Here is a 57671-nt window from a genome sequence, read left to right on the forward strand (position 1 = left end):
GATTTCGGGTGGTGAGGATTCAACCGCGAGAAGGTCGGCGCGGCCGCGCGGGTCGCGAGGACCGCCGGTGCCGCCTGTGCCTCTGCTGTCGTCATGCGGACACCCTCTCAGCACTCGTTGCGGGTTCCTGCCAGGCATTTTGAAGACTCTCCCGGATCAGGTCTTCGTACCGGTGGAAAGCCGGCGTTTTGATGAGAGCAGAACTCCTCGGACGAGGGAGATCGATGTCGATGACGTCGACGATGCGACCCGGTCGCGGTGCCATCACGATGACCATGTCCGAAAGCCGCACAGCCTCGGTGACGGAGTGCGTCACGAACACGACGGTCGACTGCATTTCGTCCCAGAGATCGAGCAGCTGCTCCTGAAGCGCCTCCCGCGTGAACTCATCCAACGCTGAAAATGGCTCATCCATTAACATCACGTCTGGCCTCAGCCCAAACGCACGCACAATGGCCGTCCGCTGTTGCATACCACCGGAAAGCTCTGCCGGGAGTTTGTGCATCGCCTCCCCGAGTCCTGCGGCGCGGAGCAACTCACGCATATACGGCTCCGCCGCGATCCCGCTTCCCATTTCGAGACCACGTGCGGCCGCTGGCCGCTTCTTCTCGCCCGACCGATTGATCTTGTGCGGCAGCATGACGTTGTGAAGAACATTGAGCCACGGGAGGAGAGCGGGTGCCTGGGGAACCAGACCAACCATCTTGGCCGAGCAGGCAAGCTCGGGCGTGACACCGTAAACGCTGACCTCGCCACCATCGGGTACCTCGAGTCCGGCGATGAGTCGAAGGAGGGTGGACTTGCCGCATCCGCTTGGGCCAATGATGCTCACAAATCGGCCGGGCATGATGTCGAGATCAACGTGGTCGAGGGCGATCATTGAGGATTCGCCGCTGCCGTAGATGCGGCGCGCTTTCTCAAGACGAATGGCAGGCACGGACGAATGGTCGATCATCACATCAACTTTCTGAAGGTGCGGTTTTGGTAAACGAGCGGCGTGCGTGCGTGGTGAACAACGTCGTCAACCGCAATAAGCAGCATCAGGTGGTCTCCGGCGGTGAGCCGACTCTCAACGCGGCCGACTATCGACGCCATGGAGCCTGAGATGACGGGCACGTGCGGATGTGACGGTTCCAGCTCGACACCGGTGAATTTGTCTTCGTGTTTGCGGGCGAAGTGCAGAGCGAGGTCTGCCTGGTCGTGCGCCAGCACGTTGACGACAACCAGATCGGTCGCCTCAAACGCGGGATAACAATCCGCGGTGTCCGCCAGAAATACAGCGACGAGTGGCGGTTCTGACGACACCGACGTGAAGCTGTTGGCGGTAAACCCATAATCGCGTCCGCCGTGACGGGTCGTAATCAGTGTGACGGAGGTGGCCATGTTGCCGAGCGCTGGGCGAAGCGCGGCGAGCGCGTCGGGGCTCATGCGAGGGTCCTGTGGACGTTCAGACCCGCGAGACGCCCGGACCGATCAGCGATGCACGAATGCCCGCTCACCTCCGGTCCGCTGGACACGGCTAAGGGGTTTTGGGCCCGGACGAATATCGACGACATGGTGCCTCCACGAACTCAGGGAATAGGTTCAACGTGGAGAGCGTGCGAGGCGAATCGATACCGATGTGCCGCGCGGAGGTCCATCAGAATTTAAGCTAGGTGGCCGCTGTTACCGAGAGCGTCACTTTTCGTTTCGGGTTCGTAAACTCGTCGGCGAACAACGTCCGGAGTTTTTCATCGTCTCCGTAGACGAGCACCTCGATACCCAGATCCGCCGCGGCAAGCGTCGCCCATCCCGCCTTCGCGAACGCCTGGGCCACCGTCTCGGTCACGCACAGTACCGCGTGCGAGCCGGGAACAACCGCGCGCTTCAGCCACGCCAGCTTGAACATGTCCGCGTTGACCTTGTTGCGGTGTGCAGACTTGAACACGCCACTGTTCGTCACAAGTTGCACGAGCGTCGTGCACTGCTCGTCGGCGCCGTCCACCTCGAGGCGTGTCGCCTGATCGACAGCGATCGAGCATGGCTCGAGGGGAACGCCAAGTCGCTCACCGAGGGCGTTGAGCATTCGCCACTCGGTTGCCCCCTCGGCGAATCGGTGCAGAACACGTGCCCCTTGCCACTGTCGACCTTCCATAGCCGCGATGGTAAAAGGACCGCGTTTCGGCGATGTTTCTGGGATATGTATGCGTCGTGTCCGTCGGTGTGCAACAACTCCGCGGAGCGGCTACAGCTCGTCGAGCGACCCGATGATGCGCACCCCGGCGGCAGCTGCCGCTTCCTGGGCCGCAGCGATCGCACTGGTTCCCACCGGCGTCCCGTGCCCGAGCGCCCCGGCGACAACGTTCTCGCCGAACCGGTTGAGCCACACGCCGGTGAGTCCGGCATGAGCGGCGCCGATGGCATCCGTTTCCAGGCGGTCGCCAACGTAGGCGGCGTCCGATGGCGCGACACTGAACAGGCGGCATGCCTCGTGGAAGATCCGCGGGTCAGGTTTCGCGAATCCCACAGCGCCCGACGCGATGACGTGTTCGAACCGGTCGGCGAGGCCGGTGCGGTCGAGCTTGACCTGCTGATAGTCCGGTTCACCATTGGTGATGACGCCGACGCGGGTTCCGGCATCCGCCAACCGATCGAGGCAGGGGAGCGCGTCGTCGAACAGTCGCCAGCTCATCCGGTAGCTGTCGAAGTAGGTGTCGAACCAGGTATCGGCCTCGGCGTCGCCGAGTGAGACGCCGTGCGCGGCTGCAAAGTCCCGGGCACGCGCGCGGCGCTGGCCGGCGAAGGTCAGCTCCCCGGAGAGGTAGCGGTGATAGTGCTGCTCCTCGAGCGAGTGCCAGAGAGTCACGGCGGCGTCGCGGTCGTTGACTTCGAGATGCCCGGGGATGAGATCGACGTGGCGCAGGATGCCACGGGAGACAGCACCGCGATGGTCGAGCAGCGTGTCATCGAGGTCGAACAGAACGACGGAAGGAGCGCTCACCGTGAGAGGACCTCTGCTGGCCAGCCCGCCGCGGGGCCCGGCCTGTCGGAGACGGTGAGCTCAGCGCGGTGGCTCGGCGCAAACTCACCGAACCGAGCGACCTCGGCACGACTGACGCCGGTGTACCGGAACCCGACCTTGCGGGCGACGAGCGCCGACGCAGGGTTGCCGATGAGCGCTTCCCAGACGATGGTGGTCTTCGGCCGGGCGCTGTCAGCGAACCACTCACTCTCGAACGCCCAGTCGCAGACCGCGGCGACGGCCTCGGGCATGTAGCCCTGGCCGCGCCACGGTGCGCCGAGCCAGAACCCGATCATGGCCTGGGAGTCGTTCCAGTCGCGCAGGGAGACCACGCCAAGGATCGTCGGCTCGTTCCGGCGGCGGAGGGCCCAGGTCAGCTCCTTGGCGCTCGTCCAGCCCGGCTGGACCACCCTGGTCAGGAAGTTCTCGGCGTCGCGCAACCGGTACGGCTGCGGCACCGTCGTGAAGTCCTGAATGAGCTCATCCTGACAGTACGCAAAGATGAACGGGACGTCTGCCTTCGCCGGCTCGTCGAGGATCAGCCGGTCGGTTTCGATGCGCACAACGTCCATGGAGTCAGCCTACCGGCGAGCTTTGTGCCGACGACGGCCTGCGTTGATCGGAGGCTACGAGCGCGGCAGCAACCCGACGCGCTCGTATGCGGCCGCGAGTGTCTTCTCGGCGACCTCGTTGGCCTTCGCGGCGTTCTGGGCGAGCAGCCGGTCGAGCTCGGCCGGGTCGTCGAGCAGTTCCAGTGTGCGGGCGCGCACCGGCTCGAAGACGGCGTTCACGGCGTCGACGACGCCCTTCTTGAGGTCGCCGTACCCCCGTCCCGCGTACTCGTCCACTATCGCGTCGATGGTCCAGCCCGACATGGCCGCGAAGATTGTGAGCAGGTTGGACACACCAGGCTTGGCCTCGCGGTCGAACCGGATCGACGCGTCGTCGTCGGTCACGGCACGCATGATCTTCTTCTGGTTCACCTTGGGGTCGTCGAGAAGCTTGATCAACCCGGCCTCGCTCTCGGCCGACTTCGACATCTTCGACTCCGGGTGCTGCAGGTCGTAGATCTTCGCCGTTTCCTTGAGGATGATCGGCTCAGGCATCGTGAAGGTATCGCCAAACCGGCTGTTGAATCGCCCGGCCAGGTCGCGGGTCAGCTCGAGGTGCTGCCGCTGGTCTTCTCCGACGGGCACCACGTTGGTCTGGTACAGCAGGATGTCGGCCGCCATGAGCACCGGGTAGGTGAACAGGCCCACCGTGGTCGAGTCGGCACCGAAGCGCGCCGACTTGTCCTTGAACTGCGTCATCCGCCCGGCCTCACCGAAACCGGTGATGTTGTTGAGAACCCACGACAGCTGCGCGTGCGCAGGCACGTGCGACTGCACATACAGCGTGCTCTTCGACGGGTCGATTCCCGCCGCGATGTACTGCGCGGCCGTCGACCTGGTGCGGGCCCGCAGCTCGTCGGGGTTCGGCGAGCTGGTCAGCGCGTGCAGGTCGACGACGCAGTAGTAGGCGTCATACTCGGCCTGCAGCGCCACCCACTGCTGCAGCGCCCCCACGAAATTGCCGAGGTGAAGTGAGTCGTTCGACGGCTGCATTCCGGAGAACAGTACGGGCTTGGTCATGAGGGTCCTTTGGTAGCTGTGCCCGGTGTGGGCGAAAGTTTTCTTCGGTAGAACGGATGCCGCGGGGCGCTCGAATCGATCGGCTCACGATATCGCGCCGCCTGCGCTGCGAGAGGCTGTCAGATCGCGTAGTCAACAACGACGGGGGCGTGATCGCTCCATCGCTCCGCGTGGCTGGCCGCCCGGTCGACCCGGTAGTCCTTCACCGTTGCGGCGAGCTCGGGAGTGGCGACGTGGTAGTCGAGTCGCCAACCGGTGTCGGTGTCGAACGCGCGCCCGCGCTGCGACCACCAGGTGTATGGTCCTTCCACCTCGCCGGCCCAGGTGCGGCCGACGTCGACCCAGCCGAGTCCCGGACCGGTTGTTCCGTCGACGCACTCGACCTCTTCGCCGCGCTTGCCGAAGAACCTGTCGAAGTACGCACGCTCCTTCGGGAGGAAGCCGGCGTTCTTACGGTTGCCCTTCCAGTTCTTGATATCGAGTTCACGGTGCCCGACGTTGAGGTCGCCGAGCACGACCGCATATTTCGAGTGTGCGGCGATCTCGGGAAGGCGCGCGGTCATGGCATCCAGGAACTTGTACTTCTCCACCTGCTTCGGTGTGTTGTCCTCGCCGGAGTGAACGTAGGTGGACACCACTGTGACGATCTGGTCGCCCACCTCGTAGTCGGCCTCGAGCCAGCGGCCCGCGCTGTCGAAATCTTCGGCACCGAACTCCACCCGGTGAATGTGTGCCTTGGCGCGGCTCACAATGGCGACGCCGGCACGTCCTTTTGCCGTCGCCGGGTCGTGCAGGATGTCCCACTCCGAGCCGAGCAGGTTTTCGAGGTCACTCGTCGCTGCACGGACCTCCTGAAGAGCGAGGATGTCGATGTTCGAGGCGTCGAGCCAGTCGCCCATTCCCTTGCGGAACGCCGCTCGTACTCCGTTTGTGTTGACCGAGGCAATGCGAAGCGGGGAGGAAGTTGACATTCCTCCAGTTTAGATCAGGGCGGTGGCACGCCCCTGAGCGGCCGCGGAGACTTGCAGAGGTGGGCGTCCCGCGTCAAGGGAATACCATATTGGGCGGGTGAAGGGGCAGAATGGTGCGACAGGCGCGCTCCGTGGGCTGAGGGGTACCCGGCCTGTACTGTTTTGAGACGGTTTGAGGGACGAAGTGACGACACTGCAGCGCACACGCATACGACCGGACTACCGCTATGCCATGACGAACCAGGGCCAGCCGTGGATCTACATCGCCGGAGACTCGATACTCGTGGCGATTCGCACTCCGTCGGAGCCGACTGTGGTCGAGGCCCTCTGGGCCCTGGTCCACGGCGGTTCTGCGACGTTCGATCAAGTGACAGCCACAGTGCCGAACACGCGCGACGGAGCGCCTGCGTCCTTCGTCGTCGTCGAGCGCGCCGACGAGGGCGACAGCGGATCATCGCTCACCCTGCTCGTCCACGGCGATGGGGTGCTCGACCTGCGGGTGAATGAAGAGTGGCAGCGCATCGCCCCTCCGGCCGGTCAGGCCTGGTTGCGTGACTCGGTCACCGGTGTCTCGGCGTTCGCCACTGGCGCGCTCTCCCCGGGTTCCGGTTCCCCCGCCGGGGGAGTGTCGTTCCCGCTCGGGGCCGGAGTCATCGTCGCCAACCGGATCGACTGGTCAGCTGCCGCAGCGCCGACGGATGACGCCGTTCCCGCCCCGAGTCCAGCTCAGACCGAGACGACCGCGACACCGACGGGCGCCCAGGCCCCTGACGCTTCAGCAGTCCCTGCGCCGGTTGCTCCGGTGCCGGCAGCCGCGCCAGGCGCATCATCGGTTACGCCAGCGGATGTTTCTCTCGCTGCGGCGGCGGGACTCCCGCCCGTTCCACCATCCCCGTCAGCGCCCCCGGCCGACACGCCGTCCCTGACGCACCGTCCCGCTGCAGCCAGGCAATATTCGCCGGCCGAGACCGACACCATCATTCGCCCGCCGGTCCAGCGAGTGAAGGCGCAGGACGATCCCCAGATGCGCCACGACGGCCAGACGGTGCTTCGCCGCGACATCGCACCGCCGATCGAGGACGAGACGGTGCTGCGCGAAGCCCCGCTCGTGCCGGATGACCCCAAAACCCTCCTGTACGGTTTCCGCATCAACGGTGGCCAGGCGTACCCGCTGGACGCGGTGCACTACTTCGGCAGAAACCCACGGCAGCCCCGCATCCCGCTCCCGGACCCGTCACGCCTCGTTCCCGTTGTCTCTGCGTCGAAGTCGGTGTCTGCGACGCACCTCGAGATCAAGCAGATCGGCGACTCCATCGTCGCCACCGACCTCAAATCGACCAATGGTACGTCGGTGATCGCACCGCAGAGCCACTGGCAGCGCTTGCGCGCCGGTGAGAGCGTCGTCGTTATCCCAGGCACGTTTATCGACATCGGCGACGGCAACGTCATCGAAATACTGCCCCCCTGGCCGGGGGTATAGAAGTTTTGGTTTCTCCCTAGAATGGGAGAGAGGCCGAGGGGATTGCGGTAGTTGTTTTCCTTGTGCCCGTGAGCCGTCCTCTCGACGCGCAATTTCCAGATTGGGAGGACCATTTGCGCCGCTTGCCATCACTGCCTCCCGCTCTCCCGGGTTTCTCCTTTGTGCGGATTCTCGGTTCAGGTGGCTTCGCCGATGTCTTCCTGTACGAACAGGACAGCCCGCGCCGACAGGTCGCCGTCAAGGTGATGCTCTCCGAGTACGTCAACGTGGAAGTGCGCCGGATGTTTCAGGCGGAGGCAGACCTGATGGCGCAGCTGAGCCCTCATCCGGCGATCCTCACCGTCTATCAGTCGGGGGTCGCCTCAGACGGTCGGCCATACCTGGTGATGGAACTGTGCTCGGCGACGATCGGCGAGACCTACCGTGATGACCCCCTGTCGGTCTCGGAAGCCCTTCGCATCGGCATCAAGATCGCCAGCGCCGTCGAGACCGCGCACCAGGCGGGTGTGCTGCACCGCGACATCAAGCCGGCCAACATTCTCATGACCGCGTACGGCAACCCCGTGCTCAGCGACTTCGGGATCGCTGGAACCCTCGGCGAGTCGGTGATCGACGACACAGTCGGAATGAGTATCCCCTGGTCGGCGCCGGAAGTGCTGCACAGTGAGACGAACGGAACGATCGCGAGCGAGGTGTTTTCACTCGCAGCGACGACGTACTCGTTGCTCGCCGGTCGGGCGCCGTTCGAGACCCCGCGACAGGACAACTCCTCGGCGTCGTTGATCTCCCGTGCGAGCAAGGGCAAGCCAGAGCCTCTCGGCCGCACAGACGTTCCGGACAAGCTCGAGCGCGTCCTGGCCCGCAGCATGTCGCGGCGTCCTGAGCAGCGTCCGCAGTCCGCCATGGAGTTCATTCGCGAGCTGCAGGGCGTTGAAGCCGAACTCGGCTTCGCCCAAACCCAGCCAGATGTCGCCGTTCACGCCTGGGCGCAGGCCGCAGTGGTGGACAACGCCGACAGCACCCGCGTCCACTCGATCCGCACGGTGGATCCCGGCAGACGGCGCCGTCGCACGGCCGAAGACGCTTTCCAGAGCCCCGGCGCCACCCGCGGCGCGGCCAGGGACTCCCGGTCAACGCCCGTCGCTGACCGAAGCTCGGGGGGCCAGGCGCCGCTCACGCACGGCCCCGCTTTTGTGACCGCCATCGTTATCTGCAGTGTCCTCGTTGTGCTCCTCGCCGTGACCACGGTCTTCGTCCTGATCAGGACCGCGGCATCCGACGCCATCCCGACGGTCGCTAATGTTGCCGCAGACCTTCGCGGGTCAAGCGTGGTGTTCAGCTGGCCAGACCCGGGAATCGGAGACAGGGACTCCTTCCAGATCCGCATGCCGGACGGCGCGGCATCTATCCAGAAATCCACCGAATTCACCGTGGACGCCGAGCCGGGCGAACGTGCGTGCATCACGGTGCGGGTGATGCGGGACGGTGCTCTCGGTCCGTCGAGCAGCGAGAAGTGCGTCGACGTGCCGACTGGATCCGGCTGATGATCAGGGCCTGGATTCGCAAGCGCCGGTCGCTCATCGCGACGTTGACGAGTGGCACCGTAATCTGTGCCCTCATTGCGACGGCTGCGGTGATCTCTGACGGATACCGGGCACAACAACTCGATCTGGGCGACGGTGCGGTCTGGGTGGTCAACCAGGAGCGACAGGCCATCGGCCGCGCCAACACCCAGGTTTTTGAGCTGAACACAGCGGTCCGCGCAACCTCGTCGCAGATCGAGGTGCTGCAGTCCGGAGAGACAGTGCTCCTCGTCGACAGGGTGCGCAGCTCGTTCGACATCATCGATCCGACGACCTCCGAGGTCACCGAGAGCGTCCCTCTGCCGCCGGGCGATACCGAGGTTGCCCTCGGCACCGAGCGGTTGGTGGTCGAGTCCGGCGGCGACATCTGGTTCGTCCCGCTCGTCGACCTCGCGACCTTCGATGCTGAGTCAGCACCGGCACTTTCTCTCGGGGCGGATGCCGTCACGTCGGTCAATGCGCACGGGGACCTGTTCGTCTTCGCGCCGGAAACCAGCAGCGTCTATCGGGTGCCGGCGGACTCCGACGCGGCCACTGACGTCACCGAGGTTCCCGAGCCGACCGGTGGCGTGCAGCTGAGCTCCGTCGGCCCGGATTTTGTTCTGCTCGACGAGGCAGAGTCGAGCATCAGCTTCGATGGTCGAACCGTGCAGCTTCCGGATGCGACAGGTGCCAGGCTGCAGCATCCGTCCACGTCGGGTGACCGCGTCCTGGTCGGACTCGACGGTGGCATCGTCGCGGTTCCGCGTGGTTCCGGCGATGTAGCCGTGCTGAGAGCCGGGGCGGCGGGAGCAGCGACCCGGCCGATCATCGCCGGGGACTGCGCGTACGGCGCGTGGTCGGACGGGTCGGTATTCACCGAGTGTGACGGCAGCGCAGACACAGCGCAGATCGACGGGCTCTCCGCGGCCGCGAACCTCGTCTTCCAGCCCAATGGTGCGCACGTGCTCCTCAACGACGTCGTCGGCGGAAATTCCTGGGCGGTTCAGGCGGGCAACCGGGTGATCGACAACTGGGATGATCTCGTCGCCCTCGACGATGACGAGCTCACGGTCGAGGACAACAACGAAGACACGCCCCCCGAATACGACGAGACGCAACAGCCGCCAACGGCCGTCGCCGACGACTTCGGCGCGCGGCCAGGAAGGACATCGCCGCTGCTCGTTCTCCTGAACGACTTCGACCCCAACGGTGACGTGCTGATGATCGACTCCGTCACATCGCTCCCGGAGAGCGCCGGGCGGGTCGATATCGTCAACAACTCCCAGCAGTTGCAGGTCACGCTCACGGTGGGCGCGACAGGCACCCACCAGTTCGACTACACCATCTCAGACGGCAGGGGCGGAACCGCAACGGCCACTGTCACAGTTGCGGTTCGCCAACCGACGGAGAATGCAGTGCCGGCCCAGATGAGGACGACCAAGGCGTCGGTTGCGAGCGGGGCCCGGCTGTCGCTCGCCGTCCTCGGCGACTGGGTCGACCCTGACGGTGACCCGTTCTACCTGACCCAGGCGAGTGTTGCTGCTCCCGACCTCGTCCAGCACACGCCAGACGGCACAGTGATCTTCACCGACGCGGGCCTCGGCGGCACGCTCAAGGAGATTGGCCTTGTCGTGTCAGACGGCTCACTCGACGGCACCGGCACCCTCGCGGTCACCGTGGCACCGGCGGGAAGCGTCCCCATCATCGCTGAATCGTTCCCCGTCATCGCGCTTGCGGGTCGCGAGGTCGAGGTCGCGCCGCTCGTGCACGCCCGCGGCGGCTCCGGTCCGCTTCGGCTCGCCAACGTGCCGGCGAAGGACGGCGCGACGATCACCCCCGACTACGACAGCGGGACTTTTCGGTTCACCAGCACCGAGACGCGCACCCACCACATCGACTTCTCGGTCACGGACGGGACCGTGACAGCAACAGGGGTCGTCCGGATCCAGGTGATCGCCCCGCCCGACGCCGGGGCGAAGCCGGTCACTGTTCCACACACGGTGTTCGTCCGCGAGCAGAGCAGCGAGACCGTCGATGTGCTCGCCGGTGACTTCGACCCCGCCGGTGGCGTCCTGGTCCTGACCGGGGTGTCGAATATCGCGCCGCTCTCCGGCGTTCGGGTGGAGATCCTCGAACAGCGGATGCTGCGCATCACCCTGACCGCGCCGCTCGAGGCTCCGCTCTCGTTCAACTACAGCGTGTCGAACGGTGTTGCCGTTGCCGATGGCACGGTCACCGTGGTGGAGATCCCCAACCCGGTCAAGCGGCAACCGCCGGTGGCCTTTCCCGATACCGTTTCCGTGCGCGTCGGCGATGCCATTGATGTTCCTGTTCTCGCGAATGACACTCACCCTGAGGGCGACCCGCTGACGCTCGCGGCCGAGCTCGCGAGTCCGTTGCCCGACCGCGGTGGGCTGCTCTTCACCTCGGGAAACATGTTGAGGTACCTCGCGCCGCAGACGCCGGGAAACTATACGGCGGTCTATCGGACGACGGCACCTGACGGGCAATGGTCCGACGCGCAGGTCACGTTCACCGTGCGCGAAGCCGACATGGTCTCGAACGCGGCGCCAGTGCCCAAGACCGTCGTCGCCCGGGTGTTCTCGGGCGAACGCGTCCGCATCTCCGTTCCGCTCACGGGGATAGATCCGGACGGGGACTCGGTTCAGCTCATCGGGCAGAGCTCGAACCCGGGCAAGGGAGCCGTCGTCGGCGCCGGAAACGACTGGTTCGACTATGAGGCGGGGGCATACTCGGCGGGGACCGACAGCTTCGAGTACACGGTCGTCGACGCTCTCGGAAAACAGGCGACGGGACTCGTGCGAATCGGGATCAGCGCCAAGCTCGATGGCTCCCGTGTGCCCGTCGCCACGCCTGATGAGGTGCTCACCCGACCGGCGTCCACTGTTGCCGTCCGCGTGCTGGCGAACGACTCAGATCCCGACGGCGGCGCGCTGACCGTGATCGGTGTCGAACCGACGGGAGAGGGCGCGACCGCGGCCATCGACGGCGACGTGGTTCGCGTGACCGTTCCGAAGGGGGAGGGACGGTACGGCTTCATCTATGAGATCGAGAATGAGGGCGGCAACACCTCGAGTAACTTCCTCACCGTGGTCGCCCGTGACGATGCCCCACTCGCGCGCCCCATCGCATCCGACGTCGTCCTTACCATCGACGACATCCGCAATCGGGTGGTTATCGATGTCAACGTCCTGAAGAACGTCTTCTGGGCGGACGGACCGGCCTCGGAACTCGACGTTTCAGTTCCGACGGGGTTCAGCGAGCTCGCCTCGGTGACGCCGTCCAAGCGGGTGCGGGTGACGCTCAGCACCGAGTCGCAAATAGTGCCGTTCCGGGTGAGCAACCCCGATGATCCCTCGGTTGGTGCCCTCGCGTTCATCTGGGTGCCAGGGCTCGATGCCGCCCTGCCGCAGCTGCGGCCTGGAATCAAACCGATCAGTGTGGTCAGCGGAGAGCCCGTCGTTATTGCGCTCAACGACTATGTCATCGCGGCCGCAGGGAAGACGGTGCGGCTGACGGATGCCGCCAGGGTGCGGGCGACGAACTCCGATGGTTCTGACCTCGTCGTCGACGCGTCAACACTTCGATACACGAGCACCGAGCTGTATTTCGGGCCGGCGTCGATCTCGTTCGAGGTCACGGACGGCGAGAGCGCGAGCGATCCGAACGGCAAGGTCGCAACGCTCGTTCTTCCGATCGAGGTGGCGTCCCGCGATAACCAGCCGCCCGTCTTCACCGGGGGTTCGATCGATTTCGAGCCGAACCAGGTGAAGACCATCGACCTGGTCAAGCTCACGACCTATCCGTACACAGACGATGTGGACGAACTGGAATACCGGGTGTTTGACCCACGTCCGTCCGGGTTCACTGTGTCGATCCGGGGGCAGGAACTCACGGTGACCGCTGCAGCCGACATCGAGCGCGGCGCATCGCCGAGCATTCTCATCGGTGTCCGCGACGCGGTGAATGACGGGGTGGCCGGTCGCATCCAGCTTGCCGTCGTGCCGTCGACGCGGCCGCTCGCTGTGCCGGCCGCCGACACGGTGATCGCCCAGCGGGGAACGTCGACACCGGTCGACGTTCTCGCCAACGACAGCGCAACCAACCCGTTCCCCGGCTCACCGCTCCGCGTGGTCGCGGTTCGCGGCCTGGATGGAGGCAACCTCCCCGCCGGGGTCAGCGTCGCGCCGAGCGCAGACAATTCCCGGTTGACGGTCACCGTCGCACAGGATGCCGCCGCCATCGACACCTCACTCCAGTACCAGGTTGCTGATGCCACTGGCGACCCGGCGCGGTACACCTGGGGCGCGGTACGAATCTCGGTCCAGGACCGCCCTGACCCTGTGTCCAACCTGCGTGTGACCGGATTCGGCGATCGGAAAATCTCGCTGAGCTGGACGCCGGGCGCGGCCAACAACTCACCCCTATCCGGCTTCGACGTCGAGTTGTTCAGGGCAGGAACCCAGACATCGCTCGGTGTCACGACCTGCGCATCCACGTCGTGCGAGGTCCCTACGGCGGGGAACGGCAAGGCGAACGCGGTTCGCGTTGAGGTCAGCGCACGTAACGCGAGGGGCGAGTCAGACCCGGTCCGATTTGTCGAACCGGTCTGGTCCGACGTCATCCCCGCCGCCCCGACCGGCCTGTCGGCCAGGCCGCTCGATGGGGCCCTGCTGCTGAGCTGGAACGCGGTTCCGCGGCCGGGGCAGGGCAGCGATGTGCGGAGCTACCAGGTGACCGTCGGGGGAGTACCCCGTGGTGAAGTCAGCGCGTCCTCGTGCTCATCGACGTGCTCCACGCGTATCGGCGGTCTCAGCAATGGATCGAGCGTCGAGTTCTCGGTGTCCGCCCGCAACGACGCGATTCCGGCGCTCACCACCTGGAATGCCGCTTCGGACTCGGCAAAGCCCTTCGGTGCTCCTCGCGGCGGCGCAATCGCCGTATCGAGTGACGCCGCGAGTGCCAGCGCGACAGTCAGCTGGAGCGAGTTCGACGGAAACGGGGACCCGATCGGTGGATACTTCGTCGGGCGGTTGAGTTCCGGTTCAGCGCCGCCCAACGCCTGCACGGTGTCATCGCCGCCGCCCGGGAAAGTGTCCGCACCCACAACAGGTGGCGCCATCGAGGACGTCGTTGCCGTCTCGCCAGGGACGTTCAGCCACACTTTCGACAACCTGACCAACGAAGGTTCGGGTTACTCGTTCGTGGTCTGGGGATACAACAGGGCCGGGTGTGTGGCAACCGAGGTGAAAACCGACATTGTCCGGCCTCTGCCCGGCGCCGTTTCTGTGACCGGGACCATGCGGTTCACCGACTCCACTGAGACCGAACGCGATTATGCCGTCACGTCTGTCACGCCAGTCGGTTTCACCTACGAGATCAGCATTCCCGGCAGCGGCAACTGGATGGCGTTCAGCGGAACCGGCTACCCGCGGCAGCTCCTCGGACTCGGCTTCGGCCAGCCCGTGTCGTTCGAGATCCGTGCGTGCAACACCTGGGGCAACCAGGCCTGCGGGCCGGTATCGCTGGACACGGCGCCGGAGCCATCGATCAGCCTGACTCCGTCAGCGCTGTCATACGATGCGACCCTTGCCACGTGGAGCTGGGCTGCCGATCCTGATAACGGTCCACTTCCTGTTTCGTATTCGTGCGGGGCAGTGAACGACGCGACAATCACGGGGACCCGGACCGGGAACACTTGTGTTCTGAGCGCACATCCCGCCGATAGCCAGGTGTGGATAGAGGTCGTTGTAAAGGTTGACGAGGTCGACTACAAGAAATCCTTCTTCAGGCCATGATGGAGTCGACGGAACACCGCGTGAACCGCGGCATCACGAAAGGCACAACCCAGATGACAATGACATCCGAGCAGGCCACCTGGTTTGCGGGCGTGTGCGACCAGCTCGTCGAGAACGTCGAGCAGGTGCTCCTCGGCAAGAATCACGTGATCCGGCTGTCCTTCGTCGTGCTTCTCAGCCGCGGGCACCTCCTGCTCGAGGACGTGCCAGGCACGGGAAAGACCTCCATGGCCCGCGCCATGGCCGAGAGCATCGCCGGTGTCGCCAGCCGCGTGCAGTTCACGCCGGACCTCCTGCCGGGTGACATCACCGGTGTGAGCATCTACGACCAGCGCAGCGGGAGCTTTGACTTTCACCGCGGCCCCATCTTTGCGAACATCGTGCTGGCCGACGAGATCAACCGCGCAAGCCCCAAGACCCAGTCAGCGCTGCTCGAGGTCATGGAGGAGGGGCACGTCACCGTTGACGGGATCACCCACCCCGTCGGCACCCCGTTCATGGTCATCGCGACGCAGAACCCGGTCGAGCAGGCCGGCACCTACCGCCTGCCGGAAGCGCAACTCGACAGATTCATGATGAAGACGTCGATCGGCTACCCGGACCACCAGTCCACGATCCGGATTCTCGAGGGCTCAGACCAATCGGAAGCGGTGGAGTTGACTCCGGTTGTTCCGGCGTCGACCATCGCCGAGATGACCCGACTCGCCACAACAGTGCACGTCGACGCGTCACTCCACGACTACGTCGCGAGGATCGTTGAGGGCACGCGGCAGGCCGCAGAGGTGCGGCTCGGGGCGAGCGTGCGCGGGGCGCTGTCCCTGGTGCGTGCATCGAAAACGCTCGCTGCGGCATCCGGCCGGTCATTTGTCATCCCCGACGACGTCAAGTCGCTGGCGGACTCTGTGCTCGCGCACAGGCTCATCCTCGACGCCGAAGCGGAGTTCGACGGGGTGAATCCGTCGAACGTGATAGCCCAGGTCCTCATCGATACCCCACCACCGCGCGACGCGGCTGCGGCCTAGGACCGCGGCGTGGCCGGTCCGGGCGGCGTCAGGGAGGTGACGGCCGCACAGAAGAAGATCCAACCATCGCGAGCGGTGTCGGCCGTCGCACCGGCACAACCGGACGTTCACAACGCGAGGATGCGACTCGTCGGCTCGAGAGAAGGAGTGCTGGCCGAAGGCGTGGTCGGTGCGGTTCGGTTCGGTCGGGCTGCCCGCACTGTGTTCGCCCGCTGGATCAGCGTGACGGACGTTGTCACCCCGCTGGGCTGGGCGGTCATCACGAGCGTCGTGCTCGCGTTTCTCACCGGCTACGGCCTGGGCTGGCAGGAACTCGTCGCCGGCGCGTGGGCAGGTGCTGTTGTGCTCGCGGTCGCGGCTCTCTTCCTCATCGGGCGGATGAGCCATGAGGCCGCGCTGACGCTGCCCGTCAGCCGGATCACCGCGGGCGAGCGGGCGGCCGTGCAGGTCGAAGTCCACAACCCGTCGCGACGGCTGCTGCCGGGTGTCCGACTCGAGGTGCCTGTCGGCGAGGAAATCGCCGCATTTCAGATCCCGGTGCTCGGCCAGGGAAGCACGTTCGAGGACGTGTTCACGGTGCCAGGCATTCACCGCGGCGTGATCCCCGTCGGCCCGGTCCGGGTCGTCCGGACCGATCCGCTCGGACTGGTCAGGCGCGAAAAACAGTGGGAGGAGAAGACCGACCTGTTCGTACACCCCAGGACCATCCCGGTACCGAGTCTCAGCACCGGGTTCGTGCGCGACCTTGAGGGCAACCCCACGCGTGACCTCACCGCGACAGACGTCTCTTTTCACGCCATCCGTGAGTACATGCCGGGCGACGAGCGCAGGTCGATTCACTGGAAGAGCACCGCGAAAACCGGACAGTTCATGGTGCGGCAGTTCGAAGAGACGCGGCGAAGCCATCTCATGGTGGCGCTGAGCCTCGCCGAGAGCGACTACTCCGGCGAGGATGATTTCGAGATGGCCGTGAGTGTCGCCGGTTCCCTCGGGGTGCGCGCCATTCGTGACGCCAGAACGGTCTCGGTCGTGGCGAGCGAGTCGACACCCGAGTTCGCGCGGCGCAAGCTGTTCGCGATGAAGACTCTCGCCGCAATCAGCCCGTCGCGGCTGCTCGACGATCTCAGCAGGGTAGAACCGGGAGCTACAGCCCTGGACGTCTCCGACCTCGCCAGGGTCGCCGCGGACTCGATCGCGGGCATTTCGCTCGCGTTCCTCGTCTGCGGTTCCGCGGTGACTCCGGCGACTCTTCGACAGGCGTCTCGGCACTTCCCCGCGGGCGTCGAGGTCATCGCCGTTGTCTGCGACCCCGAGATCGTGCCAAGTTTCCGGACCGCCGGTGAGTTGTCTGTCCTGACCATCGGGTTCCTCGAGGACCTCCAGCAGGCGATGGCGAGAACCACGGCGTGACAAGTCTCAGCAAGGCCACCAGGAACGTGCTGTGGAACACCGCGTTCACCGTCCTCGCCGTCGCCGCGGCCTCAGCACTGTGGTGGCCGATTTACCAGGTGACGCGGTTCGTGCTCGTCGCGGTCGTCGCGACAGCCCTCGGCGTCGCGATCGTCCTCATCGCCCGGAGGTTGCGGCTGCCTGGCTTCGCCGTCGTTCTCATCAGCGTGCTGATGTACCTGCTCGTCGGGGTCCCGCTCGCGCTCCCCGATGAGACACTCTTCGGCGTTTTGCCGACCTGGCACGGGCTGGTCGACCTCGTTGTCGGCACGGGGCGGAGCTGGAAACAACTGGTCACGATCCTGCTTCCGGTCGGGGCGTACCAGGGACTGCTCATTCCGCCGCTCGTCAGCATCCTGGCCGTGACGGTGATCACGCTGTCGATCGCGGTGAGGACCAGCCGGCCCGCATTCGCCGTTGCCTTGCCCCTGCTCCTCGGCGTGCTCGGCATCGTCTTCGGCGGGGAGATCGGCTGGGAGTCCGTGCCGCTCGGACTCACGGTGGCGGTCATCACGCTGGTCTGGCTGGTCTGGATCGGCCGGCAGTCGCCGGGCAAGGCCGATCAGACGGATGCTGTCGCTGCTGTTCGCACGTCGTCACGGGAGCGTCGCCGCGCCGCCATCGTGAGCGGGGTGAGCGCTGCGGTGATCATCGCCCTCGCAGCGTGCGGCGGCGCCGTCATGGCATCCGTTCTTCCACCGGCAGCGGAACGCCAGGTGGTTCGCTCGCACATCGAGCAACCATTCGATCCACGCGCATACCCGAGCCCGCTCTCCGCTTTCCGGAGCTTCCACCAGCCCGACACCGCCGGGATGGAAATGCTCACGGTTGCCGGCCTTCCCGAGGGCGGCCGCTTGCGGATGGCGACGCTCGACACATACGACGGCGTCGTCTTCTCGGCGGGGACGGAGGACGTGACGGCAGGCTCTGGGACGTTTGTCCGGGTGCCGTATCGCCTCGACCAGCAGGCAAGCGGCCGGATCGTCACCCTCGATGTGACGATCGCCGGTTACTCCTCGATCTGGGTGCCGGGTGCTGGACACCTCAGGCAGATCGACTTCGACGGACCACGCGCTGCGGGGCTGGCCAATTCATTCTTCTACAACGACATCACGGGAAGCTCAGCGGTGGTCGGCGGATTCGCGCCAGCGGACAGCTACCAGCTGGAATCCGTTGTCGCCCAGGCCCCATCCCTGACCGAACTCGTCAGGATCCGGCCGGGTGCAGCGGGCACCGGAAGCGCCATCGAGCTGCCCCGCGCCATGACCGAGCGGCTGGACGCGTACACCGCGGGGATTTCGGGCGCAGGGGCCAAGCTCGTCGCGATGATCGAGGGACTCAAGAGCGACGGATACATCAGCCACGGCATCGGCGAGAACGAGCCGACGAGCCTGTCCGGGCACGGCATCGACCGCATCACCACGCTCTTCACCGAGCGACCGATGGTCGGTGATGAGGAGCAGTACTCGGTCGCCGCCGCCCTCATGGCCCGCCAGCTCGGGTTCCCGGCCCGCGTGGTCGTCGGGTTCCAGCCCTCGGTCCGGCAGGACGCGACAGTGACAGTGTCGGGCGATGACATCAGCGCGTGGATCGAGGTGCAGTCGAGTGACGGTACCTGGCTGACGGTCGACACCACCCCGCCGGTCAGGGAGATCCCGGAAAAGGAGCCGGATGAGCCGACCACTGTGTCCCGGCCGCAGTCCGTCGTTCAGCCACCCGTCGAGGAACGCGACGCCGACACCGAGCAGATTCCCGCCGAGGACAGCCTCGACGAGGAGGACGAACCGCTTGACCCACTGCTCGCGGCCCTTCTTCTGGCGGCACAGGTCATCGGCGTACTCCTTCTCGTTGCCGCTGTGATCGCCGCGCCCTTCCTCACGGTGATCGCGGCAAAGGTGAGGCGGCGCGCGCTCCGGCGCTCCCGCCGCACACCGTCGGAACGCATTCGCGCCGGCTGGCAGGAGTTTCAGGACACCGCTGTTGACTACGGCGTCGAACCGCCGCCGTCGGCGACCCGGCGGGAGGTGGCGGCGGCGACAGGCAGCAAGCGGGCCGTCGCCCTGGCATCCGTCGCAGACCGCGCGACGTTTTCCGTTCAGAAGCCGAGCGACGAGGATGCCGATCTGGTGTGGACGGCCGTCGACGATCTGCGACGCTCATTCGGCCGTGCCCGCACGCGCCGCGAACGCCTCAGGGCGGCGACCTCCCTGCGCTCATTCAGGATCAGGCCCCGCCGTTCGGCACCGTAGCCGGGAGCCCGGGCGAGGTAGGGTCGGATGCACCGGAGAAAGGTGCAACATGTTGCTGCGCGGCACTGGAGTCGGCCGGGGTATTGCGATTGGACCCGTCGTCCGAATGCCGGACCCGCTGTCCGAGCCCGATGAGAAGAGGCGGACGACCGACGCCGACAGTGAGTATTCGCGGGCGCTGGCCGCGCTGACAACCGTCGCTGCCGATCTCACGGATCGTGCCGGACGGGCGGGCGGCGAAGCCGAGGGAGTGATTCACGCACAGGCGATGATGACCCAGGACCCCGCGCTCCTCGATGACGTGCGATCCAGGATCGATGCCGGTTCCACCGCGGAACGGGCGGTCTTCGAGGCGTTCCACAGCGTCAGGCAATTGCTGCTGTCGATGGGAGGCAGCCCGGCAGACCGCGCTGTCGATGTCGCCGATGTCTCCCAGCGTGTGATCGCACAGCTTCGAGGTGTCGCGCCGCCCGGTGTTCCCAGCGTCGACTACCCATTCGTTCTCCTCGCCAGGGACCTCGCACCGTCAGACGCTGCGATGCTCGACATCGGGCAGGTGCTCGGGCTCGTCACGCTCGGGGGAGGGCCAACGTCGCACACCGCGATTCTCGCGAGGTCGAAGGGGATCGTCGCCGTCGTCGGTGTTGCGGATGCCGCTGGGATCGACGACGGGGCGACGGTGCTCCTCGACGCGGGGGAGGGAACCGTCACCGTGGCGCCGACCGCGGAGGAGATCGCCGCGTCACGTGAACGGCTCCTGGCGCGACGGGTTGCCGTCCCGGTCGGGCCTGGCACCCTCGCCGATGGCACCGGAATCGAATTGCTTGCCAACATTGGCAGCCCGGACGAGGCGGAAGCCGCCCTCCAGCAGGGCGCTGAGGGGATCGGGCTGTTCCGCACCGAGTTCCTGTTCTTCGGTGCGCGCACCGCGCCGACAGTGGCTGAACAGCAGGCTGTCTACCGGCGGCTGTTCGAGGCGTGCGAGGGCAAACGGGTGGTCGTACGAACCCTCGACGCCGGCAGCGACAAACCGCTGTCCTTTCTCGGAACGGGCGCTGAAGAGAACCCGGCACTCGGGGTCCGCGGCATCCGTGCCCTTCGCGCGCATGAAACCGTGCTCCGCGACCAGCTCCTTGCCCTGGCCGCCGCAGACGCCGAAACCGATGCCGATGTCTGGGTGATGGCTCCGATGGTCGCGGATGCCGATGAGACCGGATACTTCGTCGCCCTCGCGCGCTCCCTCGGCATCCGTGTTGCCGGCGTGATGGCAGAGGTGCCCTCGTGCGCGCTCATGGCGGGGCAGGTGCTCGGGATCGCCGATTTCGTGTCGATCGGCACCAACGACCTCACCCAGTACACACTCGCGGCTGACCGCAGGCTTGCCGCTGTTGCCGGATACTCGGACCCGTGGCACCCGGCGGTCCTTCGCCTGGTGAAGATGCTCGGAGATGCGGGGACCCAGTCAGGCCGCCCGGTGGGGGTGTGCGGGGAAGCGGCGGCAGATCCGATGCTCGCCGTTGTCCTCGTCGGGCTCGGAGTCTCCAGCCTGTCGATGGCGCCGTCGGCACTCGACGCGGTGCGCACCCAGTTGCGGCAGCACACGCTCGAGCATGCCAGGGCGCTCGCGGTTGCCGCGCTCGGCGCGTCGACGGGCGCTGAAGCCCGGGCACGCGTCCGCGACTGACGTCGGGCGGACGGGAGAGAGGGAATCCGGGTGCGATCGATATACTCGCCGCATGCGGATCCGCCCCGTAGATCTCGTCGACGTCCTGGTCTATCTCGTGGTGCTGGGAATGTTCATCCAGCTGTTTCCCGACGTCATCTCCGAAACGTTCCTGTTGGCGTTCCTGACGGCGGTCCTCCTGAAAGTCGTCCTTGAGGTCGTGCTGAGGGCGAAGAAGAAAATCGTCGCGCGGATCCGGTCGGCTGACACTCTTCGGGTTCGAGTCGTCAGCGCGATCACCCTGTTGCTCGTGCTGCCGGGGAGCAAGTTCGTGGTGCTTGAACTGGTTGCCCTGGTTTTCGGCGACGCCGTCCGTCTCGGCGGCTTCTTTCAAGTGACCGCACTGATCATCGTTCTCATGCTCGCCAGAGGCGGCGTGCGATGGGTGCTCAGCCGGACCGACGAGAGCGCATCAGCCTAACCGGCATCGGGCTCAACGGGGCATCGGGACGCGGCAACGACGAAACCCCCGCTCACAAGAGCGAGGGTTTCGAGGAGTGTGTCGAGCGTTACGCCTTGCCGCGCATGATCGCCTGCTTGACCTCTGCGATCGCCTGCGTGACCTGGATGCCGCGGGGGCAGGCATCCGTGCAGTTGAAGGTGGTGCGGCAACGCCAGACACCTTCTTTGTCGTTGAGGATGTCGAGGCGAACCTTGGCGGCGTCATCCCGGGAATCGAAGATGAACCGGTGCGCGTTCACGATCGCTGCCGGGCCGAAGTACTGGCCATCGGTCCAGAAGATCGGGCAGGACGAGGTGCACGCTGCGCAGAGAATGCACTTGGTCGTGTCGTCGAAGCGAGCGCGGTCGGCGACGGACTGGATCCGCTCCTTGCCTGCACCCGGCTTCGAGGACGGGATCAGGAACGGCTGGACCTCGCGGAACGACTCGAAGAACGGGTCCATGTCGACGATGAGGTCCTTCTCGAGCGGAAGTCCCTTGATCGCTTCGACGTAGATCGGCTTCGAAATGTCGAGGTCCTTGATGAGCGTCTTGCACGCCAGGCGGTTACGGCCGTTGATTCGCATGGCATCCGAACCGCAAATACCGTGTGCACAGGAGCGGCGGAAGGTCAGTGACCCGTCCTGTTCCCACTTGATCTTGTGCAGCGCATCGAGGATGCGGTCGGTCGAGAACATTTCGACGTCATAGTCGACCCACCTGGGCTCGTCGTCAATCTCCGGGTCGAACCGGCGAACGATGAGGGTGACGATGAACGGCTTCAGGGCGTCGTCCACCGGTGCCGGAGCGTCAAGAGTGGCTGTTGACATGTCTAGTACTTCCTCTCCATCGGCTGGTAGCGGGTCATCACGACGGGCTTCCAGTCCAGGCGGATGTGGTCGGCGGCATCCGAAGAGTGCGGGTCGCCGGTCAGGTACGCCATCGTGTGTTTCATGTAGTTCTCGTCGTCGCGGTCGGGGAAGTCGTCGCGCATGTGGCCGCCACGGCTCTCCTTGCGGTTGCGGGCGGAGTAGACGACGACCTCGGCGAGGTCGAGCAGGAAGCCGAGCTCGATGGCCTCGAGCAGGTCGGTGTTGTACCTGCGACCCTTGTCCTGGACGCCGACGTTCATGTACCGATCGCGAAGGTGCTGAATCGTGTCGGTGACCTCAGAGAGCGACTCGTCGGTGCGGAAGACCTGCGCCTTCATGTCCATCTGTTCCTGGAGCTCCTTGCGGAGCACCGAGATGCGCTCGGTTCCCGGGTTGCTGCGCATGCCCTCGATCATCTCGCGCACAAAGGCGGCGGGATCCTCGGGCAGCGGCAGGAACTCGGCGGTCTGCACGTACTGGACAGCGTTGTTTCCGGCTCGCTTGCCGAAAACGTTGATGTCGAGCAGGGAGTTGGTGCCGAGCCGGTTCGAGCCGTGCACCGAGACGCAGGCGCATTCGCCGGCCGCGTAGAGGCCGGGAACGACGGTCGTGTTGTCGCGGAGCACCTCTGCGTTGTTGTTGGTCGGGATGCCGCCCATCGCGTAGTGCGCCGTCGGCATCACAGGCACCGGCTCGGTGACCGGGTCGACGCCGAGGTAGGTGCGGGCGAACTCGGTGATGTCGGGGAGTTTGGTCTCGAGGACCTCGGCGCCGAGGTGGGTGCAGTCGAGGTAGACGTAGTCCTTGTTCGGACCGGCACCGCGGCCTTCAGCCACTTCCTTGACCATGCAGCGCGCGACGATGTCGCGGGGAGCGAGGTCCTTGATGGTCGGGGCGTAACGTTCCATGAACCGCTCGCCGCTCGCATTGCGGAGGATGGCTCCCTCGCCGCGGGCGCCCTCGGTGAGGAGGATGCCGAGACCGGCGAGCCCGGTCGGGTGGAACTGGAAGAACTCCATGTCTTCGAGCGGGAGCTTCTTGCGCCAGATGATTCCGACGCCGTCGCCCGTGAGGGTGTGCGCGTTCGAGGTCGTCTTGAAGATCTTGCCGAATCCACCGGTGGCGAAGATCGTCGCCTTCGAGTGGAACACGTGCAGGTCACCTGTCGACAGTTCGTAAGCGACGACACCTGCAGGCTGTTCGACTCCGTCGACCTCGCTCATGATGACGTCGAGCACGTAGAACTCGTTGAAGAAGTTGATGCCGAGGCGAACGCAGTTCTGGAACAGCGTCTGGAGGATCATGTGGCCGGTGCGGTCGGCGGCGTAGCAGGCTCGGCGGACGGGAGCCTTGCCGTGGTCACGGGTGTGGCCACCGAACCGACGCTGGTCGATCTTGCCCTCTGGCGTCCGGTTGAAGGGGAGGCCCATGTTTTCCAGATCGATGACCGCGTCGATGGCTTCCTTCGCGAGGATCTCAGCAGCGTCCTGGTCGACGAGGTAGTCGCCACCCTTGACCGTGTCGAAGGTGTGCCACTCCCAGCTGTCTTCTTCGACGTTGGCGAGGGCCGCAGCCATGCCGCCCTGAGCCGCGCCGGTGTGCGAGCGCGTCGGGTACAGCTTGGAAATCACAGCGGTCTTCGCGCCGGGGCCGGCCTCGATCGCCGCCCGCATGCCGGCGCCGCCGGCGCCAACGATGACGATGTCGAACTGGTGGTAGTGAACTCCATCGATGATGGTGGAGTCGCTTGGGTCCTGAGTCACAGATGCATCCAAAATGTTCAGTTGTTCGTTACGCGGCGCAGAACGAGGGGAGGAGATCGGCGGGCTGGCCGACGGGGCACGGGTCGAAGGTGAAGACCACGAGGGTTCCGAGGAGGATGAGGATGGCGACGGCGGCGAAGATCGCGCCCTTGAGGATGCCGCGTGTCATCTTTCCGCGAGCGTAGTCGTTCACGATGGTCCGCATGCCGTTACCGCCGTGGATGAGCGCGAGCCAGAGCATCGCGACGTCCCACCACTGCCAGAACGGGTCGGCCCATTTACCGCCGACGAACGCGAAGTCGATTGCCTTGACGCCGTCGCCGACGATGAGGTTCATGAACAGGTGGCCGAAAATGAGGACGACCAGGATCACGCCGGAGGCGCGCATGTAGATCCAGCCCCACTTTTCCCAGTTGACTCCCTTTTTGCGGGCGGGACGTACCGGGGTGCGGGGAGCTTCGATTGTTTGCGACATGAGGTTCTCCCCTTTCTAGTGGCTGAAGACGTTGATGAGGTGGCGGGGCACGAAACCGAGCATCGTGATGACCCAGAGCGCGATGACCACGTAGAACATCACCTTCTGGTACCTCGAGCCCTTCTGCCAGAAGTCGATGAGCACGATGCGCAGACCGTTGAAAGCGTGGAACACGATCGCGCCGACGAGTGCGACCTCGCCGAGGCCCATGATCGGCGTCTGGTAGGTGCCGATGACCGCGTTGTACGCCTCGGGCGACACGCGAACGAGCGCGGTATCGAGGACGTGGACGAGGAGGAAGAAGAAGATCGCCACACCGGTGATCCGGTGCAGAACCCACGACCACATGCCTTCCCTGCCCCGGTACAGGGTTCCTGCCGGGCGTCGGGAGGTGGTCGTGCTCAATGGTGGTGTTCTTTTTTCAGTCTGCACTGACACGAACGGCCCTCCCTGATCGAAGCCAAGAAACCACCGACTTCGGCGGTCGTGCGTCACAACGGCGCGTTCTGACAGTCTACGTTCACCGTCGCCGGTTCGCCGGTTAGGCGAACCTAAGTGTCTCGACATCAAGACAAAAGGGAGGAGTCAGGGGCTCCTTCAGCCGCTCACGATAATGTGGGCCTCATGACCAGTCCTCTCGAGCGCTTCTACAGCGTTATTCCCGCCGGCGGTATCGGCTCCAGGCTCTGGCCGCTTTCCCGTGCAGACGCGCCCAAATTCCTTCACGACCTCACGGGGTCGGGCAGCACGCTGCTGCGAGCCACCTGGGACCGGCTCGCACCGCTCTCCGGTGAGCAGCGCATCATGGTTGTCACCGGTCGGTCGCACCGCGCGGCTGTCGAATCCCAGCTTCCCAATCTCACAGACCACAACGTTGTCCTCGAGAGCGACCCGCGTGACTCGACGGCGGCGGTCGGTCTCGCAGCCGCGATTCTCATGAAGCGTGAGCCCGATGTGATCATCGGTTCGTTCGCGGCTGACCACGTCATCCGTGGTGACCGCCTTTTCCGTTCCGCCGTCACTCAGGCGGTTGCGACCGCCGACGCGGGATACATCACCGCGATCGGCATCCAGCCGACCGAAGCCGCCATCGGATTCGGTTACATCCACAGCGGAGGCACCCTCGATGTTGTCGGAGCCGATTCTGCGCTTCTTGTCGACTCATTCGTGGAGAAGCCCAATCTGGCCACGGCGAAGAAGTACCTTGCCGGCGGCGCGCACCTCTGGAATGCGGGTATGTTCATCAGCCGCGCCGATGTGCTCCTCGAGGAGCTTGCGCGCAACAGGCCCTTGCTTCACGCCGGACTGATGGAGCTTGCCGCGGTCTGGGACAACCCCGCCCTCCGTGGCCCCGCCGTCGACCAGATCTGGCCGAACCTCGAGAAGATCGCCATCGACTATTCGATCGCCGAGCCGGCGGCGCTGGCTGGCCGTCTCGCCGTGGTTCCCGGTCACTTCGACTGGGACGACGTTGGAGACTTCGCTTCGCTCGCCAAGCTCAACTCCGGCGGCCGCAAGACCGACCTCGCGATCCTCGGCGAAAGCGCACGCATCCTCTCCGACTCGTCCAGCGGGATCGTCGTGAGCCAGACCACCAGGATCATCAGCCTGATCGGCGTCAAGGACATCGTCGTCGTTGACACCCCCGACGCACTGCTCGTCACCACGAGCGCAAACGCGCAACGGGTGAAGAGCGTTGTCGACGCCCTCAAGCTGTCGGGCCGCGACGACGTCCTCTAGGGCTCTGTCGCGGTGACGTCGTTGCCGAGCGCGCTGAGCGCCCGGTCCGCCGCGCCCCCGAGGCCGAGGTCGACCGCGAGCTGCCTCGCTGCAGCCAGTTTTTCAATCGGCAGTGGGGTGATGCTCGCCTCGGGGACCTCCAGGTCGAGGGTGCGGACGACGCCGACGACGGTTGGCGCAACTTTCAGGTAATCGGCGGCGGCGAGAATTTTTGCCCTGACCGACTCGGACATCCCGTCATTGGGTTCAGCGCTTGCCGCGATAATCGCGTCGAGATCGCCGAAGGTCCCGATCAGGCCGGCTGCGGTCTTGTCGCCGACGCCGGCGACGCCCGGCAATCCGTCAGAGGGATCACCGCGAAGGGCGGCGAAGTCGGCGTACTGGGAGGCCTCAACCCCGTACTTACCCCGAACAACGCTCTCGGTGACGACCTCGAGCTTGCTCATTCCGCGCGCGGTATAAATCACACGGATGCCCCTGGCGTCGTCCACAAGCTGGAACAGGTCCCTGTCTCCAGTGACCACGTCGACGGGGCCGGTTGCCTGGGTCGCGAGGCTGCCGATGACGTCGTCGGCTTCGTGCTCGGGTGCGCCGATGACGGCGATCCCGAAGGCGTCGAGGACCTGCCTGATGATCGGGATCTGGGCGAGCAGAAGTTGCGGTGTCTCCTCGACATCCGGTCCGCCTGGCACGACCTCGGCGACGCGGTGCTCCTTGTAGCTGGGAAGGAGGTCGACCCGCCACCCCGGCCTCCAATCGTCGTCCCAGCACGCGATGAGCTCGGCCGGCGGGTACTCGGTGACCAGTTTCGCAATGAAATCAAGAAGCCCGCGCACGGCGTTGATGGGAGTGCCGTCCGGTGTGCGGAGGGTGTCAGGCAGTCCGTGGAATGCACGGAAATACAGGGAGGCCGTGTCGAGGAGCATCAATGGTCCGGTCATGAGTCGATTCTGGCACGGTGCGATGCGGGCAGAGGCGATCCGGGCGTCCCTGCGCGACAGTCCCAACGCTGCACATTTGTGCGCATCCGCGCTCATCGATGCTCATAAGAGCACGACGAACCTCGCACGGGGGGTTCCGTTTAGGCTCACGGGAGCAGCTATGTAACGCTTCTGTTTCGAGAGATGCTCACGGCGTCGTGGGCTGAATACTTTCGGTAACGTGGCGGATACCCGCCCTCGCGAGCCCCGCAGGGCAGCATCCTGGAGGATACATTGACAATCAACACCCGTAAGGCTGCCTTTGTCGGCCTTGCCAGCGCAGGCGTTATCGCCCTGCTTGCCGGCTGTGGTCAGGCGCCCGCCGAGAGCGGCGACTCGAACGAGGCGGCATCCGACTTCCTTCCCTGCATCGTTTCTGACGCAGGGGGATTCGACGACAAGTCCTTCAACCAGTCCAGCTATGAGGGCATGGTCGAGGCGGCTGACGAGCTCGGCGTCGAAATCAAAGAGGTCGAGAGCGACACCGAAGATGACTACGCTCCCAACATCACCAGCCTCGTCGACCAGGGCTGCGACCTGATTGCGACCATCGGCTTCGCCCTCGCCGACGCGACGAAGGCCGCTGCCGAGGAAAACCCCGACGTCAACTTCATCATGCTCGATGACAACTCCATCGAGGCTGACAACGTCAAGCCGATCATCTACGACACGGCCGAGGCGGCATTCCTCGCCGGCTACGCGGCGGCGGACTACTCCAAGACCGGCGTCGTCGGTACCTTCGGTGGAATGCAGTTCCCGACGGTCACCATCTTCATGGATGGCTTCGCCGAGGGTGTTGAGTACTACAACCACCAGAAGGGGACCGACGTCAAGGTTGTCGGCTGGGATGTCGAAAGCCAGACCGGTTCGTTCACCGGCGGCTTCGAGGCCAATGACACAGCCAAGCAGCTGGCGACGACGCTCATCGGGCAGGACGCAGACGTTCTGCTTCCGGTCGGTGGACCGATCTTCCTCAGCGCCATCGAGGCAATCAACGACTCGGGCAAGGATGTCGCGATGATCGGTGTCGACGCTGACCTCTACGAAACCGCTGATTCGGGCAACGAGCTCTTCCTGACCTCGATCCTCAAGCAGATGAAGTCCGGCGTCAACGACGTCGTCCTCGAAGCGGGCGACGACGCGTTCGACGCGACCCCGTACGTCGGGACGCTTGAGAACGACGGAGTCGGCATCGCGCCGTTCCACGACTTCGAGGGCAAGGTCAACGACACGCTGCAGGCTGAGCTCGACGAGATCAAGGCAGGCATCATCGACGGGTCCATCGAGGTCAACTCGCCGTCGTCACCTGCGGCTGAGTAGTAATTCGGCTCAACCCACTCCCAGCGCGGGGGGATCGGCTTCGGCTGGTCTCCCCGCTCTGCATGAACGTAGGATTCACCCATGAAGCTCGAACTGCGCGGCATCACGAAGAGGTTCGGTTCTCTCGTTGCCAACGACCACATCGACCTGGTCATCCAGCCGGGAGAAATCCACTGCCTCCTCGGCGAAAACGGCGCCGGCAAATCCACGCTCATGAACGTGCTTTACGGGCTCTACCAGGCCGAGGAAGGCCATGTGCTTCTCGACGACGTCGTCCAGCACTTCCAGGGCCCCGGTGACGCCATGCGCGCCGGCATCGGCATGGTGCACCAGCACTTCATGCTCATCCCCGTTTTCACCGTCGCCGAGAACGTCATGCTCGGACACGAGCAGACCGGCTTCGCCGGAAAACTGGACCTCGACGCCGCCCGCGCAAAGGTGCGCGAAATCTCCGCGAGGTTCGGGTTCCACGTCGACCCCGACGCGCTCGTCGGCGACCTTCCCGTCGGTGTGCAGCAGCGCGTCGAGATCATCAAAGCGCTGTCCCGCGATGCGAAGGTGCTCGTCTTCGACGAGCCGACGGCTGTGCTCACCCCACAGGAGACCGACGAGCTCATGGGCATCATGCGCCAGCTCAAAGCCGACGGCACCTCGATCGTCTTCATCACCCACAAACTGCGAGAGGTGCGGGAGGTCGCTGACCGGATCACCGTCATCCGCCACGGAAAAGTGGTCGGCGAAGCATCGCCAACGGCATCAAACTCCGAACTTGCGGCGCTCATGGTCGGCCGTGCCGTTGAGCTGACCGTGCACAAGGAACCCGCGCACCCGGGAGCGGCGAGCCTCGTCGTCGAGAACCTCGATGTGATCGACCCTCAGGGGCTCAAAGTCGTCAACAACGTCAGTTTCGATGTGCACGCCGGCGAAATTCTTGCGATCGCAGGGGTCCAGGGCAACGGCCAAACCGAGCTCACCGAGGCCATTCTGGGTCTGCAACCGCGCGTCACAGGCAGCATCACCCTCAACGGCGAGAAGCTCACCGGGCTCAGCGTCCGGAGAATCCTCAACGCCGGCGTCGGGTTCGTTCCTGAGGACCGCACCGAAGACGGTCTCGTCGGTGAGTTCACGATCGCCGAGAACCTCATGCTCGACCGCGCCGACTCTGCGCCCTTCGTTCGGAGAGGCAACCTCCAGCTCGGTTACCTCGCCGAATTCGCGCGTGAGAAAAAGGACGAGTTCGATATTCGCGCCGAGTCCATCACCACGCACGCTGGCAGGCTCTCCGGCGGTAACCAGCAGAAGGTTGTGCTCGCACGCGAGCTCAGCCGTGACCTCAAACTCTTCGTTGCCTCGCAACCCACGCGGGGAATCGACGTCGGATCCATCGAATTCGTGCACAAGCGAATGGTGGAGACTCGCGATGCCGGCATCCCGGTCATCGTTGTATCAACGGAGCTCGACGAGGTCGTCGCTCTGGCAGACAGGATTGCAGTGATGTACAGAGGTTCCATAGTCGGCATCGTCCCCGGTGACACCCCGAGGGACGTACTCGGCCTCATGATGGCGGGCGAAACCCCGGCTGGAGTTGCCGCGTGAGCGAGACCACCGCACCAACCGCGCCGGGTGACAACACCCCCCAGCGGTCGGCGAGGCCCGACGCGCCGCGCGCGAATCAGGTCCTCAACGACATCCTCAACGGCAACGTCGTCATCTCGATCCTCGCCGTTCTCTTCGCCCTGATCATCGGCGCCGTGCTCATCGCCGTCACCAACGAAGACGTGCAGGAGGCAGCAGGTTACTTCTTCGCCGCACCGGGCGACACGTTCGCGGCGATCTGGAACGCGGTGTCCGGCGCGTACGGCGCGCTCTTCCAGGGCTCGATCTACAACTTCCGACGTGACTCCTTCCTCGACGGCATCAAGCCGTTCACCGAGACGCTGACCTTCGCAACACCTCTGATCGTTGCGGCGCTCGGTATCGGGATTGCCTTCCGCGTCGGCCTGTTCAACATCGGCGGACGCGGGCAGATGCTCATTGCCGCCGCGTGCGCCGGCTGGGTCGGATTCTCCTTCGAGCTGCCGTGGGGCGTGCACCTCGCTATCGCGGTGATCGCCGGTATCGTCGGCGGGGCGCTGTGGGGAGGGCTCGTCGGTCTGCTCAAGGCCCGCACCGGTGCCCACGAGGTGATCCTCACGATCATGCTCAACTACGTGGCCTTCTACCTGATCTCGTGGATGCTCCGGACCCCCGGCCTGCTCCAGGCACCCGATTCGGTCAACCCGAAATCTCCCGCGATGCTCGAGACCGCGATCTTCCCCGAGCTCCTCGGCCCGCGCTACAACCTCCACGTCGGATTCCTCCTCGTCATCGCGGCGACGATCTTCGCCTGGTGGCTGCTCAACCGGTCGAGTCTCGGGTTCCAGTTCCGTGCCGTCGGTGAGAACCCGAACGCCGCGCGCGTCGCGGGTATCAACGTCAAGAACACCTACGTCCAGGCGATGCTCATCTCCGGCGGGCTCGTCGGTCTCGCCGGTGTGATGCAGGTGCTCGGAACCGTGACAACGGGCTTCTCGGCCGGTATCGACGCCGGGATCGGTTTCGACGCGATCACCGTTGCGCTTCTCGGTCGAAGCCGCCCGCTGGGGATCTTCGCCGCTGGTGTTCTCTTCGGAGCGTTCAAGGCCGGAGGGTTCGCGATGCAGGCGGCCGAAGGCATCCCGATCGACATCGTCACCGTCGTGCAATCTCTCATCGTGCTGTTCATTGCCGCACCACCGCTGATCCGCGCCGTGTTCTTCCTGCCGAAGCAGGGCGCACCGAAGCGACTGAAGCTCAACGTTTCACAGGAGGTGGCGGCGAAGTGACAACGACAACCGCTGAAGAATCCGTCTCCGCCAGCCTCGAGACGGCGACCATTAAGAGCTGGAAGACGCCGATCGCGTACGCGATCTTCACCCTCATCGCCATTCTCCTGTTCGTGGTCAACGGTCGCGACGGCACCAGCCGTTTCCGCCTGTCGAGCGAGGCAGATGTCATCCAGCTGCCGGTGATCGACGCACCGACACGACTGACCTGCGTTGTGGTTGTGGTCCTGCTCCTCGCGATCACGGCATACGCCACCTGGCTGTCGAGCCAGGCCAAACGCGTGCCGCTGTGGCTCACGATCGTCTTCGCCGCCGCGCTCATGTGGGCGTTCCTCACCTGGGCCGCTGCCGGCGAGACCATCCCGATTACCGGCCTGCTGCTCGGAACCGTTGCTCTCAGCGCCCCGCTCATCTTCGGTGCTCTCGGCGGCGTGATCTCCGAGCGTGTCGGTGTCGTCAACGTCGCCATCGAGGGCCAGCTCCTTGCCGGCGCTTTCCTCTCCGCGTTCGTGGCATCCGTCACGGGCAATCCGTGGGTCGGGCTGATCGCCGCGATGGTGGCGGGCGTGCTCGTGAGCTTCCTGCTCGCGGCGTTCAGCATCAAGTACATCGTGGATCAGGTCATCGTCGGTGTTGTGCTCAACGTGCTCGTCGCCGGGCTCACAAGCTTCCTCTACTCGACGGTGCTCACGAGCAACACCCCGCTGTTCAACTCGCCGCCGCGGTTCCCGCGCATCAGCATCCCGTTGCTCAGCGAGATCCCGATCCTCGGGCCGGTGCTGTTTCGCCAGACGGTCATCATCTACTTCATGTACATCGCCGTCTTCGTCGTCTGGTGGGCCCTCTTCCACACGAAGTGGGGCCTCCGGCTCCGGGCCGTCGGTGAGCACCCGCAGGCCGCAGACACCGTCGGCATCAAGGTCAACGCCACCCGGTTCTGGAATGTCGCACTCGCCGGTGCGATCGCCGGATTCGGCGGCGCGTATTTCACCCTCGGCAGCGTCGGCGGATTCACCAAGGAAATGACAGCCGGCGCGGGCTTCATCGCCCTCGCTGCGGTGATCTTCGGCCACTGGGACCCCATCCGTGCGACACTCGCCGCACTGCTGTTCGGGTTCGCCACGAACCTGCAGAACGTGCTCGGTGCCATCGGCTCCGGCGTGCCGAGCGAGTTCCTCCTCATGCTCCCGTACGTCGTGACCATCTTCGCCGTCGCCGGCCTGGTTGGGCACGCACGAGGGCCAGCAGCATCCGGTAAACCATACGTAAAGGCGTAACCGTGACAGATTCAATTGACTGGGGTGCGTTGCGCGAAGCTGCGACGGATGCCATGACCCGTGCGTACGTCCCGTACTCGAAGTTCCCGGTCGGCGTCGCCGCGATTGTCACTGACGGTCGTGTCGTCACCGGGTGCAACGTCGAGAACGCCAGCTACGGCCTCACCCTCTGTGCCGAGTGCGCACTCGTCTCGATGCTGCACCTCACCGGTGGCGGCCAGCTCGTCGCGTTCACGTGCGTCGACGGCGAGGGGAACACCCTGATGCCGTGTGGCCGCTGCCGCCAGTTGCTCTTCGAGCACGCTGTTCCAGGGATGCTCCTCGAAACCGTTTCCGGCATCCGAACCATTGATGAAGTACTGCCTGACGCCTTCGGCCCGCGCACACTGAACGAGTACGCGGGAGAAACGCGCAATGACTGAAGCACCACTCGAAGCATTCGACGCTGTCGACCTCATCCGCACCAAGCGTGACAAGGGTGAACTGTCGACGGATGAGATCAACTGGCTGATCGACGCCTACACGCGTGAGTACGTCGGTAACGAACAGATGGCCGCGCTGGCGATGGCGATCCTGCTCAACGGGATGAGCCGCCGCGAGATCCGTGACCTTACCCTCGCGATGATCGCGTCTGGCGAGACCATGGACTTCTCCGGCCTTGGCAAGACCACCGTCGATAAGCACTCCACCGGCGGGGTCGGCGACAAGATCACGCTTCCCCTCATGCCGCTCGTTGCGTCATTCGGCGTCGCGGTTCCACAGCTCTCCGGGCGCGGTCTCGGCCACACGGGTGGGACGCTCGACAAGCTCGAGTCGATCCCCGGCTGGCGCGCAGACCTCTCGAACGAGGAGATGTTCAGCATCCTCCGCGATGTCGGAGGCGTGATCTGCGCCGCAGGCAAGGGACTCGCTCCCGCAGACAAGCGGCTCTACGCGCTGAGGGACATCACGGGCACCGTTGAGGCGATCCCGCTCATCGCGTCGAGCATCATGTCGAAAAAGATCGCCGAGGGGACAAGCGCCCTCGTCCTCGACGTGAAGTTCGGCTCAGGCGCGTTCATGCAGGACTACGACAAGGCGGAGGAGCTCGCCCGCACCATGGTGTCGCTCGGCCAGGACGCCGGCGTGAAGACCTCTGCCCTGCTCACCAACATGAGCGTGCCGCTGGGGCTCGCGATCGGAAACGCCAACGAGGTGCGCGAATCTGTTGAGGTGCTTGCGGGCGGCGGTCCGGCCGACATCGTCGAGCTCACTGTCGCGCTCGCTCGCGAAATGCTCACGCTCGCCGGCCAGCCCGATGCCGACGTCGAGGAGGCGCTCAAGGACGGTCGCGCGATGGACACCTGGCGCCGGTCGATCATCGCCCAGGGCGGCGACCCGGATGCCGCGCTGCCGGTTGCACGTGAGACGCACACGGTGACGGCCGAAGCCGACGGCATCCTGATCCGCCAGGACGCGCTGCCGTTCGGGATTGCCGCGTGGCGTCTCGGGGCAGGCCGTGCTCGTGCCCAGGACCCGGTGCTGCACGCCTCGGGCATCGACCTGCACGCCAAGCCCGGTGACGTTGTGCGCGCGGGTGATCCGCTGTTCACCCTCTCAGCCGATGACGCCGGCCGGTTCCCGCGGGCGCTCGAAGCGCTCGAGGGTGCGTTCGAGCTGGCGGCGCCGACGACCGCGTTTACGCCGGAACCGCTGGTACGCGCCAGGATCGAGTGATCCGGGCGCGTGCCAGCGCGCGTCGCGAGGGTTCTAGCGGTGCGCGGCCTGCGCGCGGAGCTCGGGGATGAGGTTCTCGACGTACGCGGCGGTCTCTTCCCAGTCCTCGACAGCGTGGGTGCGGACGCCGAGTGCCTTGACCGGGTAGTCGTTGCCGTTCTCGTCGAGCCGGTCACCGATGAACAGCATGTCGTCGAGGGGGATGCCGGTGAGCTCTGCAAGTTTCTTCATGCCGTACGCCTTGTCGATTCCCTGCCGGGTGATGTCGACGGAGGTCGAACCGCCCGAACGAACCTCGAGGTCCGGCAGGTCCTGCTGAACCGCTTCCCTGAGCCTGTTCTTCTTCTCGCCAGTGGGGTCCCAGGCCTGCTTGGCCGCGACGGGTGCTGCCTGGCCCAGGGCGGAGAAGGTGATCTGTGAGCCTCGGTCCTCGAGGATCGGACCCCAGGTGTCGCTTTCCCAGTAGCCGAGTTCCCTGGCGCGGGTTTCAACGGCCGCCAGTGCGCGAGACTTCTCATCTTCGGTGAGGTTCTCGGCGTAGATCTGCTTCCACAGTTCGCCATCCTTGCGGTAGTACTGGGTCCCGCAGGTAGGCATCAGGTGCAGCCGCTCGAGGTGGCTCGAGCTCGGGTCGGGAAGGTTGTCGATGGCCTGCATCTTGAACTGCGAGAACTGTCCGCCGGAGATGATGCACACCTCGACGACCTCGAGCAGTTCGCTGAGCAGTTGGGACATGCGGGGATCCATCGGGGACTTCGATGGAGCGAGGGTGTCATCGAGGTCGAATGCAACCAGCGTCGTCTTTGTCATGGGCCGAGAGTCCTTCTACACAGAAAAAATGCCCCGAAATCAGGGCCAGTCCCGCTAAGACTAGCAAGAACCCCGCGGCATCACCCCGAACCCGCTACGCCGGATCGCCGATGCGCTCGAGGGCGTCCACGATCAGGTCCCAGAACTTCGCCGTGTCGAGGTCCATCGCTGCCTGTGTCGTGCAGTCAGTGGGGGCAGGCGCCCTGACGTCGGCGACCGTCATCCCGAGGGTGAGTGTCCCCGTCAATTCAACGTCGAGAGGCACCCTCAGTACGGTCATGACGCTGGGGTCGATGACGAAGGCAACGGCGCACGGATCGTGGACCGGGGGAGCGTCGAACCCCTGCACCTCGCGATAGGTCTGGCGGAAGAACTCGATGAGCTCACCGACGAACCGGGCCGGCGCGGTGCCGACGTCGGCGATTCTCCGGGAGACAGCGTCTGTTGCGAGAGCCTGGTGGGTGAGGTTGAGGCCGACCATCGTCAGCGGCCAGCTCTGGTGAAAGACGATGTGGGCGGCCTCAGGGTCGATGCCGATATTGAACTCCGCGGTTGCTGACCAGTTGCCTGTCCCGACGCCGCCTCCCATGAGCACGACCTCCCTGACCCTGCCGACGATCCGCGGTTCCTTCCGGGCAGCCATCGCGATGTTGGTGAGTGCCCCGGTCGGAACCAGCGTTACTGTGCCAGGCTCCAGCGCCATCACCGTGTCGATAATGAGGTCGACGGCGTGCCGCGGATCGAGTGTGAGCTCGGGTTCCGGCAGTCGGGGACCGTCAAGGCCGGACTCGCCGTGGATCGCCTGGGCCGTCTGAACCGGGCGCACGAGCGGGTGTGAGCATCCCGCCGCGAACGGCACCCCGGTGATTCCGGCCACGCGAGCGACGGACAACGCATTGCGGGTGACCTTCTCGAGCGTCTGGTTGCCCGCAACGGTCGTGACCGCCACGAGGTCGATCTCGGGATTCCCGTGGGCCAGCATCAGTGCGATCGCGTCGTCGTGGCCGGGATCACAGTCCAGGATGATCTTGGTCGGCATCCTCCCAGCCTAGGCGGGGTGCACCGGGCGGCACTCGTACAATTCGGGAGCCGGACGGACCGTGTGCCTGACCCGCGTGCGCGGTAGTCTTGGCGAGTGAATTCAGCGAACGAGTACCAGCTGCCCCGCGGCATCGACATCGCGAGCCTCCCGAAGGTCTCGCTCCACGATCACCTCGACGGAGGCGTGCGCCCTCAGACGATCATCGAACTCGCGGATGCCATCGGCTACGACGTTCCCGAGTCCGACCCCGAGAGGCTCGCTGACTGGTTCCTCACCCAGTGCGACGCCGGCAACCTCGTCGACTACCTGAAGACGTTCGACCTCTCCACAGCCGTCATGCAGACGAAGGAGGGGCTCACCCGCATCGCTCGCGAGTTCGTGGAGGACCTCGTTCTCGACGGCGTGGTCTACGGCGAGATCCGCTGGGCACCCGAGCAGCACCTCGGCCGCGGTCTCTCCCTCGACGAAACCGTCGAAGCGGTGCAGGACGGGATCGAACAGGCCATCGATGACGCCGAGCGGGCCGGAAGCAGCATCCTCGTCGGCCAGCTCATCACCGCCATGCGTCACGCTGACCGGTCCCTCGAAATCGCCGAACTCGCCGTCCGCCACCGCGACCGTGGGGTTGTCGGGTTCGACATCGCCGGCGCAGAGGCGGGATTCCCGGCCAGCCGCCACCGGCTCGCCTTCGATTACCTCGCAACCGAGCACATGCCCGTCACGGTCCACGCCGGCGAAGCCGACGGGATCGACTCCATCAACAGCGCACTCTTCGATGGCCGGGCGCTCCGGCTCGGACACGGCGTCCGACTCGCCGAGGATGTCACCGTCGAGCGGAGCGACGATGACGGCATCTACGTCTCGCTCGGACCTGTCGCCCAGTGGGTCAAGGACCGTGAGATCGCGCTCGAGCTCAGCCCGTCGTCCAACCTCCAGACCGGGGCGATCGCCCAGTGGGGGACCGACCTCGTCGACCACCCGTTCGACCTGCTCTACCAGCTCGGTTTCAAGAACACGATCAACGTCGACAACCGCACAATGAGCGGCACCAGCCTCACCCGCGAGATGGGTCTCCTGGCGGATGCCTTCGCGTACGACCTCGATGACCTCGAAGTGTTCCAGCAGAACGCCGCATCTGCGGCCTTCCTCCCGCTGGAAGACCGAGAGGAACTCGCCGAGGTCATCGCAGCCGGATTCGACGCCGCACGCGGCTGAATGAAGATCTGACACACCGGAAACGAACCTGAAACCTCCACGTTCAGGTTGTGCGGGTAGCCTGAGATCGATTCCGATCGACTTTCACCGCGAACGAACGAGCCAACGATGACACTGCCCCCTCTGCCTGACTCAGCGGTCGAACTCGGCCGGGTCGCCCGCGACTGGCGCGAGGCCATCCGTCTCGCCGGCGATGCCCTCGTGAAGAGCGGGGTCACCACACCCGGCTACACCGACCGCATGATCGATGTGATCGAGGAGTTCGGGGCATACATCGTCATCGCGCCTGGCCTCGCGCTCGCGCATGCACGGCCGGGCGACGACGTTCGCCGTGAGGGCATCGCCGTTGTCACCCTCGCTGAGCCCGTCGCTTTCGGGCACCCACACAACGATCCGGTGAACGTCATCCTCGGCCTTGCCGTGACAACTCCGGAAAGCCACGTGACGAGCGTCGCAGCGCTCGCCAACGTCTTCAACGACGCGGCGGCGATTCCCGCCGTCGCCGCCGCAACCACGCCAGACGCCGTGCGCGCGGTCCTCGGAGCCACCCAGGAGGAAGCCGCATGAAAATTGTCGCGATCTGTGGAGCCGGCGTCGGAACGTCCGGCATCCTGAAAGTCAACGCTGAGCGGGTTCTCGAGCGACTCGGCATCGATGCGGATGTCACGGCATCCGATATTGCGAGCATCGCGACGTCAGCAGCGACGGCGCAGGTGATCCTCACGTCGCCGGAACTGGTCGAGCACATCGGCAAGACCTTCGCCGACATCGTGGTCATCGAGAACTACTTCGATCTCGAGGAGCTCGAGCAGAAGCTCGACAAGGCGCTCGGTTAGAGCGCCCTGTCGAGCAGCGCCCGTTCTCAGGCCGTGGCGCGGCTGGCGACCTCGGCCAGATCTGCCTTGATCGCGGCGAGGACGCCGGATGCCTCTGACCGCTTCGAGTTCGGACGTTTCACGTCCAGGTAGAACTTGATCTTCGGTTCGGTGCCGCTCGGCCTGGCCATCACCCGTGACCCGTCGGCGAGCACGAACCTGAGCGCGTCTGTCGCGGGCAGCCGGCCGAAGCCCGTGATCAGGTCGTCGATCTCGTCCACCTTCACGCCGCCGAGTTGCTGGAGCGGTTCTGCCCTGAGGTAGGCCATGATCTTCGAGATGTCCGCGAGGTCGGTGACTCGCAGCGATAGCTGGTCGCTCGCGAAGTAACCGAACTTCTCGGCGAAGTCGTCGAGCATGCCCGCGATGGTTCCACCCGCAGCCTTCGCCTCGCTCGCCAGCGCCAGGAAATCGATCGCGGCGGAGATGCCGTCCTTGTCGCGGACCGTTTCCGGGTTGACGAGGTACCCCAGGGCTTCCTCGTAACCAAAGATGAGGTTGGGCACGCGAGACACCCACTTGAAGCCGGTAAGGGTCTCAGAGAACTCGAGCCCGTACTCGCGGGCAACGACACCGAGGGCGGGGGAGGAGACGATCGAGCAGGCCAGTGCGCCATCGTTCGTTCCTGTGGCAGCGTTCTGCCGTGCGGCACGCCAGCCGAGCAGCCAGCCGACCTCGTTCCCCGAGAGCTGGCGGTACCCCTCTTCCCGCGAGCCGTCGGGGATCGCGATCGAGAGTCGGTCGGCGTCGGGGTCGTTGGCGACAATGAGTTCAGCACCGACCTCGCGGGCTTTGGCGTATGCGAGGTCGAGCGCGCCGGGTTCCTCCGGGTTGGGGAACGAGACCGTGGGGAACGCAGCGTCGGGGAACTGCTGCTCGGCGACGGGAATCGCGGGTGCCAGCCCCGCCTTGTCGGCGACCCGGGAGAACGTCTCCCAGCCGACGCCGTGCATCGCAGTGTAGACAACGGCGAGGTCGACCGGCGGGGTTGTCATGACCCGCGCCGTTGCGTCGACATAAGCGTCGAGCAGATCCTCGCCACCGGTTTCGAATGAGTCGCTGCGAGGCAGTTCGAGCACGTTCTGTTCCGCCGCGACACGAGTGATGTGGGCTGCGATCTCGGCGTCGGTCGGCGAGACGATCTGGGATCCGTCGTTGTCCCGGCCGAGGTAGACCTTGTAGCCGTTGTCTGCCGGCGGGTTGTGGCTTGCCGTGACCATGACACCGGCCGACACATCCAGGTGCCGAACGGCGAAGGCGAGGACTGGGGTGGGCAGAAGCCGCGGAAGAAGAACGGCACGAACGCCAGCGCCCGCCATGATTTCGGCGGTGTCGCGAGCGAAGACCGCTGAATTCTTGCGTCCGTCGTAGCCGATCACGATGCTCGGCTGTGACTCGCGCTCGAGGAGGAACGCGGCGAGGCCGGCGGCGGCCTGCGAGACGAGGACGCGGTTCATCCGGGCGGAACCGGCCTCGATCCGGCCGCGGAGCCCAGCGGTACCGAAGGCGAGCCTCGTGTCGAACCGGCTGTGCAGGTCGGCGATCGCCTCGGCAGAGCCCGCGTCGGCCGCGTCGAGCAGTGCCTCGAGCTCGGCGCGGGTCTCGGGGTCGGGGTCCTGTTGGAGCCAGGCGCGCGCGGACCGGAAGACGTCCTCGTTCTGTGCGCCAGCGGCATCCGTCGTCTGGATGTCGGCCATCAGATCGCCGCCACGATCCTGGCGAGGAGGCCCGAGATACGGGTCTCGGCGTTGCGGCCGGCCTCGATGACCTCTTCGTGGCTGAGCGGAGTCTTCTGGATGCCTGCCGCGAGGTTGGTGATGAGCGACATGCCGAGAATTTCAAGGCCGACCTGGCGAGCGGCGATTGCCTCGAGGGCGGTCGACATACCGACGATGTGGCCGCCGATCGCCTTCGCCATCTGGACCTCAGCCGGGGTCTCGTAGTGCGGGCCGCGGAACTGGCAGTAGACGCCCTCATCGAGGTCGGCGTCGATGGTGCGTGCCAGGTCGCGGAGACCCGAGGAGTACAGGTCGGTGAGGTCGACGAAGGTCGCACCCTCGAGCGGCGAGTCGGCCGTGAGGTTGATGTGGTCGCTGATCAGTACGGGGGTGCCCGGCGTCCAGGTCTCCTTGATGCCACCGGCGCCGTTGGTGAGGATCATGGTGGTCACGCCGGTCGCCGCTGCGGTGCGGACGCTGTGCACGACCCGGCGAACGCCGTGGCCCTCGTAGTAATGGGTGCGTGCGCCGATGACGAGGGCGCGTTTCCCGTTCTCGAGCAGGATTGAGCGGAGCGTGCCGACGTGGCCGTCGAGCGCCGGCTTTGAGAAGCCGGTGATCTCGTCGGCGGGGATGGTCGCCACCGTCTCGCCGAGCAGGTCAGCGGCCCTGCCCCAGCCGGAGCCGAGGGTCAGGGCGATGTCGTGCTGGGGGACGCCTGTCGCTACGGCGATTTCCGCGGCGGCCGTTGCGGCGACGTCGAAGGGGTTCGCGCTCGGGTCGTCGAGCGGGTTCAAGAATTCTGACATTCCGCCATCCTATTCGCCGCGGCCTGCGCCGTCCCGCATCCGAAGGGTGCCGCTCGTCGCCGCGCGGATGAGCAGCGACCGGAGGAACTCCGCCGCGTCCGCCGCGCGGCGCCGTGCAGGTTTTGGCTGGCCCCTCTCACCTGAGAGAATGGAGCAATGACCTACGAGTTCGAGCGCAAACAACGGATCGCTGTACTCGGAGGAGGGCCAGGCGGGTACGACGCCGCAATGGCCGGAGCCCAGCTTGGCGCAGACGTCACACTGATTGAGCGCACGGGCGTCGGCGGCGCAGCGGTGATCACCGACGTCGTGCCATCGAAGAGCCTCATCGCGACCGCAGAGGCGACCAACGCCGTCCGCAGCGCGAGCGACCTCGGCGTGCAGTTCTTCAGCAGAAACGACGCCGGCAAGGCTGTGAAGCCCGAGGTGACCGTGAACCTCGCTGCGGTGAACAAGCGCCTGTTGAGCCTCTCCCGCCAGCAGTCGGAAGACATGCGCGCCAACCTTGAGCAGGCCGGCGTGCGCATCGTGCAGGGTGACGGCCGACTCGACGGTCGCGACGCCATCATCGTCTCGACGGAGGGCGGCGGCCGCGGCACCGACTTCGACCGGATCGAAGCCGACACCATCGTCGTCTCCGTCGGCGGAAGCCCCCGCCAGTTGCCGTCGGCGATGCCGGACGGTGAGCGCATCCTCAGCTGGACCCAGCTCTACAATCTCAAGGCGTCCCCCGAGCACCTCATCGTTGTCGGCTCAGGGGTCACCGGCGCCGAGTTCGCGTCGGCATACCGGGCGCTCGGCTCCGAAGTCACCCTTATCTCGAGCCGTGACCAGGTGCTCCCTGGTGAAGATGTCGATGCGGCCGCCGTGATCGAGAAGGTGTTCAAGCGCAACGGAATGACGGTGCTCAACAAGTCTCGGGCGGAGAGTGTCGTCCGAACCGAGAACGGTGTGGTCGCGACCCTCTCCGACGGGCGCACCGTCGAGGGAAGCCACTGCCTCATGGCCGTCGGCGCCATCCCCAATACGGCGGGCATCGGTCTCGAAGAGGCCGGCGTGCAAATGAACGAGGCCGGCTACATCCGGGTCAACCGGGTCGCCCGAACGAGCGTTCCGAACATCTACGCTGCCGGTGACTGCACCAACTTCATGCCGCTGGCATCCGTCGCTTCCATGCAGGGCCGCGCGGCGATCTTCCACGCCATGGGTGACGCGGTGAACCCCACCGAGCTGCGCAACGTCGCCGCGAACATCTTCACCCAGCCCGAGATCGCCACGGTCGGCTGGACCCAGAGGCAGATCGAAGAGGGCCTCGCCCAGGGCGAGATCTACAAACTGCCGCTGTCACGGAACCCGCGCGCGAAGATGCAGGGCATCAAGGACGGCTTCGTCAAGCTGTTCGCGCGCACCGGGAGTGGCACGGTCATCGGCGGCGTTATCGTTGCGCCGAACGCGAGCGAGCTGATCTTCCCGCTCGCCATCGCCGTGGAGCACAGGCTCAACGTCGATGAGATCGCGCGTGCGTTCGCCGTGTACCCGTCGCTGTCCGGAAGCATCACCGACGCAGCGAAGGCGATGCACATCGTCCACTAGGACGTCCCGGTCACAAGCCCAGCAGGTCTCGGCAGACGGATGCCGTCACGCACGAGGTGCGTGACGGCATCCGTTTTCATCGTCCTGCCGAAGGGCTCCGCGGAATGAACCTACGCGTCGGAGATCGTGAGGAGCTGGTGGCCGCTCGAGACCGTCGTGCCGACGGCCGCACTGATGTCGCCGATCGTCCCATCCTTGTGGGCGGTGATGGGCTGCTCCATCTTCATCGCCTCGAGGACGACGACGAGGTCGCCCTTCACGACGCGCTGCCCGGCTTCGACCGCCAGCTTGATGATCGTTGCCTGCATCGGTGATGCGACCGAGTCTCCGGTCGCGGAGCTCACGGTGCCGGCACCGGAGTTGCGGCGGGGGGCGCTGGTGAGCCGACGGCTGGTTCCCGAAGCGGGGATGAGACTCGTGGGCAGGCTCACCTCGATGCGCTTGCCCTCGACCTCGACGACGACGTTGTGGCGCGTGGCCGACGGGCGTGAGGCGTCGAGTTCGCCGTTCCATGGCTCGATGTCGTTGACGAACTCGGTCTCGATCCAGCGGGTGTACACGCCGAAGGTGCCGTCCTCCGCGGTGAACGCGGGGTCGCGGACGATCTTCCGGTGGAACGGGATGACTGTCGGCAGCCCGGAGACCTCGAACTCGTCAAGCGCACGGCGTGACCGCTCAAGCGCCTCGGTGCGGTCCTTGCCCGTGACGATGATCTTGCCGAGGAGCGAGTCGAACGCGCCCGAGATCTCGTCTCCGGCCGTGACGCCTGAGTCGAGGCGGATGCCGGGGCCGCCGAAGGTCTTGAAGACGTGGATGGGGCCCGGCTGGGGGAGGAACCCGCGACCGGGGTCTTCACCGTTGATGCGGAACTCGATCGAGTGCCCGAGCGGCTGGGGGTCGTCGTAGTCGAGGATGCCGCCCTCCGCCAGACGGAACTGCTCGCGGACGAGGTCGATGCCCGTGATCTCCTCGGAGACGGGGTGCTCGACCTGAAGTCGGGTGTTCACCTCGAGGAACGACACAGTGCCGTCCTTGCCGATGAGGAACTCGCAGGTTCCCGCTCCGACGTAGCCGACCTCCTTGAGGATGGCCTTCGATGCCGAGTAGAGCAGGTCGTTCTGCTCATCGCTCAGGAACGGGGCAGGTGCTTCCTCGACGAGCTTCTGGTGCCTGCGCTGCAGTGAGCAGTCACGGGTCGAAACGACGACGACGTTGCCGTCGACATCTGCGAGGCACTGGGTCTCGACGTGGCGCGGCTGGTCGAGGTATTTCTCGACGAAGCACTCGCCCCTGCCGAACGCGGAGATCGCCTCACGGGTCGCCGAGTCGAAGGCCTCGGCCACCTCGGAGAGTTCGCGGGCGACCTTGAGTCCGCGACCGCCGCCGCCGAACGCGGCCTTGATCGCGACAGGGAGGCCGTGCTCTTCGACGAACGCGAGCACCTCGTCTGCGCCGGAGACCGGGTTGAGTGTGCCCGGCGCGAGCGGGGCACCGACCTTCTGGGCGACGTGCCGAGCCGATACCTTGTCGCCGAGCTGCTCGATGGCCTCGGGTGACGGACCGATCCAGGTGATACCCGCACCGATCACCGCGCGGGCGAAGTCTGCGTTCTCGGCGAGGAAGCCGTACCCGGGGTGGATCGCGTCGGCGCCCGAGCGGCGCGCGATCGACAGGATCTTCTCGATGACGAGGTAGGTTTCCGCGCTCGTCGTGCCGTCGAGGGCGTATGCCTCATCGGCGAGAGTGACGTGGAGGGCGTCGCGGTCCTGGTCGGCGTACACCGCCACCGAGCCGATTCCGCTGTCGCGCGCTGCGCGAATCACTCGAACGGCGATTTCGCCCCTGTTGGCAATGAGAACCTTCGTAATACGCGACACAGTTCCCTAGCCTAAGTGCGAACCGCCCAGGTGATTTGGTTGGTGCACACAAAAATGCACCGAGAAGCACTGGCGATGCCTACAAAAGCAGGGATTCCTACAAAGGTCCGCGGATGTCGTGACCGGCGGATGCCTACAGCGCGCCGCTTCGGTTCCACAGCGACGTCCAGTCGAGGCCGAGTTCACGCACCAGACGTCGCAGAGTGGGCAGTGAGAGGCCGACGACCGTCGAGGGATCGCCGGAGATGCGATCGATGAACGCGGCGCCGAGGCTGTCGATCGTGAACGCGCCGGCGACGAAGAGCGGTTCTCCGGTGGCGATGTACGCCTCGAGCTCCTCGTCGGTGATGTCGGAGGCGAACGTGACATCCGCGTGCGCAACGGCTCCGACACCGCGCGGTTCGGCACCAGGGCGCTGTTCGATCAGCCAGTGTCCCGAGTGCAGCCGCCCTGTCGCCCCGCGCTGGTTGCGCCACCGCTCGAGTGCAACCTCGGGTGTGTGAGGTTTGCCGTAGATGACGTCATTGACGACGAAGACTGAGTCTCCGCCGAGGATGAGGCCGTCGAACTCGGGGTTGAGCGCGGCAACTGCCTCGGCCTTGGCCCTGGCGAGGAGTTGAACCGTGTCCTCGGGAGACAGCGCACCCTGTCGGGACGCGGCGGCCACCGCGGCGTCTTCATCGACGTCCGACGGCACGATCACCGGTTCGATACCGCTCTGCCTGAGCAGCATCAGCCGGGCCGGAGAGGTGGAAGCGAGGTATAACTGCACGGCGACTCCTGCGGTTTCGGGGTGGGCGGCTGTCGCGCGAGTGTGCGGGGTGTGCTCATCCATGGGACGATTCATAAGTGAATGCGCAGTCGAACAACCCAGCAGATGTCGAGCTTGAGATAACAAACGTAGCCCACGGCGGTGTGTTCGTGGCCCGGCTGGAGGGCCGGGTGGTCTTTGTCGCCGATACCCTGCCGGGCGAGCGGGTACGTGCCCGGATCACCGAGAGTTCGAAGAAAAGCTTCTGGCGCGCGGAAACCGTTGAGGTGCTCGAAGCATCGCCGCACCGGCAGGCGCACGTCTGGGCGTCGTCGTCGATCGACGTCGACCCCGCTGACCGTGCCGGTGGAGCCGAATTCGGCCACATCGAGCTTTCTCACCAGCGTGAACTCAAGCGCCAGGTGCTGACCGACTCGCTCCAGCGCTTTGCCGGCGTCGAGAGCGACGTCCAGGTCGAGGCGGCTCCCGGTGATGACGAGCGCGAGGGTCTTGCCTGGCGCACCCGGGTCAGCCTCCACGTCGACGCGGACGGCACTGTCGGCCCTTATGCCGCGCGCAGCCACCGGGTGATTCCCGTCGGCGACCTCCCTCTCGCCATCGACGCCGTGGCATCCGCCGCCCCCCTCGACCAGCAGTTCCGAGGTGCCGAGTCGGTCGACATCATCGCCCCGAGCAGCACCGGGACCGCGCGGGTCGTGGTCCGCGAGCCAGCGAAGAAGGGTGTGAACCCCGCGAACCGGCGTGAGCAGACCATCGTCGAACGCGTCGGCGACCGTGAATTCGTCCTCGACGAGGGCGGATTCTGGCAGGTGCACCGGTCGGCGGCCCAGCTGCTCACCGACGTCGTGCAGTCGACGGTCGACGAGGCGCTCTTCGACCCGCGTGCCGCCAACCTCGACCTCTACGGTGGCGTCGGCCTGCTCGCAGCGGCGATCGGTGACAAATTCGGCAGCACCACGAGGATCACCAGTGTGGAGTCATCTGCACGGGCAACCGATCACGCGTCCGAGAACCTCTCGGACTGGATCGGGGCCCAGAGCATCACGGCGCGCGTCGATGCGTACCTGCGTGGTCTCGTCGCCAACTCCAGCGCCGCTGACCGCTCACGGCTCGAAGCCGCAACCGTCGTACTCGACCCGCCACGCTCCGGTGCGGGCAAGGAGGTCGTTGCGAGCCTCGCCGAACTCCGTCCTGCCCAGCTGGTGTACGTCGCGTGCGACCCGGTCGCCCTCGCCCGCGATATCGGATTGCTTGCCGCCGAGGGGTACTCGCTCGCCTCGCTCCGGGCGTTCGACCTCTTCCCGCACACTCACCACATCGAGTCGGTCGCGCTGCTCACGCGGGACTAAGCTCGACCCACTGGTTTTCCGTTACCTCCTAGGATTGGCACCTCCGTTGCGCATAGCCGTTATTGACGATCATGAGTCGGTCCGGATGGGCCTCCGCGCCGTGTGCGAGTCGGCCGGTCATACTGTCGTGCACAGCGCCTCGAGCGTCGGGGAGTTCCTCGAGCAGTCAAACGGCGTCCCGTGCGACGTCGTCGTGCTCGACCTGAACCTCGGTGACGGCAGCAACATCACCGACAACGTTCGCGCGGTGCACGGCTCCGGATCCGCGGTGCTCATCCACTCGATCGCGGACCGTGTCGCATCGGTTCGTGAGGCGCTCGCCGCTGGGGCGGCAGGCGTCATCCCGAAATCCGCGCCGACGGATGCCGTTGTCGCGGCTATCGAAACCGTCGCGAGCGGTGAGGCACTCAACAACCTGGAGTGGGCCAGCGCCATTGACGCCGACGGTGACTTCTCGCGGGCGCAGCTCGGTCGTCGCGAACGGGACGTGCTGCACCTGTACGCGTCCGGTTTGCCCATGAAGGACGTCGCGGTTCAGCTCGGGATTGCGCAGTCTACGGTGAAGGAATACCTCGACCGGATCCGCGGCAAGTACGTGGAGATCGGTCGACCGGCCCCGACGAAGGTCGACCTCCTGCGCAGGGCCGTCGAAGACGGGATCCTGCCCGAACTCAACACCGGCGATGACAACTGAGCCAGCGAGCAGGCCTGGACCGCTCTTCTCGCCGGTCCCGCGCGGTGCCGTGCTCGACGGCCTCGACCGCAGCACGCTCAACCGGACGATCACCGATTCGCGGTTCAGCCTCGTCCGGATTGAAAAGCTCATTGCAACGTCGATCAGCGTTATCGGGCTGGTCTTTGGCGCGCAGACGCTGAGCATCGCGCTCGGCGCCGGCGTGGTGGTGCCCGGTATCCTCGGCGGCGTGTACATCGGTGTGCTTTTCGGCACACTCGGCATCGTCATTCTGCTGTGGTTCAGCCCGAGGCTCCAGCGCGTCGCCAACACGGCGTTCGCCCTGCTCTACCTGGCCGCGCTGGCGTACTGGCCCGTTGCCACCGACGGGGCCAGCGCGTCGAGCCCCGCTGAGCCATGGACGTGGTACCTCTGCGCCATCGCGTGCGGTGCGGCCGCCCAGGCCTTTCGGCCGGTTCTCGCGGTTGCGTACATCGTGGTGACTCCAGCGGTGTACGGCATCACCGGTGTGATCGACAGCTCGGGGCAGATGATCCGCGGCGAGATCGCGCTGCAGAACGCCCTGTACGGTTCGATGATCGGACTCGTCATCTTCGCCCTCATCATGACCTTCCGCCATGCAGCGCGGCGCGTCGACGAGGCACGCGCCGCAGCATTCGCACGCTACGACGACGCGGTGCGGCAGCACGCCACGGAGCTCGAGCGCATCCAGGTCGACGCGCTTGTGCACGATACGGTCCTGGCGTCGCTCCAGGCCGCAGACCGGGCGCGGCGCCCCGAGGAGGCGTCCCTCGCTGTGTCGATGGCCAGTGATGCGATCAAGCGGCTCGCGACCCTCGACGACCCACTCTCAGACGTTGCGGAGACAGCCTCGCTGCGCAGCCTGGTCAGTGGCCTCGAGGCATACGCTGGTGCCCTGGACACGAATTTTGAGGTCATTCTCGACCCGGCCACCGACCTCGCCATTCCGTATCCCGTTGCCCAGAACCTGTACCTCGCTGCAACCCAGGCGATGGCCAACAGTGCCCAGCACGCCGCTGGCGGGGTTCCGGACGCTGAGGTTGAGGTGCACAGGCGCATCCTCGTCACCGTGTGCGACGCGGACGGTGTCGCTATCGATATCTCCGATGACGGGGTCGGCTTTGACCGGCTCGCCATCGAGCCGAACCGGCTCGGCCTGCGCGTCTCGATCATCGAACGTGTGGTAGCCGTCGGTGGCTCTGTCGAACTCGACTCCACCCCGGGCAAGGGGACGACCATCAGCATCCGCTGGACGCCGGTCGCAGCCCGCGCGGCGGAAGGCGTGCGCGCATGATTCGGCTGAACCGCTGGGTGATGCTCGCGCTCGCGGCGGCCTTCTCGCTCTACCACGTCGTGCGAGGCCTGATGACCCTGGGCCAGGCAGAGTCACCCTGGCCGAGCATCGCAGCCATGGTTCTCTATCTCGTGGCGACCGTCCTGAGCCTGTGGCCGACGAGCCCGACGGCCATGCCAGGCTGGCTGGCCGCGCTGGACCTCGCCACCGCGGTGAGCGTGCCGCTGCTCGTGACGAGCGAGCTCAACCCGCAGGTCAACAACGGCTATGCGACCTGGCACGTCGCCGCCATCGGAACGCTCATGACGATCGCGGTTGTGCGGCGGCAGGAACTCATTGGCTGGATCGGCGTGCTCTTCCTCACCGTCCAGTCCGTGCTGTGGTGCGGTATCGGTACGAGCGTCGAGATCGGCGTCACCGGGAGCATCATGTGGGTGATCGTCGCGAGCGTGCTCACCAGGTCACTCGTGAAGGTGTCACGTGACGCCGAGAACCTGGCGGTCGCAGAGCGCGAGTCGGCCAAGTGGCAGGCGGCGCAGGATGCACACCAGGGCGAACGGCGACGGCGGCTCGAGCAGACCGCTGTACGCGCGCTTCCGATGCTGCGGGAGATCATCCTCTCCGGCGGTGAGCTGAGCGAGGAGCAGCGGATGGAGAGCCGGGTGCTCGAAGCGGGGCTCAGGGACGAGATCCGCGGCCGCAGGCTGTTGAACTCACGGGTTCGCGAGAGTGTGCTGGCGGCACGCCGCCGGGGGATGACGGTCTCTGTGCTCGACGAGGGCACGATCGACGACCTCCCCGAGGCTGAACTCGACGCGATCCTCAATCGAGTGGCGGATGCGATCGACGCGACCGACGCGACACGGATGATCATCCGCACGGCTCCCGCTGACACCGGCGTTGCTGTAACCCTCGTCGCGCTCGGGCCGTCGACAGACCCCGCTGAGCCGGGCGATTCAGTCAGGCTCTTCCTCGAGATTCCTCGATCGGTGCCCGCCGACGCAGACTGACGGCATCCGGCAGCGCAGCGGTAACAGAACACGCAGCGTTAACAGAAGAAGGGCCGACTCTTCCGAGCCGGCCCTTCTGAAGCCCCGGGTCAGGGCGCTAACCCGAATAGCGACCTGACCCGCCCCCAAATACCCGCCAATACCCTAGTTCGGCGACCTATCTGGTGGTGTAACTCTCAAGAATGGAGAGACACCTGCGTTATTCATTCTGCAATGCTTCGGATGCCTCCACCAGTCGGCTCTTTGGGGGACACGCCGGGCGAGCGGCAGGCTACCTGACGTGCCTGCCCGGACGGAACGAGCGCTCGTCCTGCATCGAACGCTGCGAGAGCTGCCAGTCAGACTGCGTCGCGGCCTGTTCTGGTGCCTTCGCGAGTTCTTCCACAACAGCAGCGCTCAGCACCGCGGTCACCGCCGCGATCTCGCTCGGCGTCGGTGACCCGCGCTCGACGCGCACGCTGAGTCCGATTTCCGTGCCGACATCGGTCGAGAACGCGCTGGAATCGCGTGCCGCCCGATCACGGCGACCCGCGCGGGTGCTCTCGCCGGTCACAGCGGGATGTTCCCGTGCTTCTTGGGCGGCAGGCTTGCCCGCTTGCCCTTGAGCGAGCGCAGGGCCTTGATGACGGCGACTCGCGTTGCCGCCGGCTCGATGACCCCGTCGAGTTCGCCGCGTTCGGCAGCGAGGAAGGGGCTCGCAACGTTGTAGGTGTACTCGTTCGCGAGCCTGGTGCGCACGGCAGCGACGTCTTCACCCGCAGCTTCGGCCCGCTTGATCTCACCGCGGTAGAGGATATTGACGGCGCCCTGGCCGCCCATCACGGCGATCTCCGCTGTCGGCCAGGCGAGGTTGATGTCGGCACCGAGCTGCTTCGAACCCATGACGATGTACGCGCCGCCGTACGCCTTGCGCAGAATGACGGTGACGAGCGGAACGGTCGCCTCGGCATATGCGTAGAGCAGTTTCGCGCCGCGGCGGATGACGCCGGTCCACTCCTGGTCGGTTCCCGGCAGGTAGCCAGGAACGTCGACGAGGGTGAGGATCGGGATGCTGAATGCGTCGCAGAAGCGGACGAACCGTGCCGCCTTCTCGCCGGCCTCGATGTTGAGGGTGCCGGCCATCGCATTGGGCTGGTTGGCGATGATGCCGACGGTGCGCCCCTCGACCCGTGCAAATCCGATGACGATGTTCGGTGCGAACAACGGCTGGACCTCGAGGAAATCGCCGGAGTCGACGACATGCTCGATGACGGTCTTCACGTCATACGGCTGGTTGGGGGAATCGGGGATGACGGTATTCAGCTTGCGGTCGGCATCCGTAGTCTCGAGCTCGACCTCGCTCTCGTACTCGGGAAGTTCCGCGAGGTTGTTGTCCGGCAGGAAGCCGACGAGGGTTCTGGCGTAGTCGAGGGCATCTGACTCGTCGCTCGCGAGGTAGTGGGCGACGCCCGACCGCGTGTTGTGCGTGAGCGCACCGCCGAGGTCTTCCATGCCGACATCTTCGCCGGTCACCGTCTTGATGACATCGGGTCCCGTAACGAACATCTGGCTTGTCTTGTCGACCATGATCACGAAGTCGGTGAGCGCGGGGGAGTAGACGGCGCCACCGGCGGCAGGCCCCATGATGATCGAAATCTGCGGGATGACACCGGATGCCGCTGTGTTGCGCCGGAAGATCTCACCGTACTTGCCGAGGGCGACGACGCCCTCCTGGATCCGGGCTCCGCCGGAGTCGAGCATGCCGATGATCGGTACGCCGGTCTTGATCGCGTGGTCCATGATCTTGATGATCTTCTCGCCGGCGACCTCGCCGAGCGAGCCGCCGAAGATTGTGAAGTCCTGCGAGTAGACCGCCACCTGGCGCCCGTGGATGGTGCCTGTCCCCGTGACGACGGCGTCACCGTACGGCCGGGACTTCTCCATCCCGAAGGCGTGGGTGCGGTGACGGACGAACTCGTCGAGCTCGACGAAGCTGCCCTGGTCGAGGAGCTCGGTGATCCGCTCCCTGGCGGTCATCTTGCCCTTGGCGTGTTGCTTGGCGATCGCGGCCTCACCGGATGCCGTCACTGCTTCGTGGTAGCGGCGCTTGAGGTCGGCCAGCTTGCCGGCCGTTGTGTACATGTCTGGGGCGTCGGAATCGTCGAACTTTGCTGCGTCTTCGGTCACTCTTTCACTCTAGTGTGCAGGGATAGCGCCCTACCGTTGGTGATTATCTACAGAGCCGCCGCTGTCGTCTTGTTCGCGGACGCCGCGTACCCTGAAACGCATGACGAACACTTCGGCCCGGTTTCCGCTCGCATCTGCCGTCGCTTCACGACTCGACGTGCTCGAAACAAGTACATCGACGAACGACGAACTCGTCGCGAGAGCACGAGAGGGCGCCGCTGTCTGGCCGAGCTTCTCTGTCGTCGTGACGGACAACCAGACAGCGGGCCGCGGCCGCCTCGGGCGTCAGTGGACGGCGCCCGCCGGGGCATCGCTCGCCATCTCCGTGCTCGTTCGGCCCGGCCCGACGTTCCCGCTTGACTCGGTCGGCTGGCTGCCGCTCGCCGCCGGACTCGCGATGGCCCGCGCCGTGAACAACGCTCTCGGATCGCTGGGGACGGCGACGATCAAGTGGCCGAATGACATCCTCGTCGATTCGAGCAAGATTTCGGGCGTGCTCTCCGAGCTCGTCGATGCCGAGACCGGGGCTGTCGTGATCGGTGCAGGGGTCAACCTGACGATCTCCGATGAGGACCTGCCGGTTCCAACAGCGACATCGCTTGCCGTCGAGGGAGTGCCTGACCCCGACCCCGACCGGATCCTGGCCGACTACCTCACCGAGCTCCGCTCGCTCGTCGAGAATTTCCTGGATTCCCGGGGGGATGCCGCGGCGAGCGGCCTGCAGAAAGCGGTGACGGAATCCTGCTCGACTCTCGGTGAGCGTGTGCGAGTGGAATTGCCCGGTGGAAACGTCCTTACCGGCATAGCGCGAGGCATCGACAGTTCGGGGCGCATCGTGGTTCAGGTGGACGGCTCACCAGATGTCACGCCGATCGCAGCGGGAGACGTCACGCACCTGCGCACACAAGCGCCCGGCTGACGGTGTGCCGCGAACGGGGCGGGGTGATACTTCCGGTCGCGGCGGTGCTGTCTTTCACCGCTCACGCGGAATGATAGGAATAGAACATGACCGATGAGACGCGCGCCCTGCCCGGCACTGACGCCGGACGCGCGAGCGTTCCCACCGAGCGCGTTGTCGCCCGGTTGCGGTCGAATGCCCGGGCGCTGTTCTGGTCAGCGCTCGTCTTCATCGCCCTTCCCGGCGGGACGGTCTTCCTGTTCGCGGCCTTTCCCGAAGCCTGGATCCGCACGCTCATCGTCATCCTCGCCGTTCTCGTCTTCGCTGTCCTGGTCCTGCTCCCTTACGTGTTCTGGCTCAACCGCCGCAGCACGATCACCACGCGCCGCATCATCGTGCGCCGGGGCTTCTTCATCCGTGAGCGCAGGGAGATTTTCCACAGCCGTGGTTATCACGTCGCGCTCAAGCGCAGCTGGTTGCAGAGCGCGTTCCGCTCGGGCGACATCGTCATCACCTCGGGGGTGGAGAAGCCGATCGTGCTCCGCGACGTCCCCGGCGCAGACGCAGTGCTCGAGGCGCTGCAGGACCTGGTCGAAAAGAACCAGGTCGTGCTCTCGCCTCACGCCGGTTCGGTGGGAACCGTCACAACGGCGTTCTGACCGACGGCATCCGTCGTTCGAGTGCGGGCGGATGTGCGCCGGCTCGGTGCGAACACCCAGTAACGATAGAGCGTGAACCGGAAGATTGCGCCGAGGGCGAGGCCAACGACGTTCGCCGCTATGTTGTCTGCGAGTACCGAGGTAAATCCCAGGACGTAGTGGGAGAACCACAGGCAGCCGAGGCCGATCGCCATACCGGCGAGGCTCACGGCGAAGAACTCGACGCCCTCGCGGACGGTCGAGTCCTGGCGGTGCGTTCGGAAGGTCCAGTAGCGGTTTCCGATCCAGTTGGCCGCGATCGCGAGAATCGTCGAGATGATCTTCGCCAGAAGCGGCCCTGTATGGACCACGTCAGGCGAGAGCACGGTCAGCCGCAAGGCGTTGAAGACGGTGAGGTCGACGAGAAGTCCGGTTGCACCGACCAGGCCAAATTGTGCCAGCTGCACGAACAGGCCGCGGAAACGACCGGGTGCGGCTGAACTCATGGGAACCTCGGGTTGGGTGGTGGCTCGTCGATGCGCGAAGATGGGTTCGCGTAGGCAGTTTATGCGACCGGTGAGAGGGAACCGCCAGGAGGTCCCGCCCGCTGAAGTTCCAATCCTGTTCCGATCCTGTTCCGTTCGTTGGAGATGACCCGTGGTCCGTGTTGGCGTAATTGGTGGCGGGCAGCTTGCCCGCATGATGGTCCCGCCAGCGGTGAACCTCGGTATCGACATCCGGGTGCTTGCCGAAACCGAGGGAATGGCAGCCCAGCTCGCGGCGACGCAGATCGGCGACTACCGGGACGCTGAGACTGTTCTGCGGTTTGCCGACGATGTCGATGTCGTTACTTTCGACCACGAACACGTCCCGCAGAAGATTCTGCGGCAGCTCATCGACAGAGGGGTGTCGGTGCATCCGGGGCCCGACGCGTTGCTCTACGCCCAGGACAAGCTGCTGATGCGTGAGAAGCTCACCGAGCTTGGGCTCCCGGTGCCGATCTGGGCGCGGGTGACGACGGAGGACGAGCTTCAACGCTTCCTCGACGAGAACGGCGGGCGGGCGGTACTCAAGACGCCGCGCGGCGGCTATGACGGCAAAGGTGTCCGTGTCGTGTCCGCCGCTCACGAGGCGACCGACTGGTTCGCTGCCGTCGCGGAAAGCGGATCGGATGACGGCTTGCTCGTCGAAGAGCTCGTCGAATTCCGACGCGAACTCGCTCAGCTCGCTGCCCGCAGGCCGTCCGGTGACATCGTCTTCTGGCCCGTCGTGGAATCGGTGCAGCGCGACGGTGTCTGCGCCGAAGTGATCGCCCCGGCCCCCGCGTCGGCCGGCCGCGTCGCTGACGTTGCCGCGCAGATCGCGGGCGACGTGGCATCCGGTCTCGGAGTCACCGGGGTCTTCGCCGTCGAACTGTTCGAGACGACGGATGACAGGCTGCTGGTCAACGAACTCGCCATGCGCCCGCACAACTCGGGGCACTGGACCCAGGACGGCTCGACGACGAGCCAGTTCGAGCAGCACCTCCGCGCTGTGCTCGATCTGCCGCTCGGGGCCACGGGCTGTCGCGACCCGCACACCGTGATGGTCAATATTCTCGGCGGTCCGAGTGTCGGGACACTGGCCGATCGTTATGCAGATGCCATGGAGATCCATCCAACGGTGAAATTCCACAACTACGGCAAGGAGCCGAGGCCCGGCCGCAAAGTCGGGCACGTCAACGCGGGAGGCGACGACCTTGATGACGTTGTCTACCAGGCGCGTGCCGCAGCGGCGTTTTTTCAGGACTGACAAATAGCATGGAACCCATGTCACTCTCCGCTTCAGAGCGCCCCCGTGTCGGACTTGTCATGGGCAGCGATTCGGATTGGTCCGTCATGGCCGATGCGTCCGCGGCGCTCAGCGACTTCGGTATCGATCACGAGGTCGAGGTGGTGAGTGCACACCGCACCCCCGAAAAGATGATCGCCTATGGACGGGATGCCCGCGCGCGCGGCCTTCAGGTGATCATCGCCGGTGCGGGTGGCGCGGCACACCTGCCTGGCATGCTCGCTTCAGTTACGCCGCTTCCCGTCATCGGTGTCCCAGTGCCGCTCGCGCGGCTCGACGGTATGGACTCGTTGCTGTCGATCGTGCAGATGCCAGCCGGCGTCCCGGTTGCCACGGTGTCCATCGGGGGAGCGAAGAACGCCGCGCTCCTCGCCGTTCGCATCCTCGGAACGTCCGACGAGACGCTCCTCGACCGGATGACCGAGTACCAGGAGGACCTGGCCGTCCAGGTCGAAGCGAAGAATCAGGCTCTTCACCAGAAACTATGAGCGTTTACACCGCGAGCCCGATCCGCTATCCCGATCTTGGCGCCCCAGCACTGATGACCCGGCGCGCCTGGTGGCTCGTCGTGCTCAACTTTCTCATTCCGGGCTCGCCGCAGGTGCTCGCCGGCAATCGCAAACTCGGCAGAATCGGTCTCGCGGCGACGCTGACTCTCTGGCTGATCGTGGCCGTCGCCATCGTCGCATACTCGCTCTGGCGCACCGCGACCCTGTCCATTGTGACGAACTCGTTTGCATTGACCGGTGCGCAGGCGCTGCTGGTTGGCTATGCCGCGCTGTGGTTCGTGCTCACCATCGACACACTGCGGCTGGTGCGACTTGTGCGCGCCCGCCCGAATTCACGCTTCTGGATTGCCGCGTTCACCGTGATCCTGCTGGTGGCATCCGTCGGAACAGCGACCGCCGGGGCGTACTACGCCGGTGTGGCGCGCGGCACGCTGAGTTCGATCTTCGGGGCCGGGGCCGCCTCGGTTCCGCCGGTTGACGGCCGCTACAACATCCTCCTGCTCGGGGGAGACGCGGGTCCCGACCGCGAAGGACTGCGGCCGGACAGCCTCTCCGTTGTGTCCATCGATGCCGACACCGGGCGCGTGACGATGATCGGCCTCCCGCGCGATATGCGGAGGGTGCCGTTCTCGGATGATTCACCGATGGCTGAGCTGTATCCCAACGGATACCGCAACTGCGATGTGAGCGTGTGCAAGCTGAACTCCGTGTACACCGAGGCTGAGTTGCGACACGACGACCTGTATCCGGATGCGACGTCGACCGGTTCCACCCCCGGCATCGAGGCGACGAAGGAAGCAGCAGAGGGTATCACCGGCCTCACGATCCAGTATTACGCTCTCATCGACATGCAGGGGTTCAGCGATCTCATCGACGCGCTCGGCGGGGTGGAGATCACGGTGAAGGAGAGGTTGCCCATCGGCGGGGACGAGAACCTCAAGGGAGTCGTTGAATGGATCGAGCCCGGAACGCAGCGGTTGGACGGTTATCACGCCCAGTGGTATGCGCGTTCGCGGCACTCGACAAGCGACTTCGACCGGATGGAGCGGCAGCGTGAGCTGCAGGCCGCCATTCTGCAGCAGTTCACGCCGACGAACGTGCTGACCAAGTTCCAGGCGATCGCCCAGGCAGGGACCCAGGTCGTGAAGACCGATGTTCCGCAGGACATGCTGGGCTACTTCACGAACCTCGCCATGAAGTCCAAGGAGCAGCCGATCACGTCGGTGGAACTGACGCCGGCGAACGGCGTCGACCAGGACGATCCGGACTTCGAAAAAATCCGGGCCCTGATCCGCGCCGACCTGTATCCGCCTGAGCCGACGGAGACGCCGGCGGGTTAGAGACAACCCCTCGACGCCGCACAGGTCCGGGAGTCGCATGTCGGCGGTGCACCCCTGCGACCGGTACGTTTGGTGCACGCGCGAGGGATGGCGCGGGCGAGTGCATGAGCGGCGCATCGTGATTCAACGCCCAGCCAAAGAGGTCTGGGCGACGTACAGGAGAGTGGGAGCAGGGATGAACGAGCCCAACGACGGCACCAGTGACGCGACTGCATCCACTAAGAAACGACGTCCAAGTGACGGGCGGTTCTTCCTGGTCGGAATCACAATTCTTGTGGTCGCCATGGTGGCTTGGGCGGGTTCAGCATTGGTATTTGGCACCCCGCCCGATTCGCAACGGGCTGCGTCGCCGAAGCCCGCCGTTTCCGCGACTGCCACAGCACCGACTACCCCCGTATCGACCGCCCCCGAACGAACATCATCGCCGGAGGGCGAGGCGAAGGCGCCTGCAGCGCCCGAAAGCTGTATGGAGGTATACCCGCAAACTTTCTTAGATCAGATGGCTGATGAGGAACTCAATCATGAGTCGATGGCAGACTCGGGGATCTCCAGATATCCAGTCATCGAAGAATTTCGAAAGCCTCTGCCCGGGTTCGAGTGTCATTGGGGCCTCGGAACTGAGGGCGGTATTGCGAACGCGGTGAACAGGGTCAACCGCGAAGCGCAGGATGAGGCAATAGCGCTCATTGAAGCGAACGATCATATCTGCGAGCCGCATCGCGAAGGAACGATTTGCCGACAGTCTGAGGTTCTACCGGACGAAGAGGGAACCAGTACCGTCTGGACGATCGCCGAGGAGCATTTCTTCAGAGATGGACTCTGGGTTTCGACATGGTGGGCGGGCACCGCATCG

Annotated in this window: 51 protein-coding genes (2 of these 51 cut by a window edge); 29 read left to right on the forward strand and 22 right to left on the reverse strand. The window is 65.5% G+C overall.

The window, feature by feature from the left end; translation table 11 throughout:
- The 8 genes from AC1X6S_RS09535 to AC1X6S_RS09570 all read right to left on the reverse strand — a co-directional run.
- A protein-coding gene (locus AC1X6S_RS09535) for an ABC transporter permease (RefSeq protein WP_483405513.1) crosses the window boundary here: on the reverse strand, positions 1 to 95 show its beginning. 775 nt of this gene lie to the left of the window's left edge; the window shows 95 of its 870 coding nt (coding positions 1–95); the start codon lies at positions 93 to 95; the stop codon falls past the left edge of the window.
- On the reverse strand, positions 92 to 937 hold the full coding sequence (locus AC1X6S_RS09540) for an ABC transporter ATP-binding protein (protein WP_483405514.1): 846 nt from the start codon (positions 935 to 937) through the stop codon (positions 92 to 94). The genes AC1X6S_RS09535 and AC1X6S_RS09540 overlap by 4 nt, the downstream gene beginning before the upstream one ends.
- A gap of 17 nt (positions 938 to 954) precedes the next feature.
- The gene (locus AC1X6S_RS09545) at positions 955 to 1428 is read right to left on the reverse strand and encodes a flavin reductase family protein (RefSeq protein ID WP_483405515.1); all 474 of its coding nucleotides are present in this window, start codon (positions 1426 to 1428) and stop codon (positions 955 to 957) included.
- A 223-nt stretch (positions 1429 to 1651) separates the two neighbouring features.
- Positions 1652 to 2134, reverse strand: coding sequence for a hypothetical protein (locus AC1X6S_RS09550; RefSeq protein WP_483405516.1), 483 nt, complete (start codon positions 2132 to 2134; stop codon positions 1652 to 1654).
- 90 nt (positions 2135 to 2224) lie between these two features.
- Positions 2225 to 2980, reverse strand: coding sequence for an HAD family hydrolase (locus tag AC1X6S_RS09555; protein ID WP_483405517.1), 756 nt, complete (start codon positions 2978 to 2980; stop codon positions 2225 to 2227).
- Positions 2977 to 3573, reverse strand: coding sequence for a GNAT family N-acetyltransferase (locus AC1X6S_RS09560; protein ID WP_483405518.1), 597 nt, complete (start codon positions 3571 to 3573; stop codon positions 2977 to 2979). The genes AC1X6S_RS09555 and AC1X6S_RS09560 overlap by 4 nt, the downstream gene beginning before the upstream one ends.
- A 54-nt stretch (positions 3574 to 3627) precedes the next feature.
- Positions 3628 to 4632 (reverse strand): tryptophan--tRNA ligase, encoded by a 1005-nt coding sequence (trpS, locus tag AC1X6S_RS09565; protein WP_483405519.1) that lies wholly within the window; start codon positions 4630 to 4632, stop codon positions 3628 to 3630.
- 119 nt (positions 4633 to 4751) lie between these two features.
- Entirely contained in the window at positions 4752 to 5603 is an 852-nt protein-coding gene (locus AC1X6S_RS09570) for an exodeoxyribonuclease III (protein WP_483405520.1), read from the reverse strand.
- Positions 5604 to 5787: 184 nt separating this feature from the next.
- Here AC1X6S_RS09570 and AC1X6S_RS09575 point away from each other — a divergent pair, with 184 nt between their 5' ends.
- The 8 genes from AC1X6S_RS09575 (at position 5788) to AC1X6S_RS09610 (ending at position 21331) form a co-directional block, all read left to right on the forward strand.
- Complete coding sequence (locus AC1X6S_RS09575; RefSeq protein WP_483405521.1) at positions 5788 to 7083, forward strand: FHA domain-containing protein; 1296 nt, start codon at positions 5788 to 5790, stop codon at positions 7081 to 7083.
- Positions 7084 to 7205: 122 nt separating this feature from the next.
- Positions 7206 to 8627: a serine/threonine-protein kinase gene (locus AC1X6S_RS09580; RefSeq protein WP_483405522.1), complete on the forward strand. Its 1422-nt coding sequence runs from the start codon at positions 7206 to 7208 to the stop codon at positions 8625 to 8627.
- The gene (locus AC1X6S_RS09585; protein WP_483405523.1) at positions 8627 to 14467 is read left to right on the forward strand and encodes an Ig-like domain-containing protein; all 5841 of its coding nucleotides are present in this window, start codon (positions 8627 to 8629) and stop codon (positions 14465 to 14467) included. Before AC1X6S_RS09580 ends, AC1X6S_RS09585 begins: the two co-directional genes overlap by 1 nt.
- Before the next feature lie 53 nt (positions 14468 to 14520).
- On the forward strand, positions 14521 to 15489 hold the full coding sequence (locus tag AC1X6S_RS09590; protein WP_483405524.1) for an AAA family ATPase: 969 nt from the start codon (positions 14521 to 14523) through the stop codon (positions 15487 to 15489).
- A 9-nt stretch (positions 15490 to 15498) separates the two neighbouring features.
- On the forward strand, positions 15499 to 16899 hold the full coding sequence (locus AC1X6S_RS09595) for a DUF58 domain-containing protein (RefSeq protein ID WP_483405525.1): 1401 nt from the start codon (positions 15499 to 15501) through the stop codon (positions 16897 to 16899).
- A complete protein-coding gene (locus tag AC1X6S_RS09600) occupies positions 16896 to 19187 on the forward strand; it encodes a transglutaminase TgpA family protein (RefSeq protein ID WP_483405526.1) in 2292 nt (763 codons plus the stop codon). Before AC1X6S_RS09595 ends, AC1X6S_RS09600 begins: the two co-directional genes overlap by 4 nt.
- 49 nt (positions 19188 to 19236) lie before the next feature.
- Complete coding sequence (gene ptsP, locus AC1X6S_RS09605; RefSeq protein ID WP_483405527.1) at positions 19237 to 20871, forward strand: phosphoenolpyruvate--protein phosphotransferase; 1635 nt, start codon at positions 19237 to 19239, stop codon at positions 20869 to 20871.
- A gap of 52 nt (positions 20872 to 20923) precedes the next feature.
- Complete coding sequence (locus AC1X6S_RS09610) at positions 20924 to 21331, forward strand: hypothetical protein (protein WP_483405528.1); 408 nt, start codon at positions 20924 to 20926, stop codon at positions 21329 to 21331.
- A gap of 88 nt (positions 21332 to 21419) precedes the next feature.
- Here AC1X6S_RS09610 and AC1X6S_RS09615 read toward each other — a convergent pair whose 3' ends face one another.
- Genes AC1X6S_RS09615 through sdhC form a run of 4 tightly spaced genes read right to left on the reverse strand, consistent with a single transcriptional unit; the run spans position 21420 to position 24809 of the window.
- Positions 21420 to 22181: a succinate dehydrogenase iron-sulfur subunit gene (locus AC1X6S_RS09615; RefSeq protein ID WP_483405529.1), complete on the reverse strand. Its 762-nt coding sequence runs from the start codon at positions 22179 to 22181 to the stop codon at positions 21420 to 21422.
- A 2-nt stretch (positions 22182 to 22183) separates the two neighbouring features.
- Positions 22184 to 23986, reverse strand: a complete 1803-nt coding sequence (gene sdhA, locus AC1X6S_RS09620) for a succinate dehydrogenase flavoprotein subunit (protein ID WP_483405530.1) — start codon at positions 23984 to 23986, stop codon at positions 22184 to 22186.
- A 28-nt stretch (positions 23987 to 24014) separates the two neighbouring features.
- A complete protein-coding gene (locus AC1X6S_RS09625; RefSeq protein WP_483405531.1) occupies positions 24015 to 24461 on the reverse strand; it encodes a succinate dehydrogenase hydrophobic membrane anchor subunit in 447 nt (148 codons plus the stop codon).
- A gap of 15 nt (positions 24462 to 24476) precedes the next feature.
- Positions 24477 to 24809: a succinate dehydrogenase, cytochrome b556 subunit gene (sdhC, locus tag AC1X6S_RS09630; RefSeq protein ID WP_483405892.1), complete on the reverse strand. Its 333-nt coding sequence runs from the start codon at positions 24807 to 24809 to the stop codon at positions 24477 to 24479.
- A 276-nt stretch (positions 24810 to 25085) separates the two neighbouring features.
- Here sdhC and AC1X6S_RS09635 point away from each other — a divergent pair, with 276 nt between their 5' ends.
- Positions 25086 to 26201, forward strand: a complete 1116-nt coding sequence (locus AC1X6S_RS09635) for a mannose-1-phosphate guanylyltransferase (protein ID WP_483405532.1) — start codon at positions 25086 to 25088, stop codon at positions 26199 to 26201.
- On the opposite strand, the gene AC1X6S_RS09640 is transcribed toward AC1X6S_RS09635, so the two are convergent.
- Complete coding sequence (locus tag AC1X6S_RS09640; RefSeq protein ID WP_483405533.1) at positions 26198 to 27142, reverse strand: 5'-3' exonuclease; 945 nt, start codon at positions 27140 to 27142, stop codon at positions 26198 to 26200. The genes AC1X6S_RS09635 and AC1X6S_RS09640 overlap by 4 nt on opposite strands.
- 273 nt (positions 27143 to 27415) lie before the next feature.
- Here AC1X6S_RS09640 and AC1X6S_RS09645 point away from each other — a divergent pair, with 273 nt between their 5' ends.
- The 6 genes from AC1X6S_RS09645 (at position 27416) to AC1X6S_RS09670 (ending at position 34358) form a co-directional block, all read left to right on the forward strand.
- A complete protein-coding gene (locus AC1X6S_RS09645; RefSeq protein ID WP_483405534.1) occupies positions 27416 to 28501 on the forward strand; it encodes a BMP family lipoprotein in 1086 nt (361 codons plus the stop codon).
- Between the two features lie 81 nt (positions 28502 to 28582).
- Positions 28583 to 30097, forward strand: a complete 1515-nt coding sequence (locus tag AC1X6S_RS09650) for an ABC transporter ATP-binding protein (RefSeq protein WP_483405535.1) — start codon at positions 28583 to 28585, stop codon at positions 30095 to 30097.
- A complete protein-coding gene (locus tag AC1X6S_RS09655) occupies positions 30094 to 31365 on the forward strand; it encodes an ABC transporter permease (RefSeq protein WP_483405536.1) in 1272 nt (423 codons plus the stop codon). The genes AC1X6S_RS09650 and AC1X6S_RS09655 overlap by 4 nt, the downstream gene beginning before the upstream one ends.
- The gene (locus AC1X6S_RS09660) at positions 31362 to 32642 is read left to right on the forward strand and encodes an ABC transporter permease (protein WP_483405537.1); all 1281 of its coding nucleotides are present in this window, start codon (positions 31362 to 31364) and stop codon (positions 32640 to 32642) included. The genes AC1X6S_RS09655 and AC1X6S_RS09660 overlap by 4 nt, the downstream gene beginning before the upstream one ends.
- A 2-nt stretch (positions 32643 to 32644) precedes the next feature.
- A complete protein-coding gene (locus tag AC1X6S_RS09665) occupies positions 32645 to 33064 on the forward strand; it encodes a cytidine deaminase (protein WP_483405538.1) in 420 nt (139 codons plus the stop codon).
- Positions 33057 to 34358, forward strand: coding sequence for a thymidine phosphorylase (locus tag AC1X6S_RS09670; RefSeq protein WP_483405539.1), 1302 nt, complete (start codon positions 33057 to 33059; stop codon positions 34356 to 34358). Before AC1X6S_RS09665 ends, AC1X6S_RS09670 begins: the two co-directional genes overlap by 8 nt.
- 33 nt (positions 34359 to 34391) lie before the next feature.
- Here AC1X6S_RS09670 and AC1X6S_RS09675 read toward each other — a convergent pair whose 3' ends face one another.
- Entirely contained in the window at positions 34392 to 35168 is a 777-nt protein-coding gene (locus AC1X6S_RS09675; protein ID WP_483405540.1) for an HAD-IIB family hydrolase, read from the reverse strand.
- 94 nt (positions 35169 to 35262) lie between these two features.
- Complete coding sequence (gene uriH / locus AC1X6S_RS09680) at positions 35263 to 36207, reverse strand: uridine-preferring nucleoside hydrolase UriH (protein ID WP_483405541.1); 945 nt, start codon at positions 36205 to 36207, stop codon at positions 35263 to 35265.
- A 96-nt stretch (positions 36208 to 36303) separates the two neighbouring features.
- Between uriH and AC1X6S_RS09685 the strand changes: the two genes are divergently transcribed.
- The 3 genes from AC1X6S_RS09685 (at position 36304) to AC1X6S_RS09695 (ending at position 38261) form a co-directional block, all read left to right on the forward strand.
- Positions 36304 to 37425 (forward strand): adenosine deaminase, encoded by a 1122-nt coding sequence (locus tag AC1X6S_RS09685; protein ID WP_483405542.1) that lies wholly within the window; start codon positions 36304 to 36306, stop codon positions 37423 to 37425.
- Between the two features lie 108 nt (positions 37426 to 37533).
- Positions 37534 to 37992, forward strand: coding sequence for a PTS sugar transporter subunit IIA (locus AC1X6S_RS09690; protein ID WP_483405543.1), 459 nt, complete (start codon positions 37534 to 37536; stop codon positions 37990 to 37992).
- A complete protein-coding gene (locus tag AC1X6S_RS09695) occupies positions 37989 to 38261 on the forward strand; it encodes a PTS sugar transporter subunit IIB (RefSeq protein ID WP_483405544.1) in 273 nt (90 codons plus the stop codon). Before AC1X6S_RS09690 ends, AC1X6S_RS09695 begins: the two co-directional genes overlap by 4 nt.
- A 26-nt stretch (positions 38262 to 38287) precedes the next feature.
- Here the strand turns inward: AC1X6S_RS09695 and AC1X6S_RS09700 are convergent, their stop codons facing one another.
- On the reverse strand, positions 38288 to 39997 hold the full coding sequence (locus AC1X6S_RS09700; protein WP_483405545.1) for a phospho-sugar mutase: 1710 nt from the start codon (positions 39995 to 39997) through the stop codon (positions 38288 to 38290).
- The gene (locus AC1X6S_RS09705; RefSeq protein WP_483405546.1) at positions 39997 to 40827 is read right to left on the reverse strand and encodes a purine-nucleoside phosphorylase; all 831 of its coding nucleotides are present in this window, start codon (positions 40825 to 40827) and stop codon (positions 39997 to 39999) included. The genes AC1X6S_RS09700 and AC1X6S_RS09705 overlap by 1 nt, the downstream gene beginning before the upstream one ends.
- A gap of 156 nt (positions 40828 to 40983) precedes the next feature.
- Between AC1X6S_RS09705 and AC1X6S_RS09710 the strand changes: the two genes are divergently transcribed.
- Positions 40984 to 42420, forward strand: a complete 1437-nt coding sequence (locus tag AC1X6S_RS09710; RefSeq protein WP_483405547.1) for an NAD(P)H-quinone dehydrogenase — start codon at positions 40984 to 40986, stop codon at positions 42418 to 42420.
- Between the two features lie 110 nt (positions 42421 to 42530).
- Here the strand turns inward: AC1X6S_RS09710 and AC1X6S_RS09715 are convergent, their stop codons facing one another.
- A complete protein-coding gene (locus tag AC1X6S_RS09715; RefSeq protein ID WP_483405548.1) occupies positions 42531 to 44297 on the reverse strand; it encodes an acetyl/propionyl/methylcrotonyl-CoA carboxylase subunit alpha in 1767 nt (588 codons plus the stop codon).
- 133 nt (positions 44298 to 44430) lie between these two features.
- Positions 44431 to 45069, reverse strand: a complete 639-nt coding sequence (locus tag AC1X6S_RS09720) for a Maf family protein (RefSeq protein WP_483405893.1) — start codon at positions 45067 to 45069, stop codon at positions 44431 to 44433.
- A 77-nt stretch (positions 45070 to 45146) separates the two neighbouring features.
- Between AC1X6S_RS09720 and AC1X6S_RS09725 the strand changes: the two genes are divergently transcribed.
- From AC1X6S_RS09725 to AC1X6S_RS09740, 4 genes are read left to right on the forward strand one after another with little or no spacing between them, the layout of a single operon-like run.
- Positions 45147 to 46418, forward strand: a complete 1272-nt coding sequence (locus AC1X6S_RS09725; RefSeq protein WP_483405549.1) for a class I SAM-dependent RNA methyltransferase — start codon at positions 45147 to 45149, stop codon at positions 46416 to 46418.
- Between the two features lie 46 nt (positions 46419 to 46464).
- Positions 46465 to 47112: a response regulator transcription factor gene (locus AC1X6S_RS09730; RefSeq protein ID WP_483405550.1), complete on the forward strand. Its 648-nt coding sequence runs from the start codon at positions 46465 to 46467 to the stop codon at positions 47110 to 47112.
- Complete coding sequence (locus AC1X6S_RS09735; protein ID WP_483405551.1) at positions 47102 to 48427, forward strand: sensor histidine kinase; 1326 nt, start codon at positions 47102 to 47104, stop codon at positions 48425 to 48427. The genes AC1X6S_RS09730 and AC1X6S_RS09735 overlap by 11 nt, the downstream gene beginning before the upstream one ends.
- A complete protein-coding gene (locus AC1X6S_RS09740; protein ID WP_483405552.1) occupies positions 48424 to 49437 on the forward strand; it encodes an Ig-like domain-containing protein in 1014 nt (337 codons plus the stop codon). The genes AC1X6S_RS09735 and AC1X6S_RS09740 overlap by 4 nt, the downstream gene beginning before the upstream one ends.
- A 271-nt stretch (positions 49438 to 49708) precedes the next feature.
- Here the strand turns inward: AC1X6S_RS09740 and AC1X6S_RS09745 are convergent, their stop codons facing one another.
- Positions 49709 to 49990 carry an acyl-CoA carboxylase subunit epsilon gene (locus tag AC1X6S_RS09745; RefSeq protein ID WP_483405553.1) on the reverse strand — a complete coding sequence of 94 codons (282 nt, stop codon included), beginning with the start codon at positions 49988 to 49990 and terminating at the stop codon, positions 49709 to 49711.
- Positions 49987 to 51558, reverse strand: a complete 1572-nt coding sequence (locus AC1X6S_RS09750; protein ID WP_483405894.1) for an acyl-CoA carboxylase subunit beta — start codon at positions 51556 to 51558, stop codon at positions 49987 to 49989. The genes AC1X6S_RS09745 and AC1X6S_RS09750 overlap by 4 nt, the downstream gene beginning before the upstream one ends.
- Positions 51559 to 51703: 145 nt before the next feature.
- Here AC1X6S_RS09750 and AC1X6S_RS09755 point away from each other — a divergent pair, with 145 nt between their 5' ends.
- Positions 51704 to 52522: a biotin--[acetyl-CoA-carboxylase] ligase gene (locus AC1X6S_RS09755; RefSeq protein WP_483405554.1), complete on the forward strand. Its 819-nt coding sequence runs from the start codon at positions 51704 to 51706 to the stop codon at positions 52520 to 52522.
- Positions 52523 to 52608: 86 nt separating this feature from the next.
- Positions 52609 to 53160 (forward strand): PH domain-containing protein, encoded by a 552-nt coding sequence (locus AC1X6S_RS09760; protein WP_483405555.1) that lies wholly within the window; start codon positions 52609 to 52611, stop codon positions 53158 to 53160.
- On the opposite strand, the gene AC1X6S_RS09765 is transcribed toward AC1X6S_RS09760, so the two are convergent.
- Positions 53121 to 53645, reverse strand: a complete 525-nt coding sequence (locus tag AC1X6S_RS09765; RefSeq protein WP_483405556.1) for a GtrA family protein — start codon at positions 53643 to 53645, stop codon at positions 53121 to 53123. The two genes, AC1X6S_RS09760 and AC1X6S_RS09765, sit on opposite strands and share 40 nt — an antisense overlap.
- A 151-nt stretch (positions 53646 to 53796) precedes the next feature.
- On the opposite strand from AC1X6S_RS09765, the gene AC1X6S_RS09770 reads away from it, so the two are divergent.
- From AC1X6S_RS09770 to AC1X6S_RS09785, 4 genes are all read left to right on the forward strand, one after another.
- Positions 53797 to 54930, forward strand: coding sequence for a 5-(carboxyamino)imidazole ribonucleotide synthase (locus tag AC1X6S_RS09770; protein WP_483405557.1), 1134 nt, complete (start codon positions 53797 to 53799; stop codon positions 54928 to 54930).
- Positions 54931 to 54947: 17 nt separating this feature from the next.
- Positions 54948 to 55457: a 5-(carboxyamino)imidazole ribonucleotide mutase gene (gene purE, locus AC1X6S_RS09775; RefSeq protein WP_483405558.1), complete on the forward strand. Its 510-nt coding sequence runs from the start codon at positions 54948 to 54950 to the stop codon at positions 55455 to 55457.
- Entirely contained in the window at positions 55454 to 56818 is a 1365-nt protein-coding gene (locus AC1X6S_RS09780) for an LCP family protein (RefSeq protein WP_483405559.1), read from the forward strand. Before purE ends, AC1X6S_RS09780 begins: the two co-directional genes overlap by 4 nt.
- A 175-nt stretch (positions 56819 to 56993) precedes the next feature.
- A protein-coding gene (locus AC1X6S_RS09785) for a hypothetical protein (RefSeq protein ID WP_483405560.1) crosses the window boundary here: on the forward strand, positions 56994 to 57671 show its 5' portion. The gene runs 48 nt beyond the window's last position; 678 of the gene's 726 nt are visible here — the first part of the coding sequence; it begins with the start codon at positions 56994 to 56996; the stop codon falls past the right edge of the window.

This window comes from Mycetocola sp. Y442 (assembly GCF_056898615.1).

What these genes read in the sequence shown, in the direction of transcription:
- AC1X6S_RS09625 (WP_483405531.1), bottom strand. Translation starts at nt 24,461, where the DNA reads ATGTCGCAAACAATCGAAGCTCCCCGCACCCCGGTACGTCCCGCCCGC.
- purE (WP_483405558.1), top strand. Translation starts at nt 54,948, where the DNA reads ATGTCACTCTCCGCTTCAGAGCGCCCCCGTGTCGGACTTGTCATGGGC.
- AC1X6S_RS09550 (WP_483405516.1), bottom strand. Translation starts at nt 2,134, where the DNA reads ATGGAAGGTCGACAGTGGCAAGGGGCACGTGTTCTGCACCGATTCGCC.
- AC1X6S_RS09780 (WP_483405559.1), top strand. Translation starts at nt 55,454, where the DNA reads ATGAGCGTTTACACCGCGAGCCCGATCCGCTATCCCGATCTTGGCGCC.
- AC1X6S_RS09760 (WP_483405555.1), top strand. Translation starts at nt 52,609, where the DNA reads ATGACCGATGAGACGCGCGCCCTGCCCGGCACTGACGCCGGACGCGCG.
- trpS (WP_483405519.1), bottom strand. Translation starts at nt 4,632, where the DNA reads ATGACCAAGCCCGTACTGTTCTCCGGAATGCAGCCGTCGAACGACTCA.
- AC1X6S_RS09740 (WP_483405552.1), top strand. Translation starts at nt 48,424, where the DNA reads ATGATTCGGCTGAACCGCTGGGTGATGCTCGCGCTCGCGGCGGCCTTC.
- AC1X6S_RS09670 (WP_483405539.1), top strand. Translation starts at nt 33,057, where the DNA reads ATGACTGAAGCACCACTCGAAGCATTCGACGCTGTCGACCTCATCCGC.
- AC1X6S_RS09560 (WP_483405518.1), bottom strand. Translation starts at nt 3,573, where the DNA reads ATGGACGTTGTGCGCATCGAAACCGACCGGCTGATCCTCGACGAGCCG.
- AC1X6S_RS09690 (WP_483405543.1), top strand. Translation starts at nt 37,534, where the DNA reads ATGACACTGCCCCCTCTGCCTGACTCAGCGGTCGAACTCGGCCGGGTC.
- AC1X6S_RS09585 (WP_483405523.1), top strand. Translation starts at nt 8,627, where the DNA reads ATGATCAGGGCCTGGATTCGCAAGCGCCGGTCGCTCATCGCGACGTTG.
- AC1X6S_RS09710 (WP_483405547.1), top strand. Translation starts at nt 40,984, where the DNA reads ATGACCTACGAGTTCGAGCGCAAACAACGGATCGCTGTACTCGGAGGA.
- AC1X6S_RS09695 (WP_483405544.1), top strand. Translation starts at nt 37,989, where the DNA reads ATGAAAATTGTCGCGATCTGTGGAGCCGGCGTCGGAACGTCCGGCATC.
- AC1X6S_RS09675 (WP_483405540.1), bottom strand. Translation starts at nt 35,168, where the DNA reads ATGACAAAGACGACGCTGGTTGCATTCGACCTCGATGACACCCTCGCT.
- AC1X6S_RS09590 (WP_483405524.1), top strand. Translation starts at nt 14,521, where the DNA reads ATGACAATGACATCCGAGCAGGCCACCTGGTTTGCGGGCGTGTGCGAC.
- AC1X6S_RS09640 (WP_483405533.1), bottom strand. Translation starts at nt 27,142, where the DNA reads ATGACCGGACCATTGATGCTCCTCGACACGGCCTCCCTGTATTTCCGT.
- AC1X6S_RS09650 (WP_483405535.1), top strand. Translation starts at nt 28,583, where the DNA reads ATGAAGCTCGAACTGCGCGGCATCACGAAGAGGTTCGGTTCTCTCGTT.
- AC1X6S_RS09705 (WP_483405546.1), bottom strand. Translation starts at nt 40,827, where the DNA reads ATGTCAGAATTCTTGAACCCGCTCGACGACCCGAGCGCGAACCCCTTC.
- AC1X6S_RS09570 (WP_483405520.1), bottom strand. Translation starts at nt 5,603, where the DNA reads ATGTCAACTTCCTCCCCGCTTCGCATTGCCTCGGTCAACACAAACGGA.
- AC1X6S_RS09755 (WP_483405554.1), top strand. Translation starts at nt 51,704, where the DNA reads ATGACGAACACTTCGGCCCGGTTTCCGCTCGCATCTGCCGTCGCTTCA.
- AC1X6S_RS09635 (WP_483405532.1), top strand. Translation starts at nt 25,086, where the DNA reads ATGACCAGTCCTCTCGAGCGCTTCTACAGCGTTATTCCCGCCGGCGGT.
- ptsP (WP_483405527.1), top strand. Translation starts at nt 19,237, where the DNA reads ATGTTGCTGCGCGGCACTGGAGTCGGCCGGGGTATTGCGATTGGACCC.
- AC1X6S_RS09615 (WP_483405529.1), bottom strand. Translation starts at nt 22,181, where the DNA reads ATGTCAACAGCCACTCTTGACGCTCCGGCACCGGTGGACGACGCCCTG.
- AC1X6S_RS09610 (WP_483405528.1), top strand. Translation starts at nt 20,924, where the DNA reads ATGCGGATCCGCCCCGTAGATCTCGTCGACGTCCTGGTCTATCTCGTG.
- AC1X6S_RS09735 (WP_483405551.1), top strand. Translation starts at nt 47,102, where the DNA reads ATGACAACTGAGCCAGCGAGCAGGCCTGGACCGCTCTTCTCGCCGGTC.
- AC1X6S_RS09545 (WP_483405515.1), bottom strand. Translation starts at nt 1,428, where the DNA reads ATGAGCCCCGACGCGCTCGCCGCGCTTCGCCCAGCGCTCGGCAACATG.
- AC1X6S_RS09750 (WP_483405894.1), bottom strand. Translation starts at nt 51,558, where the DNA reads ATGTACACAACGGCCGGCAAGCTGGCCGACCTCAAGCGCCGCTACCAC.
- AC1X6S_RS09765 (WP_483405556.1), bottom strand. Translation starts at nt 53,645, where the DNA reads ATGAGTTCAGCCGCACCCGGTCGTTTCCGCGGCCTGTTCGTGCAGCTG.
- AC1X6S_RS09700 (WP_483405545.1), bottom strand. Translation starts at nt 39,997, where the DNA reads ATGGCCGACATCCAGACGACGGATGCCGCTGGCGCACAGAACGAGGAC.
- uriH (WP_483405541.1), bottom strand. Translation starts at nt 36,207, where the DNA reads ATGCCGACCAAGATCATCCTGGACTGTGATCCCGGCCACGACGACGCG.
- sdhC (WP_483405892.1), bottom strand. Translation starts at nt 24,809, where the DNA reads ATGTGGTCGTGGGTTCTGCACCGGATCACCGGTGTGGCGATCTTCTTC.